Raw genomic sequence first — 47,298 nt, forward strand, 5'->3', positions numbered from 1 at the left:
CGGATCGGCCGCCGCGTGGTCGAGCTGCTCCAGGCGCGCGACGGCGACGGCTATGTGCTGCGCGTCGACCTGCGCCTGCGTCCCTCGCCCGAAGTGACGCCGATCGTGTTGCCGGTCGAGGCGGCGATTTCCTATTATGAGAGCCAGGCACTGCCGTGGGAGCGTGCCGCCTTCATCCGCGCGCGGGCCTGTGCCGGCGACCGTGCGCTCGGCGCCTATTTCCTCGACGCGATCCGTCCCTTCGTTTGGCGCCGCGCGCTCGATTATGGCACGATCCGCGAGATCCGCGACATCAGCCGCCGTATCCGCGATCATTATTCGCAGGCCCAGGCGTTCAGCCCCGGCTACGACCTGAAGCGGGGGCGGGGCGGCATCCGCGAAGTCGAGTTCTTCGCCCAGATCCACCAGCTCATCCATGGCGGCCGCGAACCGTCGCTGCGCGCGCCCGCCACCCGCGACGCGCTCGCCGCGCTGGCCGAGGCGGGGCGGATCGGGCTCGACGAGGCGCAGGACCTCACCCGCGCCTATGTCGCGCTGCGCACGATCGAGCATCGGCTGCAGATGGTCGACGATCGCCAGACGCACCAGCTGCCCGAAAACCCGGATTCGCTCGACAATGTCGCCCGGCTCCACGGCCTGGCGGACGGCGCCGCGCTCACCGATCTGCTCAGGCCGCACGTCACGCGCGTCGGCGCGGTCTACGACAGCCTGGCGGGCGAGGAGGAGCAGCGGCTGCCGAGCGAGAGCGCGCCGCTCGAGGCGAAGCTCGGCGCGGCCGGGTTCGAGCGGCCGGACGGTGCCGCGCGGATCGTCCAGGGCTGGCGTGCGGGCACCTATCCGGCGCTGCGCACGCCCGCTGCCCGGGAGGCGCTGGAATCGGTGCTGCCCGGCCTGATCGACGCATTTTCCCGCGCGCCCGACACGGTGCACGCGATCACCCGCTTCGACGCGATGCTCTCGCGCCTGCCCAGCGCGATCAACTTCTTCCGCCTGCTCGAAGCCCAGCCGGGCCTCGCCCAGCTGCTCGGCGCGATCCTGGCGCTGGCGCCCACCCTTGCCGAGCAGCTGGGACGGCGCGCCGAGCTGCTCGACGGGCTCATCGACGCGACCGCGCTGGCGCCGGTTCCCGATATCGAGACGCTCGCGGCCGGCATGCGCCGCTGGGAGCCGGGCTCGGACTATCAGTTCCAGCTCGAGTTCGTCCGGCGCTTCGTCAACGAGAAGCGCTTCGCGCTCGGCGCGCAGATCGTCGCGGGGGCAGGCGATCCGCTGGAAGTCTCCACCGGCTATGCCCGCGTCGCCGAGGCGGCGATCGAGACATTGGCCACCGCGACGGTGGCCGAATTCTCGCGCAACCATGGCGTGGTGCCCGACAGCGAGCTGGTGATCCTTGCGCTCGGCCGGATGGGTGGGCAGGCGCTCACCCATGCCTCTGACCTCGACCTCGTCTATCTCTTCACCGGGGATTATGCGGCGGAGAGCGATGGTGCCAAGCCGCTCGGTGCGGTGATGTATTACAACCGGCTCGGCCAGCGCGTCACCGCGGCGCTCTCGGTGCCGACGCCCGCGGGTCCGCTCTACGAAGTCGACACGCGGCTGCGCCCCTCGGGCGCGCAGGGCCCGCTGGTCGTGTCGCTCGACGGTTTCGAGAAATATCAGCGCCAGGATGCCTGGACCTGGGAACACATGGCGCTCACCCGCGCCCGCCCGGTCTTCGGTTCGCCCGCCGCGCGGGCCAGGGTCCAGGCGATCATCGATGCGGTGCTCCGGGGGGAGCGGCCGGATCGCGACATTCGGGCCGAGGCCGTCAGGATGCGTGCGGACATGGCGGCGCACAAGCCGCCCAAGGGGCCGCTCGACGCCAAGCTGCTCGATGGCGGGCTGGTCGACCTGGAGTTCGCGGTGCATGTGACGCAGCTCGTTCACCATGCCGGCTTCGAGCCGCAGCTGGGGCTCGCGATCGACGCACTGGCGGGGCAGGGGCTGCTGCCCCCCGCCATGCGCCCGGCGCATGATTTCCTCACTCGGCTGCTGGTCACCATGCGGCTCGTCGCGCCCGATGCGCAGCCGCCGGGTTGCGCCACCCAGGCGCTGATCGCCCGCGCACTCGGGCTCGGCGGCTGGGACGAGGTGGTTGCGCAGCTCGACCGGACCCGGCAGGAGGTCCGCGAATGCTGGGCGGCGGTGCGCGGCCCGGCCTGAGGAGAAGAAGATGGCTATCGAGGAAGGCGACAAGATCCCCGCGGTCGATCTCGACGGGACCGAGGGAGAAGCGATCGCGCTCGCGGACAAGGTGGGGAAGCCCTTCGTCCTCTATTTCTATCCGAAGGACGATACGTCGGGTTGCACGCGCGAGGCGCAGGATTTCTCGGCGCTGCTGCCCGAGTTCGCGGCGCTGGGCGCCGAGGTGCTGGGCGTCTCCAAGGATCCGCCGATCAAGCACCAGAAGTTCATCAACAAATACGACCTCACCGTGCCGCTCGCGACCGATACCGAGGGCAAGGCGATGGAAGCGTTCGGCGTCTGGGTGGAGAAGCAGCTCTACGGCAAGCGCTATATGGGCATCGATCGCTCGACTTTCCTGTTCGACGACCAGGGCAGGCTGTTCCGCGCCTGGCGGCGGGTGCGCGTGCCCGGCCATGCGGTGGACGTGCTCGAATCGATCAAGGAAATGCAGGCGCGGTGAGAAGCGTTGCGGAGGCCTGTCGCGCGGTGCTCGCCGCCGCGGCGCCGGCCGACAAGGTGAAGGCCGCCCGCGCCGCCGCGCGCGACTGGCGGCTGGGGCGGCTGGCCTTCGCCTTCGACGTGACGATGCCCGATCGGCCCGCACGCCCCGACAAGCCGGAACTGCTGCCGCCCAATCGCATGCCCAAGCGCGGCAAGGGCGGCTCCGAACGCGGCCGCATCGCGCTGATCCATGCGCTCGCCCATATCGAATTCGCCGCGATCGACCTGGCCTTCGATGCGGCCGGGCGTTTCGGCGGGCAGTTCCCGCGCGGTTTCACCGACGACTGGATGCAGGTCGGCGCCGACGAAGCGATGCATTTCGCCCTGCTCGACCGGCGGCTGCGGAAGCTGGGCAGCCAGTATGGCGCGCTGCCCGCGCATGACGGATTGTGGGACGCGGCGGCCGAGACCGCGCATGATCCGCTCGCCCGGCTGGCGGTGGTGCCGATGGTGCTGGAGGCGCGCGGGCTCGACGTGACGCCGGCCACGATCGAACGATTTCTGGCGGCGGATGATGCGGTTACGGCGCGCATCCTCACACGTATTCTGAACGACGAGGTGCGGCACGTCCGCGCGGGAACCCGGTGGTTCGAATCAGCGTGCCGCGAACAAGGTTTCGTCCCCGAAACGGCCTGGCAGGCGCTGGTGACGCGCCATTTCCGCGGCTTGCTTAAGCCTCCGTTCAACGACTCGGCGCGCGACTCAGCCGGTTTGTCCCGCGATTATTACCAACCTCTTGCCGTGGACTGATTCCTCGGGCCACAAGCCACCGTCCAGAGGCGGAGGGGCTGCTTCCTGCGACAGGTGACAATTCGAAGTACGGCGGCCGGGTCGCGTTTCGGTGCTGACTTCCATGAAACTGCCGGGGAATCATGGCCAAGGCGTCGAACATCAAAACCACTACCGCGGCTCAGCGGTTCCGTGCTTTTTTCACTACCCGCGATTTTATTTTCCATGACGGCCGCGACCTGAAGCGTTTCAGCATCGCTGGCCGCACCCAGGCGCTGCTCGCCGGCGTCGCCACCGTCACCGTGCTGTTCTCGGCCTATGGCGTGGCCCAGGCCGCCGTGGGCGCGATCGCGATCAGCGGCGTGACCGGCACCCCTGCTTCGCCGGAAGCCCAGGTCGCCCGGATGCGCGAGCAGGTCGAGAAGATGCAGGCCGACGTCACTGCCGCCAAGGAGGCCGCGCGTCTCCAGGCCGCGCGCGTCGAGCAGCACCAGGCACTGATCAGCGCGACGCTCACCGGCAAGGGCGATCGCAAGGTGATCGAGCAGCCGCTACCGGGCGCTTCGCAGCGCACCAGCGCCGTCGCCAATGAAGTCCTCGCCCCGCTCAAGCGCGTGGAAGCGCGCCAGATCGCGCTGGCCGGCAAGGCGCGCGCCGCGGGCGAGGCCCGTTACCAGCAGACCGCGAGCGAGCTTCGCCGCCTCGGCCTTTCGCCCGAGCGCTATGTGAAGGTGCCGGCGATGGGCGGCCCCTATGAGCCGATCGACAACGACAATGCGAGCGGCAGCGATGCCTCGGCCGAAGCCGCCGATGCCCAGTTCCGCGCGCTGTTCGTCACCTGGAAGAAGCTCGACATGCTCGAGCAGACGGTGATTTCGATCCCGTCGATGCAGCCGGTCGACAAGCTCACCTTCACGTCGAATTATGGGGTCCGTTCGGATCCGTTCCGTGGCACCGCCGCGATGCATGCCGGCGTGGACATTCCCGGCGCGCTCGGCACGCCGATCTATGCGACGGCCGACGGCGTCATCAGCCATGCCGGGCGGCAGGGCGGCTATGGCAACCTCGTCCAGATCAACCATGGCCGCGGCATCGAGACCCGCTACGGCCATCTCTCGAAGATCCTCGTCGCCGACAATACCCGCGTGAAGCGCGGCCAGCTGATCGGCCTGATGGGCTCGACCGGCCGCTCGACCGGCAGCCACCTCCATTATGAAGTGCGCGTCGACGGCAAGGCAGTGAACCCGATCCCCTTCCTGCAGACCGGCGAGTATCTCGCTTCGGTGCAGGACCGCGTGGCCGGCGGTGTCGGCGGCCCGGCGACGAACAAGTAATAGCGCGTTCCAGAGTCAGGAGAGGAGAGGGCCGCCCGCGAAGGCGGCCCCTTTCTTTTGGACGTCAGGCGCCGATCCATCCCTGCGCCGTGCTGTCCTGGATCAGGGCGGCGAGGGTCTGGGAGGTTTTCTCCAGCTCGGTGACGATTTCGGCGAGCGTCGGGGTGCCGGAACGCACATAGGGTGTGAATGTCCCGCGCTGGAAGGGGCCGGAGGGCGCGCCCCAACCGTTCCGACGCGTCGAGAGGAGCTGGTTCCCCGAGGCATCGAAATAGACGGCCATGTGGATATGGCCCGAACAATCGATATAGCCGGCCTCGCCGCCGGTCGCGTCGACGATCTTCAGCGCGCGCGCGGCGCTCGAATTGGTGCTGCGCAGCGTCAGTACCGACTTGCCCGGGTCCGGCGCCGTCGAGCGCGTCAGCACCTGGCCTTCGGCTGTGGTGTAGCAATTGCGTCCGCCCAGGTCGGAGATATTGGCTTGGCCCAGGCCGAAGCCCGCGCCGAGGATCCAGCAATCCCGCGAGTTCGCCGTGAACTGGATCTGATAGGCTGCCTGCCCTCCGGGATTCTCCACGCGCGGTTGGATCAGCATGTTGCTCTCGCCGTTGATCGTCGCAGCGACGACGCCGCCGGCGGGGCTCGCATTGTCCTCGAAGGAAGGCTTGAGGAAGACGTTGTTGTTCAAGGCAAAGGCTTCGCTTTCGCCATTGTCGACAAGCAGGTTGGTCGTCGAGACCGCCGGATATTGGGAATTGTGATTATAGGCGCCGCAGATGAAGTTGTTTTCATTGCAATAGCCGCCTCCGGATTGGCTGAGGCGGTGGTTGGTCCGGTTATCCGCGAGGGATTCGAACGTCACGACGTTATAGGCGAAGCCGTGCCCCATACCGATGCAGTGCAGGCCGATGCTGAAGCCGAGGACGCTGGTGACCTGAAGATTGGAATGCACCAGATTCACCAGCCGCACTCCGGTGCTCCCGCCATTCGATCCCGGCGCTCCCGAGGTATCGGGCGAGGGGGTGGCGCGATAGACCTTTACACCGCTTACGGACAGGTTGGACCGGTTCCCGGTCTCGCTGCCGATGACCACCGCCGGCTTGGCGGTGGCGGTGGAGGCGATTCTCCCCAGCCAGGTCAGGGTCGCGCCGTCGGGTAGGTCGAACTCGATCGTGTTGTCGCCCGTGAAATGCCTGCCGGGGTCGAGGATGAAATGGGGCGTGGTCAGGGTCTTGGCATGATCGATGGCTGCCCGCAGCGGGACGGAGACATCGTCGGCGGGGGTGGTGCCGGTGCCGGCAAGGCATGCCGCCTGTTGTGCTCCGGTATAGAAGTCGAACGCGCGAACGATCATAGACTGCTCCTCTGGCGAACGGGATCATGCTGCGGAATGCAGCCAGTTCGATCTACGCCATTTGCGCGCTGACTGGCTGGCACATCTGTCGTGAACACCGCGGCAACCGAGACGAAAGCGAAACGAAAATGGATCTTCCCGCCGCCTGCCCCGAGATCCCGGTCGCCGATCTCGCGGCTGCGCTGGACTGGTACCGCACGCGCCTGGGCTTCACGATCGACTGGTCGGACGCGGCGCTCGGCCTTGCCGGCGTGTCGCGGGGGGCGAGCCGGATGTTCCTGAGCAACGCCGCCTATCGTGCGCATCTCGGCAACGCTCCGCCCCTGGTCCTTTGGCTCAATCTAAGCGGCCGTGCGGAAGTCGATGCGCTCCATGCCGAATGGTCGGGGCAGGGTGTCGGCATCGATGGTCCGCCCCGGGCCGAGCCCTGGAAGCTCTATGAGTTCTTCGCCGCGGATCCGGACGGCAACCGCTTCCGCGTCTTCTACGATTTCGCCTGGGAAGAGCGTTAGCCAAATACGCCGCACGCGCCTGTCCGTCGGCATGCCTGGCGCATTGCCTCGCGGCGCCCGGGCCACTATCTCCACGCCATGGCTACGCTGACCCAGCCCGAAATCGGCCTGACCCCCTCCGCCGCCGCCCGCGTCGCGGCGATCGCGGCCAGGCAGGGCAAGCCCGCGATCCTGCGCCTGTCGGTGGAGGGCGGGGGCTGTTCGGGTTTCCAGTATAAATTCGGCTTCGCGGATAGGGTGGAAGACGGCGATGAAGTTGCCGAGCTGGACGGCGTCCGGCTGGTGGTCGATTCGATCAGCCTCGATCTGGTGCGCGGCGCGAATGTCGATTTCGTCGACAATCTCGGCGGTGCGCACTTCACCGTGCAGAATCCCAACGCGGCTTCGGGCTGCGGTTGCGGCACCAGCTTCTCGGTCTGAGCGGAAGGCCCCCTTTGCCCAAGATCGTCACCTACAATGTCAACGGCATCAAGGCGCGCATGGAGCGCCTGCTCGAATATCTTGCCGAGCAGCAGCCGGACGTGGTCTGCCTCCAGGAGCTGAAGGGCGCCGACGAGACGCTGCCGGTCGGGGAGATCGAAGCGGCGGGCTATGGTGCCGTCTGGCACGGCCAGAAGGGATTCAACGGCGTCGCGATACTGGCCAGGGGCCAGCAACCCGTCGAGCGCCAGCGTGGGCTGGCGGGCGATCCGGAGGACGCGCACAGCCGCTATATCGAGGCCGAGATCGGCGACCTGGTCGTCGCGTCCATCTATCTGCCCAATGGCAATCCGCAGCCCGGCCCCAAATTCGACTATAAGCTGAAATGGATGGAGCGCCTCGCCGATCGTGCGCGGGCCTTGCTCGCCGAGGAGCGGCCGGTGGTGCTGGCCGGTGACTACAACGTCATCCCCAATGACGATGACACCTTCTCGGTTCGCGCAATGGCGACCGATGCGCTCATGCAGCCTGAAAGCCGCGAGCGCTATCGCACGCTGCTGGCGCAGGGCTGGACCGATTCGTTGCGTACCCGCTTTCCCGGCGGCGGCATCTGGACCTTCTGGGACTATCAGGCGGGAGCCTGGCAGCGCGACGCGGGCTTCCGCATCGACCATCTGCTGTTGAGCCCGATCGCGGCAGACCGGTTCCTGGGGGCCGGCGTCGACAAGGAATATCGCGGCCGCGAGAAGGCCAGCGATCACGCACCCACCTGGGTGAGCCTCCGCTAAGGTCACGACTCGATCAGCAAACCGCGTCATCCCCGTGAAAGCGGGGACGCATCTCGTGCGTCCTCCGCACCCATGCCGGTTAAGCTGGCGGCAAATCCGGGAGATGGGTCCCCGCTTTCGCGGGGATGACGAAGGAAATCGATACGGCGAATAAAATCAAAGCCCGTATCGAGCACGGATCCTGGACTGGCCGTTTCCGGACAAGCGCGGTGTCCGCTTCCGGACGCGCATCCCGGGCAAATCCCAAAATCTGGCGTGTATTGCTGTGTTATGGCACGTAATCACGCTGTCACAAACAGCTAAGTCATTGAACTTACGTAACTCTAAAACTTGGCACGCCGATTGCGAAGCGTGGGGCACAGGCGGGAAGGAGCGCCTGTCATGTCTGCAAGTAGAGGAGTTGAGGATATGAACAGCAAGCCCATCCAGTCCGCTTTCCTGGCGATTGCCGCCACCGTCACGCTGGTCGCCGGCGCCGTATCGCCGGCGCTCGCCCGCACCAATGATCCGGCCAAGGAGGCCAAGAAGGCCGACGACCAGTCGGACAAGGGCGCGCAGAAGCGCTACTGCGTCCAGGGGACGTCGACCGGCACGCTGATGCCCAAGCGCGAATGCCATACCCGCGCCGAGTGGATCGCCCGTACCGGCGTCGATCCGGTCAAGGAAGTCCAGAAGAACTGAGCGGATCGTTCCGCGCCCTTCGCGGCGGACGGGCCGGCGCGTCGACCGCGCAGCGCCCTCCGCCGGCGAACCCCCATCACCGAGGAATCCAGTCATGACCCGCAAGTCCATCTTCTCCGCCGCCGCCGTCCTGCTGGCGGGCGCCACCTTCGCGGCTGGCGCCGTATCCCCCGCCGCCGCTGCCGCAAACGATCCCCCCAAGCTGAAGCAGGAACAAGAGCAGTCGCCGGCGCAGGCGGCCAAGGCCGACACCCGGAAATATTGCATGAACACCGAAACGACCGGCTCGCGGATCCTCAAGCGCGATTGCCGCACCCGCGGCGAGTGGCTCGATCTGGGCGTCGATCCGATTGAGGCGATGAAGCGACGTTGAGGCCCCGGAGGATGTCCGCGGCGGATTCAGTGCAACCTTGCCGCCGCGGTGCGGCCTCCCTTGGCCGGCTCCAGCCGGCACCGGCCCGCTCCCCCGTACCCTCGGGAGCGGGCCGGCTTGCCGTCGGCGGCCGCCCTCAGAGCGGCTTCTGGTAGATCGCGTATTCGCGGTTCACCCAGGAATCGATCGCGTCGGCGATCGCGTTCATGCCCTGGTTGTCGTCGAGGATCCAGCCGATCTCGCCGCGGGTCGCGCCATAGTTCGCCACCGCCGCGCGGCGGATATACTCGATCATCATGAAGGCCAGCTGGCTCGCCATGCGCGAGCTCTGCAGCCGCTTGACCACGCCCATCAGCGGCACGCGGGCGGTGCGCGCCTTGGGGCGCTGGAGCCATAGCAGCAGCTTCGCCCAGCCGAACGGGAATAGCGAGCCCCTGAGCGGCTTCAGCGGCTCGTTGAGATCGGGCAGGGTGACCATGAAGGCCACCGGCTCGCCGTCATATTCGGCGATGCGGATCAAGTCGTTGAACACCAGCGGCTTCAGCTTCTTGCCGACATCGTCGATCTCGGGCTGGGTCAGCGGCACGAAGCCCCAATTGTCCGACCAGGCATCGTTGAGGATGGCGAGGATGATCTCGGCCTCCTCGTCGAATTTCGACTTGTCGACCATGCGCACATTGATGCGCTCGTTCTTCTCGCCCGCCGCGACGATGCGTTGGACGATCGGCGGAAACTGCTTGGTGACGTCGAGCTCATAGGTGAGCAGCTTCTTGGCTTCCTTGTAGCCGGCCGCCTCGATCCAGCCCTGATATTTCGCCGGGTGGTGGCCCATCAGCACCGTGGGGGAATGGTCATGGCCCTTCACCAGCAGGCCCGGCTCCTCCCAGATCGACAGGCTGACCGGGCCGAGCGCGCGCGTCATGCCTTTGCCGCGCAGCCAGTCCTCGGCGGCGTTGATCAGCGCCTTGGCGGCATTCTGGTCCTCGGCCTCGAACATGCCCCAGAAGCCGGTGCCGGGGCCGAAACCCTGCTCGGGCGGCATCTCGAGCGCCAGGAAGTCGATGTGCGCGGAGATGCGGCCCACCGGCTCGCCGTCGCGCTCGGCCAGGAACAGCTGCGCCTCGGCATGGCTGAACCAGCCGTTCTTCTTCGGGTTGATCGTCCCGGCCACTTCGTCGCGCAGCGGCGCCACCCAGTTCGGATCGTCGCCGTTCAGGCGATAGGCGATCTCGATGAACTGCTTGATGTCGCGCTTGGACGAAACGGGACGGATGCTGAGGGGGCCGCTGGGCAAGGGAAAAGCCCTTCTGTTGGTTTGATTCAGCGCAATGCAGTCCTTCGCCACGGAGCCAGTGTCAAGCGCGGCAATTGCGGCGGGCGGGGCATGACCCAACCGCTGGAATGCCACCATAAAGCCACTATCTGAGGCCAATGGCGGACATCATGACGAAATCGCTTGCCCTCAAGGTTCACGACGACGCGCCGGCGGCGGCGCCGGCCAGTGCGCGTATCAAGCTTTCCGGCGTGCCCGACGATCGCGCGATGCTGCGCGCCGCGGCCGAGCTCACGCGCGACCTGCATGCGCCCAATCCGCGCATCTACTGGACCGACATGCTGCTCTCCGCGGGCATCGGCTATGCCGCGCTCGCCGCGACCATTTTCGCCCCGTCGGCGCTGCTGGCGGTGCTCGCCGGCGCGGTGGCGGTGCTCGCCCTTTATCGCGCCAGCCTGTTCATCCACGAGCTCACCCATGTGAAGCACGCGCTGCTTCCCAATTTCCGGCTCGGCTGGAACCTGCTGGTCGGCATCCCGATCCTGGTGCCCAGCTTCACCTACGAGGGTGTGCACAACCTTCACCATGCCCGCACCCGCTACGGCACGGTCGAGGATCCCGAATATCTGCCGCTCGCCTTGATGAAGCCCTGGACGCTGCCGGTGTTCCTGCTCGCCGCGGTGCTGATGCCGGTCGCGATGCTGGTCCGCTTCGCCGTGCTGGCGCCGCTCTCGGCGGTGTTTCCGAAGCTGCGCCGCGTCGTCGTCGCCAAATATTCGGGCCTCAAGATCAACCCGGCCTTCGAGCGCCGCGCGCCCGAGGGCGAGCTCAGGACCCAGTGGTTCTGGCAGGAGCTGGGCGCCAGCGTCTTCTCGATCGCGCTGCTCGCCCTGCTCGCGACGGGCGTGATCCCGCTGCGTGACTTCGGCATCTATCTCGCGGTGATCGCGGGCGTGGCGGTGATCAACCAGGTTCGCACGCTGGTGGCGCATCTCTGGGAGAATGACGGCGAGCCGCTCACCGTGACGGCCCAGTATCTGGACAGCGTCAACGTGCCGACGCCGGGCTTCTTCGCCTATCTCTGGGCGCCGATCGGCCTGCGCTACCACGCGCTGCATCACTTGCTGCCGAGCCTGCCCTATCACGCGCTGAACGAGGCGCATCGCCGCCTGTCGGATGCGCTCGAGGAAGCCTCGGCCTATCACAAGGCCAATTACCCCACGCTGCGCGGGCTGATGCACCGCCTGGCCGCCAGCACCATGGGCGCCCGCTGAACCAGCGGAAGGGCTGAAACGGAAAAGGCCGGGCAGCGATGCCCGGCCTTTTTGTTTCCCGGCGCATGGAGCCCCTCAGATCGGCGACCATTCGATGGCTTCCTCGCCTTCGTCGTCCTCCGCCACCTTGCCATGGTCGGTGCCGATCTCTTCGAGCAGCTTGTCCAGCGCCCAGTCGACGCCGACGCCGCTCGCGCCCGAGATCGGGATCACCGGCCCCCCGCTTGCTTCTTCCAGCTCGGCGGAGAGCGCGGCGATCAGCTCGTCGTCGAGCGTGTCGATCTTGTTGAGCGCCACCACCACCGGCTTGTCGGCCAGCCCAGCGCCATAGGCCTCCAGCTCGCCCCGGACCACGCGATAGCTCTCGGCCACGTCGGGATCATTGGCGTCGATCAGGTGGAGCAGCACGCGGCAGCGCTCGATATGGCCCAGGAAGCGGTCGCCGATGCCGGCGCCTTCCGCTGCGCCTTCGATCAGGCCGGGGATGTCGGCGACGACGAACTCGCGCTCCTTGTGCCGCACCACGCCCAGCTGCGGGCGCGTGGTGGTGAAGGCATAGGCGCCCACCTTGGCCTGGGCGTTGGTCACCTGGTTGATGAAGGTGGACTTGCCGGCATTGGGCAGCCCGACCAGCCCCGCATCGGCGAGGAGCTTGAGGCGCAGCCACACCCAGGCCTCCTCGTTCGGCCAGCCGGTGCCGTGCTGGCGCGGCGCGCGGTTGGTCGAGGTCTTGTAGCTGGCATTGCCGCGCCCGCCATCGCCGCCGCGCAGGAAGACGACTTGCTGGCCCTTTTCGGTCAAGTCGAGCAGCAGCGTGCGCTCCTCGTCGTCGGCGAGCACCTGGGTGCCGATCGGCACCTTGATCACCAGATCCTCGCCGCCCGCGCCCGTGCGGTTCGAGCCGGAACCGCCCTGGCCGCGCGGCGCCCGGAAATGCTGCGTGTAGCGGAAGTCGATGAGCGTGTTGAGGCCGGCGACGGCTTCGAAGATGATGTCGCCGCCCTTGCCGCCATTGCCGCCATCGGGGCCGCCATATTCGATGAACTTCTCGCGCCGGAAGCTCACGGCGCCCGGGCCGCCCGAACCGGAGCGGACGAAGATCTTTGCCTGATCGAGGAAATGCATCGCTGCGCCATAGGCGAGTGTCGCAAATCCGTCACCCCATGGTGAGGGACTATTTACGGCGATGCGGGACAAGTGCCCCGGCAACACTGGGGGCACGGGGCAATGATTCGCACGGCGTTGATCGGATGCGCGCTGCTGGGCGGCGGCGGCTATTATATGGTGTCGACCCAGAACGATGCGATCGTGCGGACGGTGAATGCCACTCCGCACGACACCTGGCGCAGCTTCGATCTGACGCTCAACGGCGCGAAGGACGGCTGGGTCGGCTATGGTCCGGAGAGTGCCACGCCCGGCAAGGGGATAAGCTGGCCCAAGGTGACCAGCATCGACTCGAAGGAGATCGACTATCGCGTGAGCCAGGGCGGCGCGGAGGCCATCCATCTGAAGCTGCGCTTCGCGCCGCTGGAGGACGGCCGCAAGACCCGGCTATCGGTCGACGCCGATTTCAAGGGCAGGGCCGCGCTGGCCCAATATGACCCGCGGATCCGCAGCGCGTTCGAGCGCCTGATCGACGAATTCATCGTCCGGATCGAGAAGGGCAAGGTAATCGGTTCGGCCGAGCGGCTTCTCGATTTCGAGCGCGAGATGCGGGCCAGCCCGGGCTATGCGGAGGCGCAGCGCCATAACGAACAGGCGCGCCAGCACCGGGCGCAGGCGGCCGCCGCGATGCCGATGGTCGACCCCGACCGGGAGCGCCTGGACCCGAAGGGTGCCGATGTGACGCCACGGAATGCCGGCCGGCAGTATTGACGCGTAACTTTCCTGCTGGCGCTGTCCGGAACCCGGAGTATAGGCTCTTGGTTCATTGAGGCGGCGCCGGACGCGCCGGCGAGAAGAAACCAAGGCAACCGTCGCGCGCAGATGAACTCGATCGATCGGTACATGGCGCGGCTGATCGCGGTGCCCCTGATCTCGACATTGCTCATATCGGCGATGCTGCTGGTGCTCGACCGCATGCTGCGCCTGTTCGAGTTCGTCGCGACCGAGGGGGGGCCGGTCAGCGTCGTCTGGCGGATGCTCGCCAATCTGCTTCCCGAATATCTGGGCCTCGGCATTCCGATCGGGTTGATGCTGGGCTGCCTGCTCGCCTTTCGCCGGCTCGCCACCTCGTCCGAGCTCGACGTGCTGCGCGCGGTGGGGATGAGCTACACGCGCCTGCTCAAGGTGCCCTTCATGTTCGCGATCGCACTGGCGGCGTTGAACCTCGCCATCGTCGGCTTCATCCAGCCCTGGTCGCGCTACAATTACGAGCAGCTGCGCTTCGAGCTGCGCTCGGGGGCGCTCGGGGCTTCGATCAAGGTGGGCGAATTCACCAGCTTCGGCGCGAAGATGACGATGCGCATCGAGGAGAGCAAGGACGAGGGCCGCAAGCTTTCGGGCATCTTCGTCCAGATGATGACCAAGGACGGCACCCCGGTGGCGGTCACCGCGCAGAGCGGCCAGTTCCTGCGCTCGGACGATCCGGACGTGATCATCTTCCGCCTGCAGAACGGCACGCTCGTCCATCACGACAGGAACTCGCCGGAGCCGCGGGTGCTGACGTTCACCACGCACAACCTGCCGATCCCGCTGCCCAAATATGAGCAGTTCCGGAACCGCGGCGGCAAGAATATCGAGCGGACCCTGCCCGAGCTCGCGGTGATCGGCCGCAATCCGCAGGCGAGCGACGAGGATCGCGAGGGCAGCCGCTCGGCCTTCCACTTCCGCCTCGCGGAAGTCGCGTCGATGTTCCTGCTGCCGTTCCTCGCCGTCGCGCTGGGCGTGCCGCCCAAGCGGTCCACCTCGGCGCTGGGCGTGTTCCTGTCGATCGTGATGATCGTGACCTATCACAAGGTCAACGAATATGGGCAATCGATCGGCGAGCTCGGCCGGGTCGATCCGCTGATCGCGCTCTGGGGCCCGTTCATGCTGTTCGCGGGGCTGGTGATCTGGATGTATTATCAGATCGCCTATGTGCCGGGCGGCCAGCCGATCGGCGGGCTCGAAAAGGCCTTCTCCAAGATGATCAAGGCGATCACGCGCCGCCTGCCGGGCCGTCGCCGCCGGCTTCGCCGAGAGGAAGAGGCGACGGCATGACCTGGGCCAATTTCTTCCCGTCGCGGACCATGTCGCTCTACATGGCGCGCATGTTCCTGACGCGCACCTTCGCCATTCTCGGCGCGCTGGTGCTCATCCTCCAGTCGCTCGACCTGCTGACGGAAAGCGGCGCGATCCTGGCATATGCCGGCAATGGCGATGCGGAGATCTGGCGCTATGTCAGCCTGCGCGTGCCGCAGATCGCCTCGACCTTCCTGCCTTATTCGGTGCTGCTCGGCTCGATCCTGACGCTCTCGCAGCTCAACCAGAACAGCGAAGTGATCGCGATGAAGGCCTCGGGCCTGTCGGCGCACCAGGTGCTCGCGCCGTTGCTGCTCACGGGGATCGCCGTGGCGGCCATCTCCTTCACCTTCAACGATCGCATCGTGTCGCGGGCCACCGCGACGCTCGAGCAGTGGAAGAAGGTGTCCTATGCGCCGCTGCCCATCGATCGCGGCGATCGCGCCAATGTGTGGGTGAAGGGCGACAACAACCTGATCCAGGTGCAGCAGGTCCGCGGGCGCGGGGATGCGGCGCAGCTCTACGGTGTCACGGTCTATGAGCGGCAGAACCGCTCGCTGGTCAGCATCCTCACCGCGCCGCACGCGGTGCGCGCCGGCGATGGCTGGCGCGTCGACAATGCCGAGCGCTTCATCGTCGCCACCGGCCAGAAGACCAAGGTCGGCAGCATCGTGATCGGCCGCACTATCCGGCCGGACCAGTTCACGCTCGCGCATGTCGATGCCGATTCCATGGCTTTCGGCGCGCTCTACCAGGCGATCGGCGACCTGAAGGTGGCGGGCCGCCAGACCGAGGCGCTCGAAGGCGCGCTGTGGCACAAGCTGGCGGGGCCGCTCTCGGCGATCCTGATGCCGTTGCTGGGCGCGGTCTCGGCCTTCGGCATCGCGCGTTCGGGCAAGCTGTTCGTCCGCGCGGTGATCGGCATGGCGCTCGGCTTCCTCTATTTCGTCGCCGACAATTTCGCGCTCGCGATGGGCAATCTCGGCGCCTATCCGCCGTTCCTCGCCGCCTGGGCGCCGTTCCTGCTGTTCCTGATGATCGGCGAGGCGGTGCTGCTCAGGACCGAGGAATAGCGGCGTAACGGCGCACCCAAGCGTTCCTGTCTGGCTAGGCACGGCGGGGGACCATATAGCGGCGGCCATGTCGTTCTTCCCGCCCGCCTCCTTCCCGCGCATCGTCGTCAAGATCGGCTCGGCCCTGCTGGTCGATCCGGATGGCGGCGTGCGCCGTGCCTGGCTGGAGGGCATCGCCACCGATATCGCCGCGCGTGCCGGCGCCGGGCAGCAGGTCGCGGTGGTCTCCTCCGGTGCGATCGCGCTCGGTGCCCGGCGCCTGAAGCTTGCCAAGGGCGGCCGCGCCAGCCTCGAGGATGCGCAGGCGGCGGCGGCCACCGGCCAGATCGAGCTGAGCCGCGTCTGGGCCGATGTGCTCGCCGCCAATGGGCTCGTCGCGGCGCAGATGCTGGTCACGCTGGGCGATCTCGAGGACCGCCGCCGCTATCTCAACGCCGCCGCCACGCTCGATCGTCTGCTCGGGCTCGGCGTCGTGCCGGTGCTCAACGAGAATGACAGCGTCGCCACCGAGGAGATTCGGTTCGGCGACAATGATCGGCTCGCCGCCCGCGTGGCGCAGGCCGCGGGGGCGGGCGGCGTGGTGCTGCTCTCCGATGTCGACGGGCTTTACGACCGCAACCCTGCGCTGCCCGGCGCGGTGCACATTCCCCGCGTCGAGCGGATCGACGGCACGGTGGAGGGCATGGCCGACCGGGGATCCGCCTCCGGCATGGGATCGGGCGGCATGGTCTCGAAGATCGCGGCGGCGCGTATCGCCAATGCCGCCGGCGCGCATCTGGCGATAGCATCGGGCCGGATCGCGCATCCGCTCGGCGCGGAGGCGAAGCACACGCTGTTCGTGGCGGAAAGGGCCGCCCCGGCGCGCAAGGCGTGGCTGGCCGGCGGCATCACCGCGCGCGGCACCATCCATGTCGATGCCGGCGCGGCCAGGGCGCTGGAGCAGGGCCGCAGCCTGCTCGCCGCCGGCGCCACCCGGATCGAGGGCGATTTCGCCCGCGGCGACCTGATCGTGATCGCCGGGCCGGACGGCAGGGCTCTCGCCCGCGGCCTTGCCGAATATCCCAGCGAGGACGCCGCCCGCATCCTCGGCCAACGCAACGAGGCGCAGGCGGAACTGCTCGGCTATGCCCCGCGCTCGACACTGGTGCATCGGAGCCATATGGCGCTGCTGTGACCACCATCGCCCTTACCGGCGGCACCGGCTTTGTCGGCACCCGCCTGATCGCTCTCGCGCTCGAAGCCGGCCATCAGGTCCGCGCCCTCACGCGCCGCCCGCAGGCCGAGCATGCGCATATCGCCTGGATCCAGGGCGACCTGGGCAATGCGCAGGCGCTTGCCGAGCTGTGCGAAGGCGCCGGCGCCGTCATTCACGTCGCCGGTGTGGTCAATGCGCCCGATCGCGCGGGTTTCGCGGCCGGCAACATCGACGGGGTGCGCAACATGCTGGCGGCCGCCAGGGCGAAGGGCGTGGACCGCTTCGTCCACGTCTCCTCGCTCGCCGCGCGCGAGCCGGAACTTTCCACCTATGGCTGGTCCAAGGCCGAGGGCGACAAGCTGGTCATGGCATCGGGCCTGGACTGGGCCATCGTCCGCCCGCCCGCCATCTACGGCCCCGGCGACCTCGAGATGCTCGAGCTGTTCAAGCTGGCCAGCAAGGGGCTGGCGCTGATGCCGCGCGGCGGGCGCATCTCGCTGCTCGAAGTGAGCGATCTCGGCCGCCTTCTCCTCGCGCTTGCCGCTACCGATGGCTGCAACCAGATTCTCGACGCCGACGATGGCGCCGCGACCGGCTGGAGCCACAAGCAGTTCGCCCAGGCGATCGGCGCGGCGCTGGGCAAGCGCGTCGCTTCCTTCGCGCTTCCGCGCCCGCTGCTCATGGCCGGCGCGCATCTCGATCGGCTGGTGCGCGGCGGGAATGCCAAGCTCACGCCGGACCGCGTCGCCTATTTCTGCCACCAGGACTGGGTGATCGATCCTGCGCGGCGCCCGCCGGCCAATCTGTGGACGCCGCAGGTGGAGACCGCCGCCGGCCTCGCCGCGACCGCGGCCTGGTATCGCGCCCAGCGACTGCTCTAGGTTGGAAGGACCTTCAGCTCCGTCCCTTCCATTCCCCGTGGCGAGGGAAGGACGTTGAATGTCGAAGCCTCTCTCTCCTCCGTCATGCTGAAACAAGTTCAGGGTGACGACGGAGCTTGGTTCGAAGTGTTCGGGCACGCCCGGCCGCGCTCTTGGCCCGATTGTCGATTGGCCCCCTAAGGAATGACGACGCTCGTTTCCGTCTTCACGCGGTCGAGCGCGATCAGCGAGCGATAGCTGGCGATGAAGTCGTTCTCCGCGAACAGCCGCCGGGTCAGCACCGAATAAGCGCGCATGTCCGACGTGACGATCACCAGCATGAAGCTCACGCCGCCGGTTACGTAATAGCATTGCTGCACTTCGGGCGTGGCGAGGAACAGCTGCCGGGCCCGTTCCACCGTCGGCGTGCGCTCGTCGACCAGTTGCACCTCGACGATGGAAGTGATGGTGAGCGGCACGGCATCGGGATCGACGATCGCCACGTTGCGCGCGATCACGCCGGCCGCCTCCATCGCCGCGATCCGCCGCTGCACCGCCGCCGCCGAGAGGTTCACCGCCTCGGCGATCCGCCGCTGCGGCAGCTTGTTGTCCGCCTGCACGATTCGCAGGATCGCCCGATCGAAGCTGTCGAGAATCCGCGCGGATTTGCCCTGTTCGCTGGCCATCCGGCGAGTTTTTGTTGCATTCCGCCGGTCAATCAAGAGCACACCGCCCGTTCCGGTGATGATATTCCCCGCTGCGAAGGGAAATTCCATGCCGGGCGAACGCGGATCGATGATGCTGGGCGTGCTGTGCGGAGCGGCTGCCGGTGCGTTCTGGGGCCTGGTGTTCCTTGCGCCCGAGCTGGCCCGCGCCTTCGGGCCGCTCGAGCTGACCATCGGCCGCTATCTCGCCTATGGCCTGATCTCCGCCGCCCTGATCGCCCCGCGCTGGCAGGGCCTTGCCGGGCGGCTCGGCGCGGGGGATTGGCGCGCGCTCGCCTTGCTCGCGCTTGCGGGCAACACGCTCTATTACCTCCTGCTGGCCAGCGCGGTGCAACTGGGGGGCGCCGCGATCACCGCGCTGGTGATCGGTTTCCTTCCCGTCGTCGTCACCATCACGGGCAGCCGCGCACGGGACGCCGTGCCGCTCGCCAGGCTGGCGCCGTCGCTGCTGCTTTGTGCGGGCGGTGCAGTCTGCATCGGCTGGCAGGCGTTGTTCCTGCCCTCGACGCGGCCCGTCGCGGCGCAACTCGCCGGCCTGGTCTGCGCGATCGGCGCGCTCGCGTCCTGGAGCGCCTATGCGGTGGGCAACAATCACATGCTGGCCCGAGTGAAGTCGGTATCCTCGCACGACTGGAGCCTGTTGGTCGGCATCGTCACCGGCGCCCAGAGCCTGTTGCTGGTCCCGCTGGCGCTGCTGCTCGGCACGCGGAGCCATGGAGCAGGGGAGTGGGCGCTGTTCGCCGCGGTCTCCGCCGGGGTGGCGATCTTCGCCTCGATCGTCGGCAATGCGCTGTGGAACAAGATGAGCCGCTTGCTGCCGCTCACCCTTGCCGGGCAGATGATCACGTTCGAGACGCTGTTCGCCCTGCTCTACGCCTTTGCCTGGGAGCATCGCGGCCCGACGCCGCTCGAGGCGCTGGCCTTTGTGCTGGTGGTGGCCAGCGTGATCTCGTGCCTGGCGGCGCACCGGCGGCCCCCTGCGCGGTCCATGCCTGCCTAGGCGGGCATCCCCGTCATGCTCCGCGCCACGGCCTCGGCGGTCTTGATCCCGTCGATCGCCGCCGAGAGAATGCCGCCTGCATAGCCGGCGCCTTCGCCGGCCGGGAACAGGCGCGCCACGTTCAGGCTCTGATGATCCTTGCCGCGCGTGATCCGCACCGGCGATGACGTGCGCGTCTCGACGCCCGTCATCACGGCGTCGGGATGGTCGTAATTGGCGATCTGGCGGCCGAACACCGGCAGCGCCTCGCGAAATGCCTCGATCACGAAGCCGGGCAGGCACTCGGACAGGTCGGTCATCTTCACGCCCGGCTTGTAGGAGGGGGTGACTTCGCCCAGCGCCGTGGAAGCCCGGCCGGCGAGCAGGTCGCCAACACGCTGTCCCGGCGCATGATAGTTGGAGCCCCCGGCGACATAGGCCAGGTCCTCCAGGTGCCGCTGCAGCGCGATCCCGGCCAGCGGACCGCCCGGATAGTCGCGCGCGGGATCGATCGCCACGACGAGCCCCGAGTTCGCATTGAACTCCGCCCGCGAATATTGGCTCATCCCGTTGGTGACGACCCGGCCTTCCTCGCTGGTCGCGGCCACCACGCGCCCGCCGGGGCACATGCAGAAGCTGTAGACGCTGCGTCCGTTCGCGCAGTGATGGACCAGGCTGTACGCGGCGGCGCCCAGGTCCGGATGTCCGGCGCATTTGCCGAAGCGCGCGCGGTCGATCCAGCTTTGCGGGTGCTCGATCCGCACGCCGATCGCAAAGGGCTTGGCCTCGACATGCACGCCGCGCCGGTGGAGCATCTCGAAGGTCGGCCGGGCGCTGTGGCCCACCGCGAGCACGACATGGTCGGCCTCGAGAAAGCTGCCGTCTTGCAGGTGCAGCCCGCGCACCCGCCGGTTGCCGTCGGAGGCGCGCTCCAGTTCGATATCGTCGACGCGCGTTTCCCAGCGATATTCGCCGCCGAGCGCTTCGATCGTCGCCCGCATGCTCTCCACCATGGTGACGAGGCGGAAGGTGCCGATATGCGGGTGCGCTTCCCACAGGATATCGTCGGGTGCGCCGGCCTTCACGAACTCCTCCAGCACCTTGCGGCCCAGGAAGCGCGGGTCCTTTACTCGGCAATAGAGCTTGCCGTCGGAAAAGGTGCCGGCGCCGCCTTCGCCGAACTGCACGTTGCTGTCGGGGTTCAGCTCGGCGCGGCGCCACAGGCCCCAGGTGTCCTTGGTGCGCTGGCGTACCACCTTGCCCCGGTCGAGGATGATCGGCCGGAAGCCCATCTGGGCGAGGATCAGCCCGGCGAACAGGCCGCACGGCCCTGCGCCGATCACGACCGGGCGGAGGCCGCGCCAGTCCGTCGGCGCCATCACCGGAAAGCGGTACGCCATGTCGGGGGTGGGGCGCAGGTCCTTGTCGTCCGGGAAGCGCGCCAGCACCGCCGCCTCGTCGGCCAGCTCGACATCGACGGTATAGACCAGCTGGATCGCGTTGCGCCGGCGCGCGTCATTGCCGCGGCGATAGACCGAATGGCTCTTCAGCTCGGCGAGCTCGATGCCCAGCCGCTTCGCGATCGCCTCGGGCAGGGCTTCGGGGGCGTGGTCGAGCGGCAGATAGAGTCCGGAGAGGCGAAGCATTCCGGGCCTCTAGCGGGGAATGCAGCGCGCCTCAAATCTCGCGCCGCCGCGCGCGACGGCGCATACCGGTCAGAGCCGCGTCTTCAGCCAGGCATAGGCCTGCTCGCGCACGCCGGGCGGGAAATCATGATTGCCGCCGGCCTCGTCGAAATAGATCGCCTCGAGCGACTTGCCCGACCCCCGGGCGCGGGCATGGGCGACCATGTCCTCCGTCTCCGCCACATGGCGCAGGCTTGCCGCGCGCCACTCGTCCTTCGTGCCCCATTCCCAGCGTCCGCGCGTGAGCAGCACGCTGCGCGGAGCGATCATCGCCAGATAGTCCGCCGAACGGCCCAGCGCCGCGAGCCCCGGCAGCGCGATCGATGCGGAGCGCCGCTTGATCGCGTCCTCGCGGTAGAAATTGAGCATCTCGAACAGCCCGCAGGACGAGATGCCGGCCTTTGCGCGCCGGTCGCGTGCCATCCAATGGACCATCGCCATGCCGCCCGCCGAATGGCCGATCCCGCCGATCCGCGCCGGATCGACATAGGGCAGGCTGGCAAGCAGGTCGGTCGCCACCATCGCGTCGAAGACTTCCTTGCCGATCGAATTGCGGCCGCGCAGCAGCAGCTGGCCCACGCGGTGATCGTACAGCTTGCCGTCCCGGGCATTGTCGGCCGGCGCCGCGGGATCGACGCCGCGACGGCGCTCGGCGTGATAGAAACGGTCCGGGCAGAGCACGACATAGCCGCGACGGAACAGGTCCAGCCCATAGAAAAGGTTCGCGGCGCCGGCGAGGCCCACCGGCTCCGCCTTGCCGATATTATATTGCGGCCCATCCTGGTGGAAGGCGAGGATCGCCGGCAGCCGCTGCCCCGTGCGATGCGTGGGCACCAGCAGATAGGCACGTACCCGGTCCTCCGGCTCGCCGAGCGGCGGATAGGCGGCTTCCGCGAGATATTCGATCTTGAGTCGCTGCCCACCCTCGATGTCGATGGTCTCGATGACGGTGAACTGCGGCCGGGGCCGTGGCGGCATGGCGCCGAACAGCCCGATCAGCGCAGCGTCGCGCTGCTGCGGCCTTGCCGCATCGGCCCGTGCCGGCTGCGCCAGCAGGCCCGGCGCCAGCGTTGTGGCAACGCCGGCGGACAGGGCTGAACGGCGCGAAAACAAATGATCCTTCATGAGGCCCCCCTCCATCGTTCACATTGCGTGTATCGTTCACGTTGCGCGAACCTTGTGCCTGTGTTGGTGTATCAGTGCAGCGGCACACATGTCGCGAGGAAAATGCCGGTGGCAGAGCCTGGGCAACGGATTGCCTTCACCTTGCCGCCGCGCCTTGCCCCGGCTCCGGCCCGTTTCCGCCGCAATCGCTTGGCACTGCCTGTCGATACCACTAGAGGGACCCCATGACCGACCGCGCCACCGTCTTCGAGACCGTCACAGCCCAGATCGAGCCCTTCAACAAGAAGGGCGTCGCCCTCACCGACGCCACCACCTTTGCCGGTGACCTCGAATGGGACAGCCTCACCGTGATGGATTTCGTCGCCGCGATCGAGGACGAGTTCGACATCATCATCACGATGAACATGCAGGCCGAGATCGAGAATGTCGGCCAGCTGGTCGACGCGGTGCAGAAGCTCAAGGGCTGATAGGCACGTGACCGACAGCCTGAACACCGCCGACGCGCTCCCCGCCAGCCCGGCCGAAGCCGCGCCCGATCGCGACCTGATGTCGAAGTTCGACGGCCTGATCGCCGAGCGCCAGGCGCTGCTCGACAGTGGCGTCACCGATCCCTTCGCGATCGTGATGGAGCGGGTGAAATCGCCCACCGAGGCGGTGATCAAGGGCAAGGACACGATCCTGCTCGGCACCTACAACTATATGGGCATGACCTTCGACCCGGACGTGATCCAGGCCGGCAAGGACGCGCTCGACACGTTCGGCTCCGGCACCAACGGCAGCCGCATGCTCAACGGCACCTTCCGGGATCACATGGAAGTCGAGCAGGCGCTGCGCGAATTCTATGGCGTATCGGGCGCGATCGTCTTCTCGACCGGCTATATGGCCAATCTCGGCATGATCTCCACGCTGGTGGGGAAGGGCGAATATGTCATCCTCGACGCGGACAGCCATGCGTCGATCTATGACGGCTGCAAGCAGGGCAATGCCGAGATCGTCCGCTTCCGCCACAACGACGTGGAGGATCTCGACAAGCGCCTGGGCCGCCTGCCCAAGGAGGCCGGCAAGCTGGTGGTGCTCGAGGGCGTCTATTCGATGCTCGGCGACATCGCGCCGCTGAAGGAAATGGTCGCCGTCGCCAAGAAGCACGGCTGCATGGTCCTGTCGGACGAAGCGCATTCGATGGGCTTTTTCGGCCCGAACGGCCGCGGCGTCTATGAGGACCAGGGGCTCGAGGGCCAGGTCGATTTCGTCGTCGGCACCTTCTCCAAGTCGGTCGGCACCGTCGGCGGCTTCTGCATCTCGGATCATCCCAAGTTCGAGGCGATCCGCCTGGCCTGCCGCCCCTATATCTTCACCGCTTCGCTGCCCCCCTCGGTAGTGGCGACCGCGGCGACTTCGATCCGCAAGCTGATGCACGCCCACAACAAGCGCGCGCATCTGTGGGAAAATGCCCGGACGCTGCACGGCGGCCTCAAGGCGATGGGCTTCAGGCTCGGCACCGAGGCGCCGGACAGCGCGATCATCGCGGTGATCCTGGAGGACCAGGAACAGGCGGTGATGATGTGGCAGGCGCTGCTCGACGGCGGCGTCTACGTGAACATGGCGCGTCCGCCTGCAACGCCGGCGGGGACCTATCTGCTGCGCTGCTCGCTGTGCGCCGAACATTCGACCGAGCAGATCGAACGCGTACTGGGCTTGTTCCGGGCTGCGGGCCAGGCGGTGGGCGTTATTGGCTGAGGGCGCTTTTCAGCGCCCGCAGGCTCGACTAAAATCGAGCGCGTAATGAGTGAGGTCAACAACGCCCTGGAGCGTGCTGTCCGGGCGACGAACTGGCGGTTCATGCTGCTCGGCGCGCTCGCGCTGCTCGGGATCGCTGTGCTTGCGGCAGTGGCGGTCATCCAGCAGCGCACCGATGCGGAGCGGGATCAGGCGATCGCGCGGCAGCAGCACACGTTCGACGTGATCATGCGCGCGAACCAGCTCTCCGGCGCGATTGCGGGCGCGGAGGCGGCGCTGGGCCGCTATGTCGTCAGCGCCGACCGCAAGCTCGGCCAGCAATATGGCGCGCAATGGGACCGGGCGACCGAGCAACTCACCCGGCTCCGGCAGCTCACCGCCGATAGCGGCGACCAGCGCGCGCGGATGATCCGGCTGAAGCGGGCGTTCGACGCGCGCGGGAAGGAACTGGCCAACACCGCGCTCTATTCGGCCTATAAGCGGCACAGCGATGCCTGGGGCAGCTATTACCAGGTCCGTTCCAGCCCGGCGCGCAGCGAGCTGGAGCAAGTGCTCAACGAAGTGGTCGATTCCGAGCGAGTCACGCTCCACGGCCGCAGCAAGGCGGCTGCGGACCTGCTGGCCAATTCGGGCTTCGCTTCGCGCCTGCTCACCGGCTTCGGCATCCTGATCGTGCTCGGCGCGGTGCTGCTCGGCTGGATGGCGATCGAGGCCCAGGGCGAGCGCGCGGTCGCCGATGCCATGGCCGATGCCGAGCGCGAGCGGGCCGCCGAACTGCAGGAGGCGGTGGCCGAGGCGACCGAGCAGCTGCGCGCCGAGGCGGGCGAACGCGAGGCGGCGCAAGAACAGCTGCGCCAGGCGCAGAAGATGGAGGCGGTCGGCCAGCTTACTGGTGGTATCGCGCATGATTTCAACAATATGCTCGCCGTGGTTCTCGGCGGGTTGGAACTTGCCAAGCGTCACCTGCACACAGGCGGGCCCGATGCCCAGAAGCATATCGAGAATGCGATGGAAGGCGCGAACCGCGCCGCTGCGCTCACCCGCCGCCTGCTCGCCTTCTCACGCGCCGAGCCGCTGCTGCCGGAAGCGGTGGAGGCGGGCGCGCTGATCGACGGCATGACCGAACTGCTCGACCGCACCCTGGGCGACGGCATCGCGGTCGAGACGGACGATGCGGGCAAGGGCTGGCGGATCTGGGTCGACCGCCATCAGCTCGAGAACGCGCTGCTCAATCTCGCCGTCAATGCCCGTGATGCGATGGAGGGGCAGGGGACGCTCAGCTTCGTCACCGGGGGCATCACCCTGGCCGAGAACGAGGTCGGCGAATGTGTGGCGGGTGACTATGTCACGATCGAAGTGGGCGATACGGGCATGGGGATGACGCCCGAGGTGCTGGAACGCGTGTTCGAGCCCTTCTTCACCACCAAGCCGGTGGGCAAGGGCACCGGCCTGGGGCTCAGCCAGATCTTCGGCTTCGTTCGCCAGTCGGGAGGGGAGATCGGCATCGATACGGCGCCGGGCAAGGGCACGCAGGTGGTGCTGTACCTGCCGCGCCATGTCGGCGAGGATGCGGTTCCCGAGGCGGCTCCCGCTGCCGAGGGCGCTTCCGAGAAGGGCGCGCGGCCGCTCGACATCCTGGTGGTGGAAGACGATCCGCGCGTGCTCGCGGCGACGCTGGGGGCGCTGGGGGAGCTTGGCCATCATGCCGTCGGTTGCGACGATCCGCTGGCCGCGCCGGCGGCGATCGCGACCTTGCCGTCGCTCGATCTCATCGTGTCCGACGTGCTGATGCCCGGCCGGACCGGCCCCGAGATGATCGCCGCGCTGGGCGAGCGGATCGAGGGGGTCGCGGTGCTGTTCGTCACCGGCTTTGCCGGCGAGGCGGATGCGGCGATCTTCAAGGGGCGCACCGTGCTACGCAAGCCCTTCACCATCGCCGGCCTGGCCGCCGCGGTGGCCGAGGCGATGGCGCAGGAAGCGCGCAGGAGCGGGTGGGCGGCAGCCGAATGATCGGCCGGGCGCGCTAGTTGTCGGATTTCTGCCGCGTGGAGGGCGCCGGCTTGTAGCTCACCACGCACCAGTCCGGTGCGCAATTGGCGGCGGCTTCGATGATCGCGGCATAGCGCTCGACCGCCGCGCAGTCGGTGTCCGCGGCATAGAGGATGATCGGCCGGTGCGGAGTCTCGCGGCCGGCGCCGCTGGCGAAATCCTCCAGCGCGGTGTCGCTGGCGCGGATGAAGCCCCATAGCGCCTGGCCGCCATTGTCGCGCACCGCATAGGCATCGGCGCTCTTCCTGGGCAGCTTCGTGCCCCATTGCGCCGAAAGGTTGCAGGTCTTGTCCGGCACGGCGACCAGGGTCAGCGCCAGCGAGAACAGGATCATTGCGGCCTCTCCATGTCGCCATGATGCTCGGCCATCGTCCGCGAGAGCTGCGCGACGGCCATCTGGCGTGCCTTGTCGCGCGGCAGGCCGAGCGCCCGCGCCATCGGGGCGCCGAGCAGCGCATCGCCCACCGCCATGAGAACGAGCTGGAGCGTCTCCTCGTGCAGCGAATGGGTCTTGTCGTCATGGCCCTCGGCCAGTTCGTCCATCAGCCCGTGGATCGCCTCCAATATGGGATCCAGTGCGTCCTGGTTGCCGGTCAGGATCATCCAGCTCGCCAGCGCGCCGGCGCCGCCCTTGTCGAACGCGTCGAAGGTGAGGTTCACCACTTCGTGGTCGTCATGATCGCCGGAGCGCGCGCGCATCACGGCGGCGCTGATCTTGCTGGTCACGCCGCAGGCGATATTGGCCGCGAGTGCCTTTTGCAGCCCGGCGGCCGAGCCGAAATGGTGGAGCAGATTGGCATGGGTTCGCCCGATCCGCGCGGCGACCGCCTTCAGCGTCACGGCCTGCGGTCCCGCCTCGAGCAGCAGCGCGCGCGCGGCTTCCAGCGCGGCGTCGCGGGATTCTTCGGGAGAAAGGCGTTTGCGTGGTGCGGCGGTCATCTTCTGCTGTGTCGTCCCCGGAAACCCCCGGCTTAGGGCATGATTTCCAAGGGGGAAAGCACAGACATCAAGCGATCCTCCCCGGGGCGGCCCCGGGGAGGACGGTCATGCCGCCATTCGGTCGTCCGCATCGCCGCCGCCGCAATCGCCCTCCGAGAGGTCGATTTCGTAGCGCGCGCTCGCCACGTCGCAGCCGCGACCGCGCGAATACATGGTGACGAGCTGGCCCGTCGGGCGGAAACCCAGCTTGCGCAGCACCCGGCCCGAGGCGGGATTGTCGATGAAATGGCCGGCGGTGATGCGGCGAACGCCGCGCGCCCGCGCGGCCTGCAGCACGGCGCGCCCGGCCTCGGTCGCGAAACCATGGCCCCAGGCATCCGGGGTCAGCCAATAGCCGAGCTCGTTGGGTTCGTCCTTCCAGACGCCCACCGCCATGCCGCCGATCAGGCGGATCGCGCCGGCCCGATGCTCGAACACCAGGAACTTGGGTTCGATCGGGTTGCCGAAACCGGCGAGAAACGTCTCGGCGGCTTCGAGCGGATAGGGCCAGGGCGGCAGGGCGAGGTTGCGCACCACGCTCTCATGTCCGATCGCCTGCGCCAGGGCATTGGCATCCTCGGGCCAGCCGGGCCGTAATGTCAGTCTTTGCGTTCGCACGAACATGACCATCTCCTTGGTCCTGCGACGCCCCACGCCACGCTACTGTGACGAGGTTGTTGCGCCGTGGTGTCAGGGAGGAAATAAAAAAGGGAGCCGGGGCGACCCGTCTCCCTTTTCAGCTGGTTCGTTCGTCGAACCCGGGTCGTCCTGGTGGACAACCCGGTCGGTTGCCCGATGTTACTCGGCAGCCTCCGCAATCATGTCTACCGAACAGAACTTGCGGCCAAGCTTGCCTTCCTTGAACGACACGCGGCCGTCCACGAGCGCGAAAAGGGTATGGTCCTTGCCCATGCCCACGTTCACGCCCGGATAGAATTTGGTGCCGCGCTGGCGCACGAGGATGTTGCCCGCAACCGCGAGCTCGCCACCGAACTTCTTCACGCCGAGACGACGGCCGGCCGAATCACGACCGTTACGCGAAGAGCCGCCTGCCTTCTTATGTGCCATGCTCTATACTCCTCGTATCTCTGGCTTACGCTTCCGCGGCCGGGGTCTCGCCCTCGGCAGCAGCGGCCTTCTTCGCCTTCGGCGCGGCCTTCTTCTTCTCTTCCTGCGCACCGATGGCGGTGATCTTCAGGATGGTGTGGTTCTGGCGGTGGCCGTTCTTGCGGCGATAATTGTGCCGGCGGCGCTTCTTGAAGACGATGACCTTCTCGCCCTTCGCCTGCGCGACGATCTCGGCCGAGACGGTGAGGCCCTCGGTGGACTTCAGCTCGCCACCTTCGCCGGCGAGCAGCACGTCGCCCAGCGTGACCGTCGAACCGGCCTCGCCGTCGAGCTTCTCGACCACGATCTTGTCTCCCGCGGCAACGCGATACTGCTTGCCGCCCGTGCGCACGATAGCGAACATCGGTCTCTTCTCTGGTTCAAATGCTTGTGCCCGCCAAGGTTGCACCCCGGCAGGAGGAAGGGCGCAGCTAAGGGAGGCGGGATCAGAAGTCAACCGGTAACTACCCAAAAGGGGCAGTTAATGCCGGTGCGTGCGCTTCAAGGTGTAGCGTCCGGCGGCATAGCCTTCGAAAAGCCCGTTGATCGCCGGATGGTCGACCGGTTCCTCGCTGTCGTCGGCCACCAGGTTCTGCTGGCTGACATAGGCGACGTAGCTCGATTCGTCGTTCTCGGCGAGCAGGTGGTAGAAGGGCTGGTCCTTGCGCGGGCGCACGTCCTCCGGAATCGCTTCGTACCATTCGTCGCTGTTGGCGAACACGGGGTCGACGTCGAAGATCACGCCGCGGAACTCGAACTGCCGGTGACGCACCACTTCGCCGATGGCGAAACGGGCGGTGGCGACCGGCGGCATCGGAATTCCGGGTTCATAGGGAATCGGGGCGCCGGGGGGCTGAGTCATGCCTTTAATCTAATATCTCCGCGCGCAGGTACAAGGATGCGCTTGCAGTATCCGAAACGCTGCGCTAGGGGCGCCCGCTCACAGCGACCGACGCGGAACTCTTCCGCGCACAATCGCCTCGCGGAGAGGTGGCAGAGTGGTCGAATGCGCCGCACTCGAAATGCGGTTTACGGGCAACCGTAACGTGGGTTCGAATCCCACCCTCTCCGCCAGTTCTTGTGTCAGTGCCTCGCATGAGCCCGGGCGATCGTCCGGCCTTCCGAACCCCGGCGGGTTCGAACCGTCTCCGCTGCGCTCCGCCACAAATCCCGATCGAGCCTGATTCCGGCGCCGTCCCGATCCCCGGCGCGCGCGGGCTTGCGGATCGACGCGTCATGCCTGTGTCGTGCTTCCCGAGATCCTGTGCTCGAACAATGCCGCCGCGGCCGCGGCGTCCAGGGGCGCGCCGAGCAGGTCTCCCTGGCCTTGCTCGCAACCGGTGCCCAGCAGCGCGCCCTCCTGGTCGCTGGCTTCGATGCCTTCCGCGGCGATGGTGAGCCCGAGGCCATGGCCGAGGCCGACCAGCGCCTGCACGATCCCGGCGCTTTCGCGCTCGCGCGTCATTGCCTGCACGAAGCTGCGGTCGATCTTCACCTTGTCGAGGCGGAAGCTGCGCAGATGATAGAGGCTCGAATAGCCGGTGCCGAAATTGTCGAGCGCGATGCGGACGCCCGCCGCCCTGAGATTGCCGAGCACGGCGCGCGCATTGTCCAGATCGGCGACGAAGGCGCTTTCGGTCACGTCGACCTCGAGGCGGGCAGGCGCGATGCCCGCCTCGCCCAGGATGCGCAGGATCCGGGCGGCGAGGAGATTGTCCCTGAGCTGGCTTGCGTGAATGTCGATCGACAGAGTGATGCTCGCGGGCCAGGAACGCGCCGCGGCGCAGCCCAGGCGCAGCACGCGCTCGCCCAGCGCATGGATCAGGCCGACTTCGTCGGCGATGGCCAGGAACCGCTCGATCGGGATCTCGCCATGCTCGGCGTCGATCCAGCGCGGTGCCGCTTCGAAGCCGACCACCGCGTGCGTGCGAAGATCGAAGGCGGGGCGATAGACGATGTCGATTCGCTCTTCGTCGAGCGCCCGGCGCAACGCCGCCTCCATCGCGGCACGCTCGCGGATTCGCACGTCCATCTGCGGCTCGAAGAAGCGAAGTGCCGAGCGTCGCTCGGCCTTGGCGCGGTAGAGCGCGACGTCCGCCTTGCGCATCGCTTCCTCGACGTTCGTGGCGTCGACCGGGACCAGCGCGATCCCGATGCCGGCGCCGACGCGGTGCGTGGCGCCCGCTGCATGGACGGGGAGGTCGAGCGCATCGATCACGCGAAGCGCGATGTTGGTCGCGGCTTCGGGATCGGCGAGATGGGTGGCCAGGATCGCGAATTCGTCGCCGCCGAACCGCGCGACCATGTCGCCGTCCCGGATCGCGCCGAGCAGGCGCTGGGCAACGACGATGAGAAGCTCGTCGCCGGCCCCGTGCCCGTGCACGTCGTTGATGGATTTGAAGCCGTTCAGGTCGAGCAGGAGCACGGCATGCGAAGCGCCCGCTCGCGGAGGCGCCCCCACCGCCGCGGCAAGCGCATCGTCGAATTGGCGGCGGTTGGGCAGGCCGGTCAATACGTCCTGATAGGCGAGCCTGCGGACTTCGCCTTCCGCCGACAGCCGGCGAGCCATCTCGCGCTTCTGGCGCAGATATTGGCGGGCGCCGAACAGCAGCAGGCCCAGCGCCAGCACTGCGCCCAGCAGCAGCGCCTCGTCGAGTTCGATCTCGGCCTTGTGGACGGTGAGGCTGCCTTCATTCTCGAACAGGTCGAAGGCGAATGCGCAATAGGCGAGTGCCGCTACCGCTGCCAGCACCAGCCCCAGGTCGCGAATGGCGAAACGGTGGCGAATGATGAAACTCCGGATCGCGGGCCAATGCATGCGAAACCTCTCGGACCCGGATAATATCAGTCATTGCTTGTCAAAGCATTGCCGCGATCCTCGGCGGCGGTTTCCCGGCACTTATGTCGATACCCGGGCATATCGGGCATATATGCAGGCATGTTCGAAACGGGCGGATTCCCCATGCAATGGAAATCATGGCTGCAGGCGGTGGCGATCGCGGCGCTCATGGCCGGCATCTTCATCGCCGACACGGTCACCGACCTCGAGATCGCCGCGGCCGTCTTCTACATCGCCATCATCCTGCTGGCGGTCGGGCGATTTCCCCGCCGCAACGTCGTCGCGCTCGCCGGGCTGTGCATCCTGCTCACGCTGGTGAGCTCCACGCTGACTGCCGGCGGCTCTCGCCAGGCGGGTATCGTCAACATGGCGATCAGCACTTCCGCGATCGGCATCGCGACCTGGCTTGCGCTCAGGGTGGTGGCGGCCGAGGCCGCGGCGCACGAAGCGCGGGCGCAGCTCGTCAGGATCGCGCGGGTGACCAGTCTCGGTGAACTCACCGCCTCGATCGCGCACGAAGTCAACCAGCCCTTGGCCGGGATCGTCAGCAGCAGCAACGCCTGCCTGCGATGGCTGGGCCAGGATCCGCCCAATGTCGAAAAGGCGCGCGGTTCGGCGGAACGAATCCTGGGCGATGCGAACCGGGCGGCCGCGGTGATCCAGCGCGTGCGGAGCCTGGCCCGGCATGAAGCGCCCAAACGCGAACGGGTCGATCTGAACGAGATCGTCGGCGAAGCGGTCATGCTGGCGCAGGGCGCGCTCGATCGTGGCGGCGTCAGCGTGAAGCTGGATCTGGCGGAGACATTGCCGGTCGTGCTGGCGGACCGGGTGCAGCTTCACCAGGTCGTCGGCAATCTTCTGCTCAACGCGATCGAGGCGCTGGCGCGCGCGCCGGAAGCGGAGCGGCGGATCGTGATCGCCACCACGACGGAGGATTCGTCGGTGGTCATGACGATCGCGGACTCCGGCATGGGCTTCGCGGCCGGCGCCCAGGACCATCTGTTCGAGGCGTTCTGGACGACCCGGGAAGGCGGCACCGGCATCGGCCTGACGATCAGCCGGGCTATCGTCGAGGCGCATGGCGGGCGTATCTGGGCTGCCGCGAACGCCCCCTCCGGTGCCGTTTTCCGCGTGAGCCTGCCGATTTCGGGAGCGAGGCAATGACGATCGAAGCGATGGCCCCCGCCGAGGATGGTCCGGCGCCGATCGTCCATATTATCGACGACGATGCCTCGGTTCGTGCCGGTCTCGAGGATCTGCTCGCGTCCGTCGGCATCGGATGCCGGGCGTTTGCCTCCACGCAGGCCTTTCTCGCGCACCCGTTGCCCCAGGCGCCCGGCTGCCTCGTGCTCGACGTTCGCATGCCAGGGCAGAGCGGCCTCGACTTCCAGCGCCAGATGAAGGAGCTCGGCATCCTGCTGCCCGTGATCTTCATTACCGGCCACGGCGATATCGCGATGGCCGCTCGCGCGATGAAGACGGGCGCGATCGAGTTCCTGGCCAAGCCGTTCGACGAACAGGCGCTGCTCGACGCGATCAACGAGGGAATCGCCCGGGATCGGGTCCGGCGCCGCGAGGCGGCGAGCCTCGCGCAGTTGCGCGGGCTTCACCACATGCTCACCGGTGGAGAGCGGGAAGTGATGGAACTGGTCGCGCAGGGATTGCTTAACAAGCAGATCGCGGCGCGGCTCGAAGTGAGCGAGGTCACTGTCAAGGTGCGCCGGGGCCAGGTCATGCGCAAGATGAACGCGCGATCGCTGCCCGATCTGGTGCGCATCCATGATCGGCTGTTCCCGCCTTCGGAATAGTCGAAACAAGGAGCAGTTGGATATACCATGGTATATACCGACTATCCGATTTGCTTCGGTGCGCCGCGCGATTCCCTACTGGCAGGGCCGATCCCCAGTTGGTATCCGCCCGCCACGCCTTGCCCCGCTTTCGCGGGGGCGAGGCCATTCGAGGAACGCTAGCAAATGCCGAGCGACAGTAGTCGATCTATCGCGCCGTCGAGGGCGCCCGGCCGGGCCTAGTTTCTAGCGCTCGCCCGTGGCGGCCGAGATGGCCGGTCATGAGGTGAGCCATGGTCTTCTTTTTCGAAGATGCCAGAGGTGGACGCCCGCTGGTGCGCTGGGTGCGCGCGGGCGGAGCGCCATCCTGGGCGGATTTGATCGTTTTCATCCTGCTCGCGGCGGGAGCGGTGCTCGTGTTCCACGGCGCCGGGGAGATGGGTGCGCCGCTGGCGCAGCTGCGCAGTGCGCCGGTGGTGCTCGATCCCGCGATGCTGCCCGAATATGCATTGCGCACCACGCTGCGCATGTTCGCCGCGCTCGGCGCGTCCTTGCTGTTCACCTTCGTGGTCGCCACGCTCGCGGCCAAGAGCCGCAAGGCGGCGCTCGTCATCGTGCCCGCGCTCGACATCCTGCAGTCGGTGCCGGTGCTGGGTTTCCTCACCTTTACCGTCACGCTGTTCCTGGGGCTGTTTCCCGGCAGCCAGCTGGGTGCGGAATGCGCGGCGATCTTCGCGATCTTCACCGCGCAGGCATGGAACATGGCATTCAGCTTCTATCAGTCGCTGCGCACTGTGCCCGGGGACCTGGACGAGGTCTCGCGCCAGTTCGGCTTCTCGGCATGGCGGCGTTTCGTCCGGCTCGAGCTGCCCTTCGCGCTGCCGGCGCTCGTCTGGAACATGATGATGTCGATGTCGGGCGCCTGGTTCTTCGTGGTCGCGTCCGAGGCGATCACCGTGGGGAAAACCACCATAACGCTGCCCGGCATCGGATCCTGGCTCGCCCTTGCGATCGACCGCGAGGATTTCGGCGCGATCGGCATGGCGGTGGGGGCGATGGCGGTCGTCATCCTGCTCTACGATCAGCTCGTCTTCCGGCCCATCGTCGCCTGGGCCGACAAGTTCCGCTTCGAGCAGACCGCCTCGCAGCAGCAGCCGCGCTCCTGGCTCTACGACCTGGTCCGCCGCACCCGCTGGCTGAACCGGCTCGGCGCGGCGATCGCCACGCCGCTGCGCCGGCTGGGCAGCTTCCCCCTGCCGCGCACGCCGGCGATGCGGCCGCTGCGCATCGCGCCCGCGGCGAGCCGGGCGCTGGACGGCCTGTGGCTGGCGCTGGTCGCCATCGTCGTGCTGGCGGCGTTCTGGACGCTTGCCCGCTACATCGCCCACAGCCTGTCCTGGGCGGACGGGGTGACCGCCTTCGGGCTGGGCCTGCTCACGCTGCTGCGCGTGGTGCTGCTGATCGCGATCGCCAGCCTGGTCTGGGTGCCGATCGGCGTGTGGATCGGCCTCCGGCCCGCCTGGGCCGAGCGGCTGCAACCGGTGGCGCAGTTTCTGGCCGCCTTTCCGGCGAACGTGATGTTCCCCTTCGCGGTCATCGCCATTCTCGGCCTGCGTCTCGATCCGAATATCTGGCTGTCGCCGCTGATGGTGCTCGGCACCCAATGGTACATCCTGTTCAACGTCATCGCGGGCGCGAGCGCGATCCCGACGGACATGAAGGAAGCCTCGGCGATGTTCGGCATCCGCGGCTGGCAATGGTGGCGGCGCGTCGCGATTCCCGCGATCTTCCCCTATTACGTGACCGGCGCGCTCACTGCGTCGGGCGGCTCGTGGAACGCCAGCATCGTCGCCGAGTCCGTGAGCTGGGGCGACAAGCATCTCGAAGCCGCCGGGCTCGGGTCGTTCATCGCCAATGCCACGCAGGCGGGGGATTATCCGCGCGTCGCCCTGGGCATCGCGGTGATGAGCATCTTCGTCATCGCCTTCAATCGCACGCTATGGCGGCCGATGTACCGGTATGCCGAGCGCCGCCTCCGCCTCGATTGAGCATCGGGAGTATCCGCATGAACACGCTCACTGAAACGCTGCCCCTGGTCGAGGTCCGCGACGTCCGCCATGTCTATGGCAAATCGAGCGGAGCCGGCCTGTTGGTGCTCGACGATGTCCATCTGACGCTCGGCGACAGCGAGATCGTCGGACTGCTCGGTCGCTCGGGCTCGGGCAAGTCGACGCTGCTGCGGTCGATCGCCGGGCTGATCCAGCCGACATCGGGCGAGGTTCGCTTCCCGCATGCCGATACGCGCGTCTCGATGGTGTTCCAGACCTTCGCGCTCTTCCCCTGGCTCACCGTGCTCCAGAATGTCGAGGTGGGGCTCGAGGCGCAGGGCGTCGCCGCCGAGGAGCGGCGCCGGCGCGCGCTGAAGGCGATCGACCTGATCGGCCTGGACGGTTTCGAGAGCGCCTATCCGAAGGAATTGTCGGGCGGCATGCGCCAGCGCGTCGGCCTGGCGCGCGCGCTGGTGGTCGACCCGGACATCCTGCTGATGGACGAGCCCTTCTCGGCGCTCGACGTGCTCACGGCCGAGACGCTGCGCACCGACCTGCTCGACCTGTGGTCGGAAGGGCGGATGCCGATCAAGTCCATCCTGATCGTCACGCACAATATCGAGGAGGCCGTGCTGATGTGCGACCGCATCCTCGTCTTCTCGTCCAACCCGGGGCGGGTGGTCACCGAGATCAGCGTGACGCTGCCGCAGCCGCGGAACCGGCAGGATCCGGCATTTCAGGCGCTGGTCGACGATATCTATGCCCGGATGACCGCGCGGACGGAGGTGGGGCATCCGCGCGAGGGGCTGTTTCCGGGCACCGGCATCGGCATGGCGCTGCCGCGCGTCTCGACCAACACGCTCGCCGGCCTGATGGAGGCCGTGGCGGCCGAGCCCTATTTCGGCAGTGCGCCGCTGTCGGATCTCGCCGGCGAGCTGCAATATGAAGCGGATGAACTGTTCCCGATCGCGGAAGTGCTGCAGCTGCTGCGCTTCGCGGAGCTGGGCGGCGGCGACCTCAGGCTGCTGCCGGCGGCGCGGCGCTATGTCGATGCCGAGGTGGATGCGCGCAAGCAGCTCTTCGCCCAGCATCTGTTGCGCCATGTGCCGCTTGCCGGACATATCCGCCGCATCCTCGACGACCGGGCCAGCCACGAGGCGCCGGCGAGCCGCTTCCGCGACGAGATCGAGGATTTCATGTCCGAGGAATATGCCGAGCAGACGCTGAAGTCGGTGATCCAGTGGGGGCGCTATGCCGAAGCCTTCGCCTATGACGAAGCGGCGGACCGTTTCAGCCTCGACGATCCTTCCTAGGGGAGGGCCGCACTCCGCGCGCCTTTGCCGCCGATCGCCCTGTCTTCAGAAGAGACCGGTCGGCGATTCGAGCGATGAAGATATCTCGGACGGCCTGTCGCCGCTGCGGGGGCGTTTCTCCGGGAAGGACGGCGCGTCGTCGGGGAAGAGGCTGTACAGCATGGCGCACATCGCCTCATCGCCCTTGCTCGTCAGCTTCACCGCCATCCGCCGATGATCATCGGGATCGTGGGAACGGTGGAGCAATCCGGCCGCCTCCAGGCGATCGATCCGGCGCAGCGCGCTCGTCGACGTCTCGCCGGAGACGAAAATGAGCTCCTTCACGCAGACGGCCCGATTCTGCTGTCCCGCGATGAACAGCTCGATCACCATGTCCCATGCGGAATCGCGGAAAACGTCGCGCGGGAAAAGCTTTGCCGCCTTTGCGCGCATGTGTTGCAGCTGGCGCGCGAGATCGAGCAGGGATCGGTCCCAGATGCTTACGCTATTCGCCACTATACTACCCGAACATATGAGAGAGCGATATCGCATCAGTAATAGATCATATCTCATACAACAATAGATCATAGTAAAATCTAATTGTAAAGATCTTGTAAATCAAGATTAAATCGTAATTTGCGTATTATATGATTTAACGCTCACGAAGTGCTTCTTGCGCACGGTTCAATGGTTTCAGCAGGTATTGAAGTATTGTCTTGCTTCCGGTGTGGATATCTGCGGTGGCGATCATGCCCGGCACGATCGGAAAACGGCGCCCGGCCTTGTTGACCAGGGCGTCCGAGCGGGTGCGGACGAATACGCGATAATAATAGATGTCGGGGTTCACTTCGTCGCGGATCGTGTCGGGTGAGATGCTGCTGACCTCGCCTTCGAGACCGCCGAAGATCGAATAGTCATAGGCGGTGATCTTCACGCTGGCGCGCTGGCCGGGCCGGATGAACGCGATGTCGCGCGGCGAGATGCGTGTCTCGATGAGCAGCCGGTCGTCGAGGGGGACGATCTCCATCACCTTGCCATTGGGCGGCACGACGCCGCCGATCGTCGACACTTCGATATTCTTGACCACCCCGCGCACGGGCGAACGCAGGGTAAGCCGTTGCAGCGTGTCCGACCGGCCGCGCACCACCGGGGCGAGCGCTTCGACTTCCTCGCTCACCTTGGCGAGATCCTGACGTGCCTCGACCAGATATTGCGAACGCAGATCGGCCTTCTTGAGATCGAGGTCGGCGCGCTGGCGTTTGAGCCGCAGCACCTCGACATTGCTTGCCGCTCCGGTGGCGATCAGCGACTCCCCGATCCCGACTTCCCGGTTGATCAGCGCCAGCGATTCATCGATCAGGCCTGTCGAGCCGGCCAGGCTGCGGCGGCGCGTTTCGTAGAGGCGCTGCTGTTCGGCCTTGAGCGCGGGATAGCCGTCCAATTCCCTGGAGAAGCGGAGCGGAGTCTCATCCACTTCGGCCTGGAGCCGTGCCTGGGCCGCGAGCGCGGCGCGATATTTCGCGGCGCTTTCCTCGACGGTCGAGCCGGCCTGGGTGGGATCGAGCTGGGCGAGGACCTGGCCGGGCTTGACGATATCGTCCTGGCGCACGTGCAGCTTGGCAAGGATGCCGCCTTCCAGCGACTGGAGTATCTGCTCATGGCTGGTCGGCACCACCTTGCCGGTGCCGGTCGCCACTTCGTCGAGCTTCGCGAACCAGGCCCAGGCGAGGAAGGCGGCCACCATCGCCGCCAATACCCACAACATGCGCGTCGCATCGCGCAGCCGACCGCGCCCTTCCTCGTCGAACAGCCGGTCGTCGGCGCTGAGTGCGGCGCTCATGCTGCCTGCGTCCTGGCGCCGCGCATCGCGTCGAGCGCCGCTTCCCTGGGCTGGTCGAGCACCACTCTGCCATGGTCGATGACGATCACCCGGTCCACGAGCTCGAGCACCCGCATGCGGTGCGTCGCCACGACGATCGTGCGATCCCGGCTCCATTCGCGGAAGCTCGCGATGAAATGACGCTCGGCCAGTTCGTCCATCGCCGCGGTGGGCTCGTCGAGCAGCGCCACCATGGGGCGCCTGAGCAGCAGGCGGGCAAGGAGCAGCGACTGGACCTGCCCGCCGGACAGCCCCAGTCCTCCTTCCAGCACGACATGTTCCAGCCCGTCGCGCAGCCGCCGCACGAAATCCTGTGCGCAGACCATCTCGAGGGCCGCCAGTATCTCCCCGTTGCTTGCGTGCGGAGCGCCCATCGTCAGGTTCTCGCGCAGCGTGCCGTGGAAGAGCCGGCTGTTCTGGGTGAGCAGGCAGACGTCCCGGCGCACATCGGCCGGATCGATCTGGTGCAGCGCGAGATCGTCGAGCAGGACTTCGCCGGAGACCGGCTGGAGCATGCCTGACAGGCCCTGGAGCAGGGTCGACTTGCCGGCGCCGTTGCGGCCCAGCAGCGCCACCTTCTCGCCGGCCATGATGTCGAGGCTGGGCACGGTCAGCGCGGGCGGGTCATTGGGATCGCCATAGGAAAATACCGCCGAGCGCAGCGCGAAGCTGCCGGTGACCGCGGCGAGGGGAATGCGGTGCTCGGCGTCGGGGCTGTCCGTGGGCAGCCCCATTATCTGGTTGAGGCTCTGCGTCGCCAGCTTCGCATGCTGCCAGCGGCCGAGCAGGCCGGATATCTGGGCCATCGGCGCGATCATGCGCGAGGCGAGCATCGAAGTGGCGACCAGCGTGCCGGTGGTGATCTCGCCGGCGATCACCATGGGCGCGCCGACGAAGATCACCGCGGCATAGACGCCGTTCTGCACGCTCTGCGCCCAGGTCGAGAGGCTGGCGGTGAGCCCGCGCAGGCGAAGCTGGGCCTCGCCCGCGACGCTGTTGTAGTGATTCCACTGGCGCTGGAAGCGCTCCTCCGCCTGCAGCGCCTTGATGTCCTCTATGCCTTGCACGGCCTCGACCAGCAGCGCGTTGCGCAGCGAGCTCTCCCGCATCGATTCGGTGGCGAGGACGCGCAGGCGCCGTTGCGCGAGCAGGCTGGGCACCAGGAGCAATGCCACTGCGACGAGGGGCACGAGCGCGAGCACGCCGCCGATAAAGGCGAGGATCGCGAGGAAGAGCAGGAAGAAGGGCAGGTCCGCCACCGCGGAGACGGTGGTGGAGGTCAGCATGTCGCGGACCTGGTCGAGGTCGCGCAGCTGGGAGATGAAGGTGCCGGTCGAAGTCGGCCGCTCCCGGTTGCGGACGCGCAGCGCATGGCCGAAGACGAGATCGGAGAGCCTCAGGTCGGCCCGCTTCCCCAGCACGTCGGTGATGGCCACGCGCAGCTTGCGCAGCAGGAAATCGAAGGCGATCGCCAGCAGCACGCCCAGGAAGAGGATGACGAGCGTCGGCATCGACTGGGCCGGAATGACGCGGTCATATACCTGCATCGAGAACAGGATGCCCGCGAGCCCGAGCAGGTTGGTCACCACCGAGGCGACCGCGACATGGCCATAGGCGCCGGCATCCTGGAGCAGGATGCGGCGAAGCCAGTGCTCCTCATAGGGCCGGATATAGGTGTCGACCCGCGCGTCGGCGGCGGAGCGGGCGGGGCGGGGCACGACGATCAGGGTCGCGGCGGCGAGCAGTTCGGCGAGCGGGCGGCGCGCGGCCATGCCGCTCTCGCCGGCGACGGTGAACACCGCTTCCCCGTCGCCGTCCAGCGCGGTGATCAGGGCGAGTTCGCCATCGCCGAGGCAGGCGATCACCGGCAGGCGCCAGCTCGTCAGCCGCACGGAGGCGGGATCGGCGAAGCGGAGGGCCAGGCCCAGGGGGCGGGCGAGGGCACGCACGCGACTTTCCTCGGGGGAGGCGATGTCCCAGAGCCCCGCCAGGCGGGCGCGCTGCTCGGAAACGGGCAGGCGATAGTGCCGCGCCGCCTGGCAGAGGATGTCGAGCCAGGTCTCGGCCGATGCGCCGCTCACAGCGTCACGCCCCGCAGGCGGGTGCCCGTCAGGCCGAAGGCATCGCGCGACCGGCCCGAATAATAGAGGCAGTCGAGCTGCAGCCGGCGCAGGTCGTGCTCGGTATTGACTGCGTCGAACCGCGCCTGGTGCAGTTCCTGTTCCGCATTGAGCAGGTCGACCAGCGTCCGCGTGCCCATTTCGAGATATTGCGCGCGGTAGAGCTGCCCGGTCTCCGCCATGTCCGCCTCGCGCAGGTTGAGCGTGTCGAGCAGGCGGGTGAGGCTGCCGATCTGCTGCCGGGCCTCGGCAAGCCGCTGGCTCGCTTCGTTGCGCGCCTGGCGCGAGGCGGCGTCGGCGGCGGCGAGCGAATAATCCGCGCTGCGGACGCGGGCGCGGGTGGCGTTGCCGCCGAATATGTTGCTCGAGACGCTGAGCCCGAAACTATAGGCGCTGCGATCGGAGAAGGGCGACCCGAGGTCCGCGGCCGCGTCCCCGGCGAGCAACACGGTGGGCAGGCGATCGGCGCGGCTGCGGTGAAGCTGCGCCGCGGCCTGTTCGCGCTGGGCGTCGGCACGCATCACTGCCGGCACCGCGGCCCAATCCGCCAGCCCGGCCGCGCAGCTGCGCATCAGCCAGTCGGGCATGTCGGCGCTGACCGGCGCCCGGGCCTTCTCGTCGCCGAGCAGGAAGGCGAGGTTGCTGGTCCAGCGGCGCTGTTCGGCATCGATCTGCGCCAGCGTCGCCTTGGCGGCGGCGACCCGCGATTCCGCCTGAAGCCCGTCCGAGCGTGTCGACGCGCCCTTGGCGACCCGATCGGCGACGAGCCCGCTGATCTCGCGGATCCGTGCCAGCTGCTCTTCGGCGATGTCGTGGAGCGCCGCGTTGCGCTGCAGCTCGACGATCGCATAGCCGGTATCGTGGATGAGCCCGTCGATCGCGAGCAGCAGATCGGCGCGGCCGACGCGCGTGCCCGCCTGTGCATAGTCCACCGCGCTGCGGACCTTGCCGAAGTCATAGAGCATCTGCGAGGCGGAGACCTGGGGGCGCGGCCGCCAGCTCGAGCCGAGGCGATTGTCGTAGCCGGTGCCGACACCCGCACTTATCTGGGGCAGATAGCCGGCCCGCGCGACGTCCACGTCCGCGCCGCGCGCATCCAGCGTGGCCGCCGCGGAGACGATGTTCGGGTGCCACGCCACGGCCTGGCGGACCGCCGCCTCGAGCGAGAGGCCGGCGCTTTCCTGCGCGTACACGGTCCCCGCCAGGGAGGCTGCCAGCGTTCCGATCGCCATGATGCCGATCGCACCGCCGAGCGGGCCTCGTCGCAACCTTTCTCCCAAGCGACGGCCTCCCTGTCCGCATTGCGTGTCGCCTTATGGTGTAAGTTAATCACCCTTTTGAAATCATGGATGATTTTCGAGAATCGACTCCGAGTTCGGAGTGATATCTCACACCGTATGCGTCAGCTGGTGGCGATCCTGTTCGAGGTCGTTCGCGGTTACGAGATAGTGCAGCGGATCGTCGGGCACGGGCGCCGCGGCGATGTCCTGCGCGGCGGGAGCGGCGCTCGCAGCGACGGGCGGAGCGGACGTATCGGAGGCGGCCTGGCGATCATGGAGGAACTGGCCGAGCAGATCCTCGACGCTGCCCTGGTTGTCGCTCAGGCTATATGGGACCGGCGCGTGCTCCGTTGTCGCCGCCGTCGTCGGTGCCGTCGTGGCTTCGGCCGAGAACATGGCGAGGGGCACGGTATCCGCCAGCGCGGGCGGCTCGACGATCATCGCCGTAGGCGTCACGCCATTGTTGATGTCGACCGTCACGTCGAGATGCGCCGTCGCGATCGTGCCGTTTGGCTGGACCAGCTGATAGGTGAAGCTGTCGACCGGATCGGTGCCCGAATAGGTCAGCGAGGCGCTCGGCTGGTAGGTATAATGGCCGGTCTCGGTAACGGTCAGCGTGCCATAGGCGCCGGTGATGGTCAGCGGCGTATCGCCCACCTGGACGAAATTGCCGCCCATCTGGACCCGCAGCACCGGGAAGTCGGTGCCCAGCGTATCGTTGGCGAGCAGTTCGCCCGACACGGCGGTGCTGCCGGCGAGGCTGTACTGGTCGAGATGGGTCACCGTCTCGCCGACATAGACGTTGGTGCCATAGCCGGTGCCCAGCACATTGGTGCTCGACACGGTGTAGTTGTAGGTGCCGGAGGGCAGGTCGTGCAACACCAGCGCGACGCCGGTGCCGAGCCCCAGATTGGCGACCGAGGTCTGGGTGATCGTGCCGACCACGGTGCCCTGCGCGTTGGTGACGGTGATCGTATAGGTGGGCAGCACGCTGAGCCCGCTCGACTGGATCGCCGAGAGCGTCACATCGGCGGTGCTGTTCGCGCCCACGGTGAAGCTGTCATGGACCGAGCCGGTCTGCGCGCCGGTGATGATCAGCGCGGTGGGCGTGGCGAAGCTCGAGTCGATCGCCGCCGGAATGGTGGTGACGACATGCTCGAAGGTCGCAGTGGCGATCGCCGCGTCGTTGACCGCCAGCGGCGCGCCGGTGATGTCCGGGCTGCCGATCGTGACCGTCAGCGTCGCGCTCTCCAGTTCGCCGCTGGTCGGGTTGACCAGCGTATAGGTGAACGTGTCGGCATGGCCGATCGCCGCGGCATTGGCATCGGGCGTGTAGGTATAGCTGCCATTGGGGTTGATGACGAGCGTTCCCCAGTCGCCATGGATCGAGGTGCCGCCCGCGGCCACATTGGTGGTCACGCCGTTCATGGTGACGCTCTGCACGACCGTTTGCGGGCTGACGACATCGACCGCGCCGCCCGGGCCCGGATCGGTGATCACATTGCCCGCGGCCGCGCTCGGTTGCACGGCGCCGACATGGGTATAGTCGCTGTTGACGCCGGTGACCGCGAGACCGCCGAGCAGCCCCACGCCGGCCACGCCGTCGAAGGTGACGAAGGCGCGATACTCGCCCGGGCCGAGCGTGTCGGTGGCGACGAGATTGCCGTTGAGCAGCGAGAGCTGGAGCAGCGAGCTGTTGCCGGGGCCGCTGACCGCGACCCAGTTGGTGCCGTCGAAGCGCTGGACCACCACGCTATAGCCGCTCAGCACGCCGATCGCGAGCGTCGCGTCATAGGTGAAGGACGCCGCAAGGGAATTGCCGGCGGCGACGGTGAACTGGACATTGGGTGTCGCCAGCACCTGGGCATCGAGATTGAGCAGGCCGAGCGAGACCAGGGCGAGATAGCTGGCGGTGCCCAGATTCTCGTTGGTGGTGACGGGCACGAGATCGATCGAGGCCTCGGCCGTGTTGTTGAACGCTTCGATGTCGAACGGCGCGATGAGCGGGACCGCGCCGGAGAGGTTGCCGGCGGGATCGCGCAGCGTGACGCTGAGCGTTTCGCCCGCGGTCTGGGGATCGTTCAACGAAACGGAGAAGCTGCCGTTCGCCGCGACCGTGCCGGTGCCGAGCAGCGTGCCGCCCGCACTGCGCACCTCGACGGCGGCGCCCGCCTCGCCGGTGCCGGTGACGGTCGTGCCTTCGCCGTTGATCGCCAGCCCGGCGGGCGGTGCGGGCGGCGTGATGTCGGGCGCGATCGCCGTGATGTTCGGCGAGTGATTGCCGGCCGGATCGCTCTGGTTGACCGTCACCGTTTCGCCATTGGCCTGGGGCGTGGTGAGCGTTGCGGTGTAGCTGCCATTGCCGGCGACGGTGGCGGTGCCGATCTCGGTGCCGGCGGCGTTGAACACATGCACGGTCGCGCCGGGCTCGCCGGTGCCGGTCACCGCCGTGCCGTCGGCGCTGACCGTGGCATTCGGGGCGAGGGGCGGTGTGAAGTCCGGGGCGAGTGCGGAGGTGGCCGGCGAGACATTGCCTGCGGCATCGGCCTGGGTGACGTGGAGCGTCTGGCCATTGCCCTGGGGCGTGGTCAGCGTGACGGCATAGGCGCCGTTCGCGGCGACCAGCGCGGTGCCGATCGCGGTTCCCGCGGGATCGCGGACCGTCACGGTAGCGCCGGGTTCGCCGGTGCCGGTGACGATCGTGCCGTCGCCGCTGACCGTCGCGACAGGCGCGGCGGGCGGCGTGAGATCGGGCGCGGTCGCCGTGACGTTCGGCGAGTGATTGCCCGCCGGATCGGTCTGGCTGAGCGTCAGCACCTGCCCGTTGAGCTGTGCCGGGGTGAGCGGCGCGGTGAAGCTGCCATTGCCGGCGACGATGGCGGTGCCGATCTCGGTGCCGGCCGCGTTGAGCACGTGCACGGTGGCACCCGGCTCGCCGGTGCCGGTCACCGCCGTACCGTCGGCGGAAACCGTGCCGGCCGGTGCGAGCGGCGGCGTGATGTCGGGTGCCGTGGCCGGCGTCGATGGCGAGACATTGCCCGCGGCATCGGCCTGGGTGACCTGGAGAAGCTGGCCGTTGAGCTGGGCGGTGGAAAGCGTGGCAGTATAGCTGCCATTCGCCGCAACCACGGCGGTGCCGATCGGCACGCCGCCCGGATCCCGCACGGTCACCGTCGCGCCGGGCTCGCCGGTGCCGGTCACGATCGTTCCGCTCGCATCGACGGTAGCGGCGGGGGCAGCGGGCGGCGTGGTGTCCGGCGCCGTCGCCGTGACCGAAGGCGAGGCATTGCCCGCCGGATCCCTCTGGATCGCGGTGAGCGTCTCGCCATTGGTCTGCGGGGTCGCGAGCGTGGCGGTGTAGGTGCCGCCGGGTGCGACGGTGGCGGTGCCGATCGGCGTGCCCGCGGCGTTGGTGATCGTTACCGTAGCGCCGGGCTCGCCGGTGCCCACGACCGTGGCCCCGTCCGGCGACACGGTGGCGGTGGGGGCGGCGGGCGGCGTGGTGTCCGGTGCCGTGACCGGCACGGCGGGCGAGACGTTCGCCGCCGCGTCCGCCTGGGTGACGGACAGTGCCTGGCCGTTGGTCTGCGGCGTGCCGAGCACGACGGTGTAGTTGCCGTTGGCGCCGACGGTCGCCGTGCCGAGCACGGTGCCGCCCGCATCGGCCACGCGCACCGTCGCGCCAGGCTCGCCGGTGCCGGTGACGATGGTGCCGGTGGCATCGATCGCGGCGACCGGCGCGGCCGGCGGGGTCAGGTCGGGTGCGATTGCCGTGGCCGGCGGGGAGACGTCACCCTCGGCATCGGCCTGGGTGACGTGGAGCGTCTCGCCGTTCAGCTGGGGGGTGGTGAGCACCGCCACATAGGTGCCGCCGGGCGTGACCGTCGCGGTGCCGATCACGGCGCCATTGGGTCCGGTCACGCTCACCGTGGCGCCGGCCTGGCCGGTGCCGAACACGGTCGCGCCATCGGCCGCCACCGTTGCGGTGGGTGCCCCAGGGGAGTCGTTCGGGACGAGGTCGGGGGCGACCGCACTCCCCTGGGGCGAGGCATTGCCGGCGGCGTCCGTCTGGACGAGGCCGAGCAGCTGCCCGTTAGTCTGCGGCGGGACGAGCGTGGTGGTGAAGGTGCCATCCGAAGCTACGACGACGGTCCCGATGTGCAGGCCCGTCGGATCGGTGATGACCAGGGTCGCCCCCGCTTCGCCCGTGCCGGTTATCGAGGCGCCATCCGCCGCGACCGTCCCGACAGGCGCGAGCGGCGCGGTGAGATCGGGTGCCGTAAGCGACAAGGCCGGGGAGGCATTCCCCGCCGCATCCGTCTGCGTCACGCTCAGGACCTGGCTGTCGATCTGCGGCGTGGAGAGGACGACCGAGAAGGTTCCCGCCGCGCTCACCGTCGCTGTTCCGATCACGGTCGAGAAAGGGTCGCGTACCACGACCGTCGCTCCCGGCTCCCCCGTGCCGGAGACGACTGCGCCGGTGGCATCGAGGGTGGCGGCGGGGATCGCGGGAGGCGTTATGTCGGGCGCGTTGGCGGTAGCGGGCGGCGAGACGTTGCCCGCCGCATCGGCCTGGGTGGCGCTGAGCGTGCCGCCATTGGCCTGGGGCGTGGTGAGGGTGATCGAGAAGTGGCCGTCGGCCGCAACCGCGCCGGTGCCGAGCACGGCGCCCGAGGCGCTGGTGACCGTCACCGTTGCGCCCGGCTCGCCCGTTCCGGTCGCGGTGGTGCCGTCGGCGCTGATCGCAAGGGCCGGGGCGGCAGGCGGGGTGATGTCGGGGGCCAGCGCCGGCGTCGGCGCCGAGAGGTTGCCGGCGGTGTCGGTCTGGGTGACCTCGAGCAGTTGGCCGTTGGCCTGGGGGGTAGTGAGGATCACCGCATAGGCGCCGTTGGCGGCGACCACGGCAGTGCCGATCGCGGTGCCCAGCGGATCGTGGACGATCACGGTTGCCCCCGCCTCGCCGGTGCCGGTCACGATCGTGCCGGTGCCGTTGACCGTGGCGGTCAACCCGGTCGGCGCGGTGATGTCGGGCGCCGTCGTGTGCAGGTCGGGCGAGGGGTTGCCGGCGGGATCGGTCTGGCGAACGGTCAGCACCTCGCCATTGGTCTGCGGAACCGAGAGCGTGACCGAATAGCTGCCATCGGTGGCCACCGTCACGGTGCCGAGCACCGTACCGGCCGGGCTTCGCACGACCAGCGTCGCGCCCGCCTCGCCGGTGCCGGTCACTGTCGTGCCGTCGGCCGAGACCGTGGCGGTCGGCAGTGCCGGCGGGGTCAGGTCGGGCGCGGCGGCCGGGACGGGCGTGGACGCATTGCCGGCAGGGTCTGCCTGGGTGACCTGGAGCAGCTGTCCGTTGGTCTGCGGCGTGGTGAGAGTGACGCTGTAGCTGCCGTTCGCGGCAACTACGGCTGTGCCGATCGCGATGCCTGAGGGGTCGCGGACGGTGACGGTCGCGCCCGCCTCGCCACTGCCGGTCACCACCGTGCCGATGCCGTTCACCGCCGCCGTGAGGCCGAGCGGGGCGGTGATGTCGGGCGCGTGCACCGCCACTTCGGGCGAGGCGTTGCCTGCCGGGTCGGTCTGCGAGACTTCCAGCAGCTGGCCATTGGCCTGGGGCGTGGTGAGGGTGACCGAGAAGCTGCCATTGGCGGCGACGACGGCAGTACCGAGCGGATTGCCGGCGGCGTCATGAACGGTCACCGTCGCGCCGGGCTCGCCGGTGCCGGTCACTGCCGTGCCGTCCGCCGAGACACTCGCCACAGGGGCGGCGGGTGCGGTGAGGTCGGGCGCGGTGACGGTCACCGGGGTGGAGACGTTATGGGCGGCATCGGCCTGGGTGACCTGCAGCAGCTG

General features: G+C 67.9%; 41 protein-coding genes and 1 tRNA gene (1 of these 42 only partly in view). 24 read left to right on the top strand and 18 right to left on the bottom strand.

What is annotated here, in order from left to right; translation table 11 throughout:
• The 4 genes from CAP40_RS15270 to CAP40_RS15285 all read left to right on the top strand — a co-directional run.
• On the top strand, nt 1–2,202 hold the 3' portion of the coding sequence (locus CAP40_RS15270; protein WP_086130389.1) for a bifunctional [glutamine synthetase] adenylyltransferase/[glutamine synthetase]-adenylyl-L-tyrosine phosphorylase. 486 nt of this gene lie to the left of the window's left edge; the window shows 2,202 of its 2,688 coding nt (coding positions 487–2,688); its start codon lies off the left edge, out of view; it ends in the stop codon at nt 2,200–2,202.
• 10 nt (nt 2,203–2,212) lie between these two features.
• Complete coding sequence (locus tag CAP40_RS15275; RefSeq protein ID WP_086130390.1) at nt 2,213–2,686, top strand: peroxiredoxin; 474 nt, start codon at nt 2,213–2,215, stop codon at nt 2,684–2,686.
• Nucleotides 2,683–3,477, top strand: a complete 795-nt coding sequence (locus CAP40_RS15280) for a ferritin-like domain-containing protein (RefSeq protein ID WP_086130391.1) — start codon at nt 2,683–2,685, stop codon at nt 3,475–3,477. The genes CAP40_RS15275 and CAP40_RS15280 overlap by 4 nt, the downstream gene beginning before the upstream one ends.
• 122 nt (nt 3,478–3,599) lie before the next feature.
• Nucleotides 3,600–4,790: a M23 family metallopeptidase gene (locus tag CAP40_RS15285; RefSeq protein ID WP_086130392.1), complete on the top strand. Its 1,191-nt coding sequence runs from the start codon at nt 3,600–3,602 to the stop codon at nt 4,788–4,790.
• A gap of 64 nt (nt 4,791–4,854) precedes the next feature.
• Here CAP40_RS15285 and CAP40_RS15290 read toward each other — a convergent pair whose 3' ends face one another.
• On the bottom strand, nt 4,855–6,144 hold the full coding sequence (locus CAP40_RS15290; RefSeq protein WP_086130393.1) for a hypothetical protein: 1,290 nt from the start codon (nt 6,142–6,144) through the stop codon (nt 4,855–4,857).
• 128 nt (nt 6,145–6,272) lie between these two features.
• On the opposite strand from CAP40_RS15290, the gene CAP40_RS15295 reads away from it, so the two are divergent.
• The 5 genes from CAP40_RS15295 (at nt 6,273) to CAP40_RS15315 (ending at nt 8,918) form a co-directional block, all read left to right on the top strand.
• Nucleotides 6,273–6,656 (top strand): VOC family protein, encoded by a 384-nt coding sequence (locus CAP40_RS15295; protein WP_086130394.1) that lies wholly within the window; start codon nt 6,273–6,275, stop codon nt 6,654–6,656.
• Nucleotides 6,657–6,734: 78 nt separating this feature from the next.
• Complete coding sequence (gene erpA, locus CAP40_RS15300) at nt 6,735–7,076, top strand: iron-sulfur cluster insertion protein ErpA (RefSeq protein ID WP_086130395.1); 342 nt, start codon at nt 6,735–6,737, stop codon at nt 7,074–7,076.
• 14 nt (nt 7,077–7,090) lie between these two features.
• The gene (xth, locus tag CAP40_RS15305; RefSeq protein ID WP_256924249.1) at nt 7,091–7,864 is read left to right on the top strand and encodes an exodeoxyribonuclease III; all 774 of its coding nucleotides are present in this window, start codon (nt 7,091–7,093) and stop codon (nt 7,862–7,864) included.
• Nucleotides 7,865–8,272: 408 nt separating this feature from the next.
• Nucleotides 8,273–8,545: a hypothetical protein gene (locus tag CAP40_RS15310; protein ID WP_086130396.1), complete on the top strand. Its 273-nt coding sequence runs from the start codon at nt 8,273–8,275 to the stop codon at nt 8,543–8,545.
• A gap of 94 nt (nt 8,546–8,639) precedes the next feature.
• Nucleotides 8,640–8,918 carry a hypothetical protein gene (locus tag CAP40_RS15315; RefSeq protein WP_086130397.1) on the top strand — a complete coding sequence of 93 codons (279 nt, stop codon included), beginning with the start codon at nt 8,640–8,642 and terminating at the stop codon, nt 8,916–8,918.
• A 136-nt stretch (nt 8,919–9,054) separates the two neighbouring features.
• Here CAP40_RS15315 and CAP40_RS15320 read toward each other — a convergent pair whose 3' ends face one another.
• Complete coding sequence (locus CAP40_RS15320; protein ID WP_086130398.1) at nt 9,055–10,212, bottom strand: GNAT family N-acetyltransferase; 1,158 nt, start codon at nt 10,210–10,212, stop codon at nt 9,055–9,057.
• Between the two features lie 149 nt (nt 10,213–10,361).
• Between CAP40_RS15320 and CAP40_RS15325 the strand changes: the two genes are divergently transcribed.
• The gene (locus tag CAP40_RS15325) at nt 10,362–11,465 is read left to right on the top strand and encodes a fatty acid desaturase (protein ID WP_086130457.1); all 1,104 of its coding nucleotides are present in this window, start codon (nt 10,362–10,364) and stop codon (nt 11,463–11,465) included.
• Between the two features lie 75 nt (nt 11,466–11,540).
• On the opposite strand, the gene obgE is transcribed toward CAP40_RS15325, so the two are convergent.
• Nucleotides 11,541–12,590 carry a GTPase ObgE gene (gene obgE / locus CAP40_RS15330; protein ID WP_086130399.1) on the bottom strand — a complete coding sequence of 350 codons (1,050 nt, stop codon included), beginning with the start codon at nt 12,588–12,590 and terminating at the stop codon, nt 11,541–11,543.
• Between the two features lie 102 nt (nt 12,591–12,692).
• Here obgE and CAP40_RS15335 point away from each other — a divergent pair, with 102 nt between their 5' ends.
• The 5 genes from CAP40_RS15335 to CAP40_RS15355 all read left to right on the top strand — a co-directional run bounded on the left by CAP40_RS15335 (nt 12,693) and on the right by CAP40_RS15355 (nt 17,836).
• Nucleotides 12,693–13,340 (top strand): hypothetical protein, encoded by a 648-nt coding sequence (locus CAP40_RS15335; protein ID WP_144034385.1) that lies wholly within the window; start codon nt 12,693–12,695, stop codon nt 13,338–13,340.
• A 111-nt stretch (nt 13,341–13,451) separates the two neighbouring features.
• Complete coding sequence (gene lptF, locus CAP40_RS15340; protein WP_179188234.1) at nt 13,452–14,666, top strand: LPS export ABC transporter permease LptF; 1,215 nt, start codon at nt 13,452–13,454, stop codon at nt 14,664–14,666.
• Nucleotides 14,663–15,760: an LPS export ABC transporter permease LptG gene (gene lptG, locus CAP40_RS15345; protein ID WP_086130401.1), complete on the top strand. Its 1,098-nt coding sequence runs from the start codon at nt 14,663–14,665 to the stop codon at nt 15,758–15,760. The genes lptF and lptG overlap by 4 nt, the downstream gene beginning before the upstream one ends.
• A 67-nt stretch (nt 15,761–15,827) precedes the next feature.
• Complete coding sequence (gene proB / locus CAP40_RS15350; protein ID WP_086130402.1) at nt 15,828–16,934, top strand: glutamate 5-kinase; 1,107 nt, start codon at nt 15,828–15,830, stop codon at nt 16,932–16,934.
• Nucleotides 16,931–17,836 (top strand): NAD(P)-dependent oxidoreductase, encoded by a 906-nt coding sequence (locus CAP40_RS15355; protein WP_086130403.1) that lies wholly within the window; start codon nt 16,931–16,933, stop codon nt 17,834–17,836. Before proB ends, CAP40_RS15355 begins: the two co-directional genes overlap by 4 nt.
• Nucleotides 17,837–18,012: 176 nt before the next feature.
• On the opposite strand, the gene CAP40_RS15360 is transcribed toward CAP40_RS15355, so the two are convergent.
• Nucleotides 18,013–18,501 carry an Lrp/AsnC family transcriptional regulator gene (locus CAP40_RS15360; RefSeq protein ID WP_144034386.1) on the bottom strand — a complete coding sequence of 163 codons (489 nt, stop codon included), beginning with the start codon at nt 18,499–18,501 and terminating at the stop codon, nt 18,013–18,015.
• An 88-nt stretch (nt 18,502–18,589) separates the two neighbouring features.
• Between CAP40_RS15360 and CAP40_RS15365 the strand changes: the two genes are divergently transcribed.
• On the top strand, nt 18,590–19,540 hold the full coding sequence (locus CAP40_RS15365) for a DMT family transporter (RefSeq protein WP_086130405.1): 951 nt from the start codon (nt 18,590–18,592) through the stop codon (nt 19,538–19,540).
• Here the strand turns inward: CAP40_RS15365 and CAP40_RS15370 are convergent.
• Together CAP40_RS15370 and CAP40_RS15375 are read right to left on the bottom strand one after the other, a co-directional pair.
• Nucleotides 19,537–21,165, bottom strand: a complete 1,629-nt coding sequence (locus tag CAP40_RS15370) for an NAD(P)/FAD-dependent oxidoreductase (protein ID WP_086130406.1) — start codon at nt 21,163–21,165, stop codon at nt 19,537–19,539. The genes CAP40_RS15365 and CAP40_RS15370 overlap by 4 nt on opposite strands.
• 69 nt (nt 21,166–21,234) lie before the next feature.
• Complete coding sequence (locus CAP40_RS15375) at nt 21,235–22,329, bottom strand: S9 family peptidase (protein WP_179188236.1); 1,095 nt, start codon at nt 22,327–22,329, stop codon at nt 21,235–21,237.
• Between the two features lie 224 nt (nt 22,330–22,553).
• On the opposite strand from CAP40_RS15375, the gene CAP40_RS15380 reads away from it, so the two are divergent.
• From CAP40_RS15380 to CAP40_RS15390, 3 genes are all read left to right on the top strand, one after another.
• A complete protein-coding gene (locus CAP40_RS15380) occupies nt 22,554–22,796 on the top strand; it encodes an acyl carrier protein (RefSeq protein ID WP_086130408.1) in 243 nt (80 codons plus the stop codon).
• A gap of 79 nt (nt 22,797–22,875) precedes the next feature.
• Nucleotides 22,876–24,066: an aminotransferase class I/II-fold pyridoxal phosphate-dependent enzyme gene (locus tag CAP40_RS15385; protein WP_144034389.1), complete on the top strand. Its 1,191-nt coding sequence runs from the start codon at nt 22,876–22,878 to the stop codon at nt 24,064–24,066.
• A gap of 45 nt (nt 24,067–24,111) precedes the next feature.
• Nucleotides 24,112–26,076: an ATP-binding protein gene (locus CAP40_RS15390; protein WP_086130409.1), complete on the top strand. Its 1,965-nt coding sequence runs from the start codon at nt 24,112–24,114 to the stop codon at nt 26,074–26,076.
• A gap of 13 nt (nt 26,077–26,089) precedes the next feature.
• On the opposite strand, the gene CAP40_RS15395 is transcribed toward CAP40_RS15390, so the two are convergent.
• The 6 genes from CAP40_RS15395 to hspQ form a co-directional block, all read right to left on the bottom strand.
• Nucleotides 26,090–26,449 carry a hypothetical protein gene (locus tag CAP40_RS15395; RefSeq protein ID WP_086130410.1) on the bottom strand — a complete coding sequence of 120 codons (360 nt, stop codon included), beginning with the start codon at nt 26,447–26,449 and terminating at the stop codon, nt 26,090–26,092.
• Nucleotides 26,446–27,054 (bottom strand): TetR family transcriptional regulator, encoded by a 609-nt coding sequence (locus tag CAP40_RS15400; protein WP_086130411.1) that lies wholly within the window; start codon nt 27,052–27,054, stop codon nt 26,446–26,448. Before CAP40_RS15400 ends, CAP40_RS15395 begins: the two co-directional genes overlap by 4 nt.
• Nucleotides 27,055–27,159: 105 nt before the next feature.
• Nucleotides 27,160–27,717: a GNAT family N-acetyltransferase gene (locus tag CAP40_RS15405; protein WP_256924250.1), complete on the bottom strand. Its 558-nt coding sequence runs from the start codon at nt 27,715–27,717 to the stop codon at nt 27,160–27,162.
• 174 nt (nt 27,718–27,891) lie between these two features.
• Nucleotides 27,892–28,161 (bottom strand): 50S ribosomal protein L27, encoded by a 270-nt coding sequence (rpmA, locus tag CAP40_RS15410; RefSeq protein ID WP_086130412.1) that lies wholly within the window; start codon nt 28,159–28,161, stop codon nt 27,892–27,894.
• Between the two features lie 25 nt (nt 28,162–28,186).
• Entirely contained in the window at nt 28,187–28,564 is a 378-nt protein-coding gene (rplU, locus tag CAP40_RS15415; protein ID WP_086130413.1) for a 50S ribosomal protein L21, read from the bottom strand.
• Between the two features lie 117 nt (nt 28,565–28,681).
• The gene (gene hspQ / locus CAP40_RS15420; RefSeq protein ID WP_086130414.1) at nt 28,682–29,062 is read right to left on the bottom strand and encodes a heat shock protein HspQ; all 381 of its coding nucleotides are present in this window, start codon (nt 29,060–29,062) and stop codon (nt 28,682–28,684) included.
• 122 nt (nt 29,063–29,184) lie between these two features.
• Between hspQ and CAP40_RS15425 the strand changes: the two genes are divergently transcribed.
• A tRNA-Ser gene (locus CAP40_RS15425) sits at nt 29,185–29,274 on the top strand.
• Nucleotides 29,275–29,434: 160 nt separating this feature from the next.
• Here the strand turns inward: CAP40_RS15425 and CAP40_RS15430 are convergent.
• Nucleotides 29,435–31,018, bottom strand: a complete 1,584-nt coding sequence (locus tag CAP40_RS15430) for a bifunctional diguanylate cyclase/phosphodiesterase (RefSeq protein WP_086130415.1) — start codon at nt 31,016–31,018, stop codon at nt 29,435–29,437.
• Between the two features lie 144 nt (nt 31,019–31,162).
• On the opposite strand from CAP40_RS15430, the gene CAP40_RS15435 reads away from it, so the two are divergent.
• The 4 genes from CAP40_RS15435 (at nt 31,163) to CAP40_RS15450 (ending at nt 36,187) form a co-directional block, all read left to right on the top strand.
• Nucleotides 31,163–32,203 carry a sensor histidine kinase gene (locus tag CAP40_RS15435; RefSeq protein ID WP_179188242.1) on the top strand — a complete coding sequence of 347 codons (1,041 nt, stop codon included), beginning with the start codon at nt 31,163–31,165 and terminating at the stop codon, nt 32,201–32,203.
• A complete protein-coding gene (locus CAP40_RS15440) occupies nt 32,200–32,847 on the top strand; it encodes a response regulator transcription factor (protein ID WP_086130417.1) in 648 nt (215 codons plus the stop codon). The genes CAP40_RS15435 and CAP40_RS15440 overlap by 4 nt, the downstream gene beginning before the upstream one ends.
• 272 nt (nt 32,848–33,119) lie before the next feature.
• Nucleotides 33,120–34,874 carry an ABC transporter permease subunit gene (locus tag CAP40_RS15445; RefSeq protein WP_086130418.1) on the top strand — a complete coding sequence of 585 codons (1,755 nt, stop codon included), beginning with the start codon at nt 33,120–33,122 and terminating at the stop codon, nt 34,872–34,874.
• Nucleotides 34,875–34,891: 17 nt separating this feature from the next.
• Nucleotides 34,892–36,187, top strand: a complete 1,296-nt coding sequence (locus CAP40_RS15450; RefSeq protein WP_086130419.1) for an AAA-associated domain-containing protein — start codon at nt 34,892–34,894, stop codon at nt 36,185–36,187.
• A 45-nt stretch (nt 36,188–36,232) separates the two neighbouring features.
• Here CAP40_RS15450 and CAP40_RS15455 read toward each other — a convergent pair whose 3' ends face one another.
• The 5 genes from CAP40_RS15455 to CAP40_RS15475 form a co-directional block, all read right to left on the bottom strand.
• Nucleotides 36,233–36,619: a MarR family transcriptional regulator gene (locus CAP40_RS15455; protein WP_256924251.1), complete on the bottom strand. Its 387-nt coding sequence runs from the start codon at nt 36,617–36,619 to the stop codon at nt 36,233–36,235.
• A 199-nt stretch (nt 36,620–36,818) separates the two neighbouring features.
• Nucleotides 36,819–38,006: an HlyD family efflux transporter periplasmic adaptor subunit gene (locus CAP40_RS15460; RefSeq protein ID WP_086130421.1), complete on the bottom strand. Its 1,188-nt coding sequence runs from the start codon at nt 38,004–38,006 to the stop codon at nt 36,819–36,821.
• Complete coding sequence (locus tag CAP40_RS15465) at nt 38,003–40,126, bottom strand: type I secretion system permease/ATPase (protein ID WP_086130422.1); 2,124 nt, start codon at nt 40,124–40,126, stop codon at nt 38,003–38,005. Before CAP40_RS15465 ends, CAP40_RS15460 begins: the two co-directional genes overlap by 4 nt.
• Entirely contained in the window at nt 40,123–41,433 is a 1,311-nt protein-coding gene (locus tag CAP40_RS15470; protein ID WP_256924252.1) for a TolC family protein, read from the bottom strand. The genes CAP40_RS15465 and CAP40_RS15470 overlap by 4 nt, the downstream gene beginning before the upstream one ends.
• 120 nt (nt 41,434–41,553) lie before the next feature.
• Nucleotides 41,554–47,298 (bottom strand): BapA/Bap/LapF family large adhesin (locus tag CAP40_RS15475; RefSeq protein ID WP_218822157.1); only part of this gene is annotated, 5,745 nt, incomplete at its 5' end.

Source organism: Sphingomonas sp. IBVSS2 (assembly GCF_002127225.1).
GTDB lineage: Bacteria > Pseudomonadota > Alphaproteobacteria > Sphingomonadales > Sphingomonadaceae > Sphingomonas.

What these genes read in the sequence shown, in the direction of transcription:
- CAP40_RS15325 (WP_086130457.1), top strand. Translation starts at nt 10,362, where the DNA reads ATGACGAAATCGCTTGCCCTCAAGGTTCACGACGACGCGCCGGCGGCG.
- CAP40_RS15365 (WP_086130405.1), top strand. Translation starts at nt 18,590, where the DNA reads ATGCCGGGCGAACGCGGATCGATGATGCTGGGCGTGCTGTGCGGAGCG.
- CAP40_RS15405 (WP_256924250.1), bottom strand. Translation starts at nt 27,717, where the DNA reads ATGTTCGTGCGAACGCAAAGACTGACATTACGGCCCGGCTGGCCCGAG.
- proB (WP_086130402.1), top strand. Translation starts at nt 15,828, where the DNA reads ATGTCGTTCTTCCCGCCCGCCTCCTTCCCGCGCATCGTCGTCAAGATC.
- lptF (WP_179188234.1), top strand. Translation starts at nt 13,452, where the DNA reads ATGAACTCGATCGATCGGTACATGGCGCGGCTGATCGCGGTGCCCCTG.
- CAP40_RS15360 (WP_144034386.1), bottom strand. Translation starts at nt 18,501, where the DNA reads ATGGCCAGCGAACAGGGCAAATCCGCGCGGATTCTCGACAGCTTCGAT.
- CAP40_RS15435 (WP_179188242.1), top strand. Translation starts at nt 31,163, where the DNA reads ATGCAATGGAAATCATGGCTGCAGGCGGTGGCGATCGCGGCGCTCATG.
- CAP40_RS15290 (WP_086130393.1), bottom strand. Translation starts at nt 6,144, where the DNA reads ATGATCGTTCGCGCGTTCGACTTCTATACCGGAGCACAACAGGCGGCA.
- CAP40_RS15285 (WP_086130392.1), top strand. Translation starts at nt 3,600, where the DNA reads ATGGCCAAGGCGTCGAACATCAAAACCACTACCGCGGCTCAGCGGTTC.
- rplU (WP_086130413.1), bottom strand. Translation starts at nt 28,564, where the DNA reads ATGTTCGCTATCGTGCGCACGGGCGGCAAGCAGTATCGCGTTGCCGCG.
- CAP40_RS15440 (WP_086130417.1), top strand. Translation starts at nt 32,200, where the DNA reads ATGACGATCGAAGCGATGGCCCCCGCCGAGGATGGTCCGGCGCCGATC.
- obgE (WP_086130399.1), bottom strand. Translation starts at nt 12,590, where the DNA reads ATGCATTTCCTCGATCAGGCAAAGATCTTCGTCCGCTCCGGTTCGGGC.
- CAP40_RS15395 (WP_086130410.1), bottom strand. Translation starts at nt 26,449, where the DNA reads ATGATCCTGTTCTCGCTGGCGCTGACCCTGGTCGCCGTGCCGGACAAG.
- CAP40_RS15275 (WP_086130390.1), top strand. Translation starts at nt 2,213, where the DNA reads ATGGCTATCGAGGAAGGCGACAAGATCCCCGCGGTCGATCTCGACGGG.
- CAP40_RS15445 (WP_086130418.1), top strand. Translation starts at nt 33,120, where the DNA reads ATGGTCTTCTTTTTCGAAGATGCCAGAGGTGGACGCCCGCTGGTGCGC.
- CAP40_RS15390 (WP_086130409.1), top strand. Translation starts at nt 24,112, where the DNA reads ATGAGTGAGGTCAACAACGCCCTGGAGCGTGCTGTCCGGGCGACGAAC.
- CAP40_RS15315 (WP_086130397.1), top strand. Translation starts at nt 8,640, where the DNA reads ATGACCCGCAAGTCCATCTTCTCCGCCGCCGCCGTCCTGCTGGCGGGC.
- CAP40_RS15375 (WP_179188236.1), bottom strand. Translation starts at nt 22,329, where the DNA reads ATGAAGGATCATTTGTTTTCGCGCCGTTCAGCCCTGTCCGCCGGCGTT.
- CAP40_RS15370 (WP_086130406.1), bottom strand. Translation starts at nt 21,165, where the DNA reads ATGCTTCGCCTCTCCGGACTCTATCTGCCGCTCGACCACGCCCCCGAA.
- CAP40_RS15335 (WP_144034385.1), top strand. Translation starts at nt 12,693, where the DNA reads ATGATTCGCACGGCGTTGATCGGATGCGCGCTGCTGGGCGGCGGCGGC.
- hspQ (WP_086130414.1), bottom strand. Translation starts at nt 29,062, where the DNA reads ATGACTCAGCCCCCCGGCGCCCCGATTCCCTATGAACCCGGAATTCCG.
- rpmA (WP_086130412.1), bottom strand. Translation starts at nt 28,161, where the DNA reads ATGGCACATAAGAAGGCAGGCGGCTCTTCGCGTAACGGTCGTGATTCG.
- CAP40_RS15460 (WP_086130421.1), bottom strand. Translation starts at nt 38,006, where the DNA reads ATGAGCGCCGCACTCAGCGCCGACGACCGGCTGTTCGACGAGGAAGGG.
- CAP40_RS15385 (WP_144034389.1), top strand. Translation starts at nt 22,876, where the DNA reads ATGTCGAAGTTCGACGGCCTGATCGCCGAGCGCCAGGCGCTGCTCGAC.
- CAP40_RS15455 (WP_256924251.1), bottom strand. Translation starts at nt 36,619, where the DNA reads ATGCGCGCAAAGGCGGCAAAGCTTTTCCCGCGCGACGTTTTCCGCGAT.
- CAP40_RS15295 (WP_086130394.1), top strand. Translation starts at nt 6,273, where the DNA reads ATGGATCTTCCCGCCGCCTGCCCCGAGATCCCGGTCGCCGATCTCGCG.
- CAP40_RS15380 (WP_086130408.1), top strand. Translation starts at nt 22,554, where the DNA reads ATGACCGACCGCGCCACCGTCTTCGAGACCGTCACAGCCCAGATCGAG.
- CAP40_RS15400 (WP_086130411.1), bottom strand. Translation starts at nt 27,054, where the DNA reads ATGACCGCCGCACCACGCAAACGCCTTTCTCCCGAAGAATCCCGCGAC.
- erpA (WP_086130395.1), top strand. Translation starts at nt 6,735, where the DNA reads ATGGCTACGCTGACCCAGCCCGAAATCGGCCTGACCCCCTCCGCCGCC.
- lptG (WP_086130401.1), top strand. Translation starts at nt 14,663, where the DNA reads ATGACCTGGGCCAATTTCTTCCCGTCGCGGACCATGTCGCTCTACATG.
- CAP40_RS15310 (WP_086130396.1), top strand. Translation starts at nt 8,273, where the DNA reads ATGAACAGCAAGCCCATCCAGTCCGCTTTCCTGGCGATTGCCGCCACC.
- CAP40_RS15430 (WP_086130415.1), bottom strand. Translation starts at nt 31,018, where the DNA reads ATGCATTGGCCCGCGATCCGGAGTTTCATCATTCGCCACCGTTTCGCC.
- CAP40_RS15450 (WP_086130419.1), top strand. Translation starts at nt 34,892, where the DNA reads ATGAACACGCTCACTGAAACGCTGCCCCTGGTCGAGGTCCGCGACGTC.